This window comes from Kitasatospora sp. NPDC088742, assembly GCF_055584905.1.
Genome location: NZ_JBVJLD010000019.1, coordinates 1 through 57,105 on the forward strand (window position 1 = coordinate 1; position 57,105 = coordinate 57,105).

48 protein-coding genes (1 of these 48 only partly in view) are annotated in these 57,105 nt (G+C 73.0%); 29 read left to right on the top strand and 19 right to left on the bottom strand.

The window, feature by feature from the left end:
- Positions 1-157 precede the first annotated feature (157 nt).
- Positions 158-1,168 (top strand): NAD(P)H-dependent flavin oxidoreductase, encoded by a 1,011-nt coding sequence (locus ACZ6ZR_RS16860; protein ID WP_465642956.1) that lies wholly within the window; start codon positions 158-160, stop codon positions 1,166-1,168.
- Between the two features lie 7 nt (positions 1,169-1,175).
- Here the strand turns inward: ACZ6ZR_RS16860 and ACZ6ZR_RS16865 are convergent, their stop codons facing one another.
- Both ACZ6ZR_RS16865 and ACZ6ZR_RS16870 read right to left on the bottom strand, forming a co-directional pair.
- Entirely contained in the window at positions 1,176-1,547 is a 372-nt protein-coding gene (locus ACZ6ZR_RS16865) for a MerR family transcriptional regulator (protein ID WP_465642958.1), read from the bottom strand.
- A 22-nt stretch (positions 1,548-1,569) separates the two neighbouring features.
- The gene (locus tag ACZ6ZR_RS16870; RefSeq protein WP_465642960.1) at positions 1,570-3,006 is read right to left on the bottom strand and encodes an aminopeptidase P family protein; all 1,437 of its coding nucleotides are present in this window, start codon (positions 3,004-3,006) and stop codon (positions 1,570-1,572) included.
- A 278-nt stretch (positions 3,007-3,284) separates the two neighbouring features.
- Here ACZ6ZR_RS16870 and ACZ6ZR_RS16875 point away from each other — a divergent pair, with 278 nt between their 5' ends.
- The 7 genes from ACZ6ZR_RS16875 (at position 3,285) to ACZ6ZR_RS16905 (ending at position 13,521) form a co-directional block, all read left to right on the top strand.
- The gene (locus ACZ6ZR_RS16875; protein WP_465642962.1) at positions 3,285-5,015 is read left to right on the top strand and encodes an ABC transporter substrate-binding protein; all 1,731 of its coding nucleotides are present in this window, start codon (positions 3,285-3,287) and stop codon (positions 5,013-5,015) included.
- A gap of 12 nt (positions 5,016-5,027) precedes the next feature.
- Positions 5,028-6,035, top strand: coding sequence for an ABC transporter permease (locus ACZ6ZR_RS16880; RefSeq protein ID WP_465642964.1), 1,008 nt, complete (start codon positions 5,028-5,030; stop codon positions 6,033-6,035).
- Positions 6,032-7,021 (top strand): ABC transporter permease, encoded by a 990-nt coding sequence (locus tag ACZ6ZR_RS16885; protein ID WP_465642966.1) that lies wholly within the window; start codon positions 6,032-6,034, stop codon positions 7,019-7,021. The genes ACZ6ZR_RS16880 and ACZ6ZR_RS16885 overlap by 4 nt, the downstream gene beginning before the upstream one ends.
- Complete coding sequence (locus ACZ6ZR_RS16890; protein ID WP_465642968.1) at positions 7,018-8,013, top strand: ABC transporter ATP-binding protein; 996 nt, start codon at positions 7,018-7,020, stop codon at positions 8,011-8,013. The genes ACZ6ZR_RS16885 and ACZ6ZR_RS16890 overlap by 4 nt, the downstream gene beginning before the upstream one ends.
- Entirely contained in the window at positions 8,010-9,005 is a 996-nt protein-coding gene (locus tag ACZ6ZR_RS16895; RefSeq protein WP_465642970.1) for an ABC transporter ATP-binding protein, read from the top strand. The genes ACZ6ZR_RS16890 and ACZ6ZR_RS16895 overlap by 4 nt, the downstream gene beginning before the upstream one ends.
- A 207-nt stretch (positions 9,006-9,212) precedes the next feature.
- Entirely contained in the window at positions 9,213-11,582 is a 2,370-nt protein-coding gene (locus tag ACZ6ZR_RS16900; RefSeq protein WP_465642972.1) for a collagenase, read from the top strand.
- Positions 11,583-11,724: 142 nt separating this feature from the next.
- On the top strand, positions 11,725-13,521 hold the full coding sequence (locus ACZ6ZR_RS16905; protein WP_465642974.1) for a glycoside hydrolase family 36 protein: 1,797 nt from the start codon (positions 11,725-11,727) through the stop codon (positions 13,519-13,521).
- Positions 13,522-13,771: 250 nt separating this feature from the next.
- Here ACZ6ZR_RS16905 and ACZ6ZR_RS16910 read toward each other — a convergent pair whose 3' ends face one another.
- The 3 genes from ACZ6ZR_RS16910 to ACZ6ZR_RS16920 form a co-directional block, all read right to left on the bottom strand.
- Positions 13,772-15,604 carry a helix-turn-helix domain-containing protein gene (locus ACZ6ZR_RS16910; protein ID WP_465643160.1) on the bottom strand — a complete coding sequence of 611 codons (1,833 nt, stop codon included), beginning with the start codon at positions 15,602-15,604 and terminating at the stop codon, positions 13,772-13,774.
- Between the two features lie 162 nt (positions 15,605-15,766).
- On the bottom strand, positions 15,767-18,136 hold the full coding sequence (locus ACZ6ZR_RS16915) for an immune inhibitor A domain-containing protein (RefSeq protein WP_465642976.1): 2,370 nt from the start codon (positions 18,134-18,136) through the stop codon (positions 15,767-15,769).
- Positions 18,137-18,300: 164 nt separating this feature from the next.
- On the bottom strand, positions 18,301-20,373 hold the full coding sequence (locus tag ACZ6ZR_RS16920) for a S9 family peptidase (protein WP_465642978.1): 2,073 nt from the start codon (positions 20,371-20,373) through the stop codon (positions 18,301-18,303).
- An 83-nt stretch (positions 20,374-20,456) separates the two neighbouring features.
- Here ACZ6ZR_RS16920 and ACZ6ZR_RS16925 point away from each other — a divergent pair, with 83 nt between their 5' ends.
- The gene (locus ACZ6ZR_RS16925) at positions 20,457-21,626 is read left to right on the top strand and encodes an aminotransferase class V-fold PLP-dependent enzyme (protein ID WP_465642980.1); all 1,170 of its coding nucleotides are present in this window, start codon (positions 20,457-20,459) and stop codon (positions 21,624-21,626) included.
- 140 nt (positions 21,627-21,766) lie between these two features.
- On the opposite strand, the gene ACZ6ZR_RS16930 is transcribed toward ACZ6ZR_RS16925, so the two are convergent.
- From ACZ6ZR_RS16930 to ACZ6ZR_RS16945, 4 genes are all read right to left on the bottom strand, one after another.
- A complete protein-coding gene (locus ACZ6ZR_RS16930; RefSeq protein WP_465642982.1) occupies positions 21,767-22,099 on the bottom strand; it encodes an ArsR/SmtB family transcription factor in 333 nt (110 codons plus the stop codon).
- Between the two features lie 25 nt (positions 22,100-22,124).
- Positions 22,125-22,502, bottom strand: coding sequence for a hypothetical protein (locus tag ACZ6ZR_RS16935; protein ID WP_465642984.1), 378 nt, complete (start codon positions 22,500-22,502; stop codon positions 22,125-22,127).
- Positions 22,503-22,706: 204 nt separating this feature from the next.
- Positions 22,707-23,654: a hypothetical protein gene (locus tag ACZ6ZR_RS16940; RefSeq protein WP_465642986.1), complete on the bottom strand. Its 948-nt coding sequence runs from the start codon at positions 23,652-23,654 to the stop codon at positions 22,707-22,709.
- Between the two features lie 36 nt (positions 23,655-23,690).
- Positions 23,691-24,092 (bottom strand): peptidase inhibitor family I36 protein, encoded by a 402-nt coding sequence (locus ACZ6ZR_RS16945; protein ID WP_465642988.1) that lies wholly within the window; start codon positions 24,090-24,092, stop codon positions 23,691-23,693.
- A gap of 415 nt (positions 24,093-24,507) precedes the next feature.
- Here ACZ6ZR_RS16945 and ACZ6ZR_RS16950 point away from each other — a divergent pair, with 415 nt between their 5' ends.
- Positions 24,508-27,381: a DEAD/DEAH box helicase gene (locus ACZ6ZR_RS16950; protein WP_465642990.1), complete on the top strand. Its 2,874-nt coding sequence runs from the start codon at positions 24,508-24,510 to the stop codon at positions 27,379-27,381.
- 68 nt (positions 27,382-27,449) lie between these two features.
- Here the strand turns inward: ACZ6ZR_RS16950 and ACZ6ZR_RS16955 are convergent, their stop codons facing one another.
- On the bottom strand, positions 27,450-29,117 hold the full coding sequence (locus ACZ6ZR_RS16955) for a serine/threonine-protein kinase (protein ID WP_465642992.1): 1,668 nt from the start codon (positions 29,115-29,117) through the stop codon (positions 27,450-27,452).
- Positions 29,118-29,273: 156 nt separating this feature from the next.
- Between ACZ6ZR_RS16955 and ACZ6ZR_RS16960 the strand changes: the two genes are divergently transcribed.
- The gene (locus ACZ6ZR_RS16960; protein ID WP_465642994.1) at positions 29,274-30,068 is read left to right on the top strand and encodes an FHA domain-containing protein; all 795 of its coding nucleotides are present in this window, start codon (positions 29,274-29,276) and stop codon (positions 30,066-30,068) included.
- On the opposite strand, the gene ACZ6ZR_RS16965 is transcribed toward ACZ6ZR_RS16960, so the two are convergent.
- The 3 genes from ACZ6ZR_RS16965 to ACZ6ZR_RS16975 form a co-directional block, all read right to left on the bottom strand.
- A complete protein-coding gene (locus tag ACZ6ZR_RS16965) occupies positions 30,059-30,274 on the bottom strand; it encodes a hypothetical protein (RefSeq protein ID WP_465642996.1) in 216 nt (71 codons plus the stop codon). The genes ACZ6ZR_RS16960 and ACZ6ZR_RS16965 overlap by 10 nt on opposite strands.
- Positions 30,275-30,293: 19 nt before the next feature.
- On the bottom strand, positions 30,294-32,456 hold the full coding sequence (locus tag ACZ6ZR_RS16970) for an ATP-binding protein (RefSeq protein ID WP_465642998.1): 2,163 nt from the start codon (positions 32,454-32,456) through the stop codon (positions 30,294-30,296).
- Between the two features lie 82 nt (positions 32,457-32,538).
- Complete coding sequence (locus ACZ6ZR_RS16975; RefSeq protein WP_465643000.1) at positions 32,539-33,264, bottom strand: Crp/Fnr family transcriptional regulator; 726 nt, start codon at positions 33,262-33,264, stop codon at positions 32,539-32,541.
- A gap of 175 nt (positions 33,265-33,439) precedes the next feature.
- On the opposite strand from ACZ6ZR_RS16975, the gene ACZ6ZR_RS16980 reads away from it, so the two are divergent.
- From ACZ6ZR_RS16980 to ACZ6ZR_RS17000, 5 genes are read left to right on the top strand one after another with little or no spacing between them, the layout of a single operon-like run.
- Complete coding sequence (locus tag ACZ6ZR_RS16980; RefSeq protein WP_465643002.1) at positions 33,440-34,183, top strand: hypothetical protein; 744 nt, start codon at positions 33,440-33,442, stop codon at positions 34,181-34,183.
- A 7-nt stretch (positions 34,184-34,190) separates the two neighbouring features.
- Positions 34,191-34,619, top strand: coding sequence for a hypothetical protein (locus tag ACZ6ZR_RS16985; RefSeq protein ID WP_465643004.1), 429 nt, complete (start codon positions 34,191-34,193; stop codon positions 34,617-34,619).
- A complete protein-coding gene (locus ACZ6ZR_RS16990) occupies positions 34,616-35,836 on the top strand; it encodes a protein phosphatase 2C domain-containing protein (RefSeq protein WP_465643006.1) in 1,221 nt (406 codons plus the stop codon). The genes ACZ6ZR_RS16985 and ACZ6ZR_RS16990 overlap by 4 nt, the downstream gene beginning before the upstream one ends.
- A complete protein-coding gene (locus ACZ6ZR_RS16995) occupies positions 35,833-36,966 on the top strand; it encodes a hypothetical protein (protein ID WP_465643008.1) in 1,134 nt (377 codons plus the stop codon). Before ACZ6ZR_RS16990 ends, ACZ6ZR_RS16995 begins: the two co-directional genes overlap by 4 nt.
- 14 nt (positions 36,967-36,980) lie before the next feature.
- Complete coding sequence (locus tag ACZ6ZR_RS17000; RefSeq protein WP_465643010.1) at positions 36,981-37,631, top strand: vWA domain-containing protein; 651 nt, start codon at positions 36,981-36,983, stop codon at positions 37,629-37,631.
- Positions 37,632-38,006: 375 nt separating this feature from the next.
- On the opposite strand, the gene ACZ6ZR_RS17005 is transcribed toward ACZ6ZR_RS17000, so the two are convergent.
- Together ACZ6ZR_RS17005 and ACZ6ZR_RS17010 are read right to left on the bottom strand one after the other, a co-directional pair.
- Complete coding sequence (locus ACZ6ZR_RS17005) at positions 38,007-38,930, bottom strand: 5'-3' exonuclease (RefSeq protein ID WP_465643012.1); 924 nt, start codon at positions 38,928-38,930, stop codon at positions 38,007-38,009.
- 48 nt (positions 38,931-38,978) lie between these two features.
- Positions 38,979-39,992: a cation diffusion facilitator family transporter gene (locus ACZ6ZR_RS17010; RefSeq protein ID WP_465643014.1), complete on the bottom strand. Its 1,014-nt coding sequence runs from the start codon at positions 39,990-39,992 to the stop codon at positions 38,979-38,981.
- Between the two features lie 115 nt (positions 39,993-40,107).
- Here ACZ6ZR_RS17010 and chrA point away from each other — a divergent pair, with 115 nt between their 5' ends.
- Positions 40,108-41,274 carry a chromate efflux transporter gene (gene chrA / locus ACZ6ZR_RS17015; RefSeq protein ID WP_465643016.1) on the top strand — a complete coding sequence of 389 codons (1,167 nt, stop codon included), beginning with the start codon at positions 40,108-40,110 and terminating at the stop codon, positions 41,272-41,274.
- Between the two features lie 41 nt (positions 41,275-41,315).
- Here the strand turns inward: chrA and ACZ6ZR_RS17020 are convergent, their stop codons facing one another.
- Positions 41,316-42,023: a gamma-glutamyl-gamma-aminobutyrate hydrolase family protein gene (locus ACZ6ZR_RS17020; RefSeq protein ID WP_465643018.1), complete on the bottom strand. Its 708-nt coding sequence runs from the start codon at positions 42,021-42,023 to the stop codon at positions 41,316-41,318.
- Between the two features lie 189 nt (positions 42,024-42,212).
- On the opposite strand from ACZ6ZR_RS17020, the gene ACZ6ZR_RS17025 reads away from it, so the two are divergent.
- Positions 42,213-43,325, top strand: a complete 1,113-nt coding sequence (locus ACZ6ZR_RS17025; protein ID WP_465643020.1) for a DUF2510 domain-containing protein — start codon at positions 42,213-42,215, stop codon at positions 43,323-43,325.
- Positions 43,326-43,389: 64 nt separating this feature from the next.
- On the opposite strand, the gene ACZ6ZR_RS17030 is transcribed toward ACZ6ZR_RS17025, so the two are convergent.
- Together ACZ6ZR_RS17030 and ACZ6ZR_RS17035 are read right to left on the bottom strand one after the other, a co-directional pair.
- On the bottom strand, positions 43,390-43,755 hold the full coding sequence (locus ACZ6ZR_RS17030; protein ID WP_465643022.1) for a hypothetical protein: 366 nt from the start codon (positions 43,753-43,755) through the stop codon (positions 43,390-43,392).
- Positions 43,756-43,814: 59 nt separating this feature from the next.
- The gene (locus ACZ6ZR_RS17035) at positions 43,815-45,026 is read right to left on the bottom strand and encodes an amino acid deaminase/aldolase (RefSeq protein ID WP_465643024.1); all 1,212 of its coding nucleotides are present in this window, start codon (positions 45,024-45,026) and stop codon (positions 43,815-43,817) included.
- Positions 45,027-45,166: 140 nt separating this feature from the next.
- On the opposite strand from ACZ6ZR_RS17035, the gene ACZ6ZR_RS17040 reads away from it, so the two are divergent.
- Complete coding sequence (locus tag ACZ6ZR_RS17040) at positions 45,167-45,865, top strand: SseB family protein (protein ID WP_465643026.1); 699 nt, start codon at positions 45,167-45,169, stop codon at positions 45,863-45,865.
- Positions 45,866-46,018: 153 nt separating this feature from the next.
- Here the strand turns inward: ACZ6ZR_RS17040 and ACZ6ZR_RS17045 are convergent, their stop codons facing one another.
- On the bottom strand, positions 46,019-46,384 hold the full coding sequence (locus ACZ6ZR_RS17045; RefSeq protein WP_345279502.1) for a DUF1844 domain-containing protein: 366 nt from the start codon (positions 46,382-46,384) through the stop codon (positions 46,019-46,021).
- 467 nt (positions 46,385-46,851) lie between these two features.
- Here ACZ6ZR_RS17045 and infC point away from each other — a divergent pair, with 467 nt between their 5' ends.
- The 10 genes from infC to ACZ6ZR_RS17095 form a co-directional block, all read left to right on the top strand.
- Complete coding sequence (gene infC, locus ACZ6ZR_RS17050) at positions 46,852-47,625, top strand: translation initiation factor IF-3 (RefSeq protein WP_465643162.1); 774 nt, start codon at positions 46,852-46,854, stop codon at positions 47,623-47,625.
- A 113-nt stretch (positions 47,626-47,738) separates the two neighbouring features.
- A complete protein-coding gene (gene rpmI / locus ACZ6ZR_RS17055) occupies positions 47,739-47,933 on the top strand; it encodes a 50S ribosomal protein L35 (protein WP_329486877.1) in 195 nt (64 codons plus the stop codon).
- Between the two features lie 104 nt (positions 47,934-48,037).
- Positions 48,038-48,424, top strand: coding sequence for a 50S ribosomal protein L20 (rplT, locus tag ACZ6ZR_RS17060; RefSeq protein ID WP_057228324.1), 387 nt, complete (start codon positions 48,038-48,040; stop codon positions 48,422-48,424).
- 316 nt (positions 48,425-48,740) lie between these two features.
- Positions 48,741-49,607, top strand: coding sequence for a TrmH family RNA methyltransferase (locus ACZ6ZR_RS17065; protein ID WP_465643028.1), 867 nt, complete (start codon positions 48,741-48,743; stop codon positions 49,605-49,607).
- A gap of 88 nt (positions 49,608-49,695) precedes the next feature.
- Positions 49,696-50,781, top strand: a complete 1,086-nt coding sequence (locus ACZ6ZR_RS17070; RefSeq protein ID WP_465643030.1) for a sensor histidine kinase — start codon at positions 49,696-49,698, stop codon at positions 50,779-50,781.
- 193 nt (positions 50,782-50,974) lie between these two features.
- Positions 50,975-52,096 carry a phenylalanine--tRNA ligase subunit alpha gene (gene pheS, locus ACZ6ZR_RS17075; RefSeq protein WP_465643032.1) on the top strand — a complete coding sequence of 374 codons (1,122 nt, stop codon included), beginning with the start codon at positions 50,975-50,977 and terminating at the stop codon, positions 52,094-52,096.
- Positions 52,096-54,609 carry a phenylalanine--tRNA ligase subunit beta gene (gene pheT / locus ACZ6ZR_RS17080; RefSeq protein ID WP_465643034.1) on the top strand — a complete coding sequence of 838 codons (2,514 nt, stop codon included), beginning with the start codon at positions 52,096-52,098 and terminating at the stop codon, positions 54,607-54,609. The genes pheS and pheT overlap by 1 nt, the downstream gene beginning before the upstream one ends.
- Positions 54,610-55,078: 469 nt before the next feature.
- The gene (locus ACZ6ZR_RS17085; protein ID WP_465643036.1) at positions 55,079-55,894 is read left to right on the top strand and encodes a hypothetical protein; all 816 of its coding nucleotides are present in this window, start codon (positions 55,079-55,081) and stop codon (positions 55,892-55,894) included.
- Positions 55,895-55,998: 104 nt separating this feature from the next.
- Positions 55,999-56,805, top strand: a complete 807-nt coding sequence (locus tag ACZ6ZR_RS17090; protein WP_465643038.1) for a chitosanase — start codon at positions 55,999-56,001, stop codon at positions 56,803-56,805.
- 96 nt (positions 56,806-56,901) lie between these two features.
- A protein-coding gene (locus ACZ6ZR_RS17095; RefSeq protein ID WP_465643040.1) for a DUF4328 domain-containing protein crosses the window boundary here: on the top strand, positions 56,902-57,105 show its start. The gene runs 603 nt beyond the window's last position; 204 of the gene's 807 nt are visible here — the first part of the coding sequence; its start codon is at positions 56,902-56,904; its stop codon lies off the right edge, out of view.

Genomic DNA, 57,105 nt, shown 5'->3' on the forward strand with positions numbered 1-57,105 from the left:
CACTGCCCACTGGGCGTCCGTCAGATCTCCCCGAGCCATGGATCAAGATCATCGCATGACCTTGATCCACTTCTGAAACAGGCCCTAGTGCCGTGGCCGCCTTCCGGACTCGCGCAGTTCCTCGCGCCCCCAGCGGTATGACCACTAACGTGAAGGCATGAGGGTTCCGTCGATTGTTGCTGCTCCGATGGCCGGGGGTGGGTCCACACCCGAGTTGGTGGCTGCCGTGAATGAGGGCGGTGGGCTGGGGTTTCTGGCGGGCGGGTACAAGTCCGCCGCGGCACTCGGGGATCAGATCGCCGAGACCAGGAAGCTGACGGGCCGTCCGTTCGGGGTGAACCTGTTCGTGCCGGACGTGCCCTCCGATCCGGCGGTGGTGGCGGCCTACCGGGAGGTGCTGCGGCCGGAAGCGGTGCGGCACGGGGTGGTGCTGCCCGAGGAGATCGGGGCGGACCGGGACGGGTGGGAGGAGAAGACGGCGCTGCTGCTGGCCGAGCCGGTGGCGGTGGTCTCGTACACGTTCGGGCTGCCGAGCGCCGCCGAGGCGGCGGCGTTCCGGGCGGCGGCCACGTACCAGGTGGCCACCGTCACCACCCTGGACGAGGCACGGGCGGCGGCCGAGCGGGGGATGGACGCGCTCTGCGTACAGGGTCCGGAGGCCGGCGGCCACCGCGGCACCCACCGGGCGGACGCGGTGCCCGGTAGCACCCCGCTGCCCGCACTGCTCCAGGAGCTCAAGGGCGTCGGCCTGCCGATGATCGCGGCAGGCGGCCTGGCCGACGCCCCGTCACTCGCCGCCGTCCGCAAGGCCGGTGCGGTCGCGGCGCAGATCGGCACCGCGTACCTGCGCACGGACGAGTCCGGAGCCAACGAGCCGTACAAGAAGGCCCTCGCCGAGCACGCCGGCCCGACCACCGTGACCCGGGCGTTCACGGGACGCCCGGCCCGCGGCCTGCGCAACGCGTTCATCGACCGCTACGGCCCGCTCGCCCCGACCGGCTACCCGGAGATCCACCACCTCACGGCCCCGCTGCGCGCCGCGGCCACCGCCCGGGGCGACCTGGAGGCGATGCACCTCTGGGCCGGCACCGCCCACCACCTCGCCCGCACCGGCCCGGCCGCCGCCCTCACCCGCGAGCTCATCACGGCGTTCGGACAACCGGCCTGACGGGGCTTCAGAGCACCTCGCGGTAGTAGGCGATCTTGTCGCGGATCGCCTGCCGCTGCCGCTGGAGCTCCCGGATCTGCTCCTCGACCTGTTCGTCGTGGGCCTCCAGCACCGCCAGCCGCTGCGCGACCGTGGAGTCGCCGGCCCGGACCAGCTCCGCGTAGTCGCGCATGTCGGCGATCGGCATCCCGGTGTCCCGCAGGCAGCGCAGCACGCCCAGCCAGGCCAGGTCGTGGGCGGTGAAGCGGCGGTGGCCGCTGGCCGAGCGCCGTACCTCGCCCAGCAGGCCGATCCGTTCGTAGTACCGCAGGGTGTCGAGACTGAACCCCGACTCGGCCACCGCCTGAGCCGGGGTCAGTACAACGTCGCTGTCCGTCATGCCCCCATCATGGCAAGCCGGTTCAGCCGAGCAGGGTGCCCATCCACTCCTCGATACCGGCGACCGAGCGCGGCAGCGCGCCGGACATCAGGCGGGCGCCGTCGGAGGTGATGACCAGGTCGTCCTCGATCCGGACGCCGATGCCGCGCAGCTCGGCCGGCAGGGTCTCGTCGTCGGGCTGGAGGTAGAGGCCGGGCTCGACGGTGAGGACCTGGCCCTCCTCCAGCTTGCCGTCGAGGTAGGTCTCGGCGCGGGCCTTGGCGCAGTCGTGGACGTCCAGGCCGAGCATGTGGCCGCTGGAGCAGAGGGTGTAGCGGCGGAACAGGCCGCTGTCCTCCCGCATGGCCTCGTCGGCGCTGATCTTCAGCACGCCCCAGTCGGCCAGGCCCTCGGCGATCACCCGCATGCCGGCCCGGTGGAAGTCGCGGAAGCTGGCGCCGGGCTTGAGGGTGGCGATGCCGGCGTCCTGGGCGGCGAGGACCAGCTCGTAGACCTGGCGCTGGACCGGGGAGAAGGTGCCGCTGAGCGGGAGGGTGCGGGTGATGTCGGCGGTGTAGAGGGAGTCGGTCTCCACGCCGGCGTCGAGCAGCAGCAGCTTGGACGGGTCGAGGGCGCCGTCGTTGCGGATCCAGTGCAGCACGCAGGCGTGGGCGCCGGAGGCGACGATGGTCTCGTAGCCGGTGCCGTTGCCCTCGGCGCGGGCGCGGAGGTTGAAGGTGCCCTCCAGCCAGCGCTCGCCGCGGCCGTGCTTCAGGGCGAGCGGGAGGGCCCGGACCACGTCCTCGAAGCCGGTGGTGGTGAGGTCGACGGAGAGCTGGAGCTGCTCCACCTCCCAGCTGTCCTTGACCAGGCGGAGCTCGGAGAGGACCGAGCCGAGCTGCGTGTCGGAGGCCGGCAGCAGGGCGTCCAGCAGCGGGTCGACGCCGCCGAGCAGACGGGTCGTCACCTGGGGGCCCTTCAGCAGGTCCTCCAGTTCGTCCAGGTGGGCGGTGCGGATGCCGGTGAGCTGGGCGGCCTCGTCCAGGTCGGGGCGGCGGCCGACCCAGAACTCGCCGTAGCGGCGGTCGCGGTAGAACTCGGAGCCGTAGGGGCTGCCGCCGCCGCGGGGGGAGCGCGGACGGAGGTAGAGGACCGGCTCACCACTCGGCTCGACCACCAGGACGTGGCCGACCTGCTCCTCGCCGGTGAGGCCGGTGAGCCAGGCATAGGCGCTGTGCGGACGGAAGCGGTAGTCGCAGTCGTTGCTGCGGACCTTCAACTGCCCGGCGGGGACGATCAGTCGCTCGCCGGGGAAGGCGGCGGCCAGCCTGGCCCGGCGGGCGGGCATGAACGCGTAGCCGTTCACCCGGTCGGTGGCGGGCAGCGGGGTGGCCGCCCAGCCGGTGCCCATGAAGGCGTCCAGCGCGGGGGAGACGGGCAGATCGTGACTGCCGGTGTTGAGGGGGCGGGGGTCGGACACGGCTGCGGCTCCTTCGCCGGACTGGACGGTGGCGGTGCTCTTACGCACGTACTGGTCTGACGTGCAGTGTTTCCTTGCGCATGGCGGGAGTTGAGTGGCTGGAGGGACACAGCTCGGTAACGGCCCGCTCCATCTCTTGCCAGTGCAATTTCACATTACTATGTTACGGGTCACACCTTGGAGCGGCTAGACCCCGGCGGGCGGCACTCCTGGTGGCCCCGGATCAGCCCCGGGGCGGACCGAGGCCGCTGCTGCGGCCTCCCACTGCGGAGTTGCACATGACCAGGCGCATCCACGCCGCGCTCGCGACCGCGATCACGGCAGCACTCACCCTCGGCCTCGGGGCCTGTTCGAGCACCGGCTCGTCCGACGACTCGGACAAGCCCGTCGTCACCGGCGGCGACGGCATCATCGGCGGCACCCCCGTCAAGGGCGGCACCCTGAACCTGCTGTCGAACACCGACTTCGACCAGCTGGACCCGACCCGCAACTGGACCATGCCGGTGATGGACTTCGGCGTCCGCGTCCTCTACCGGACCCTCACCACCTTCAAGGCGGCGCCCGGCGCCGAGGGTCTGAAGATCGAGCCGGACCTGGCCACCGACCTCGGCCAGTCCAGCGACGGCGGCAAGACCTGGACCTTCAAGCTGAAGGACGGCCTCAAGTACGAGGACGGCACCCCGATCGTCGCCGACGACATCAAGTACAACGTCGAGCGCTCCTACTCGCCGGAGCTCCCCGGCGGCCCGGACTACGCCCGGGTCTACCTGAACGCGCCCGAGGACTACAAGGGCCCGCTCGCCGGCCAGCGCCTCGGCAAGGAGTCGATCGAGGTCCCGGACGAGAAGACCATCGTCTTCCACCTCAAGCGCCCGGTGGCCGAGTTCGGCTACACCGTGACGCTGCCGACCTTCGCCCCGGTGCCGAAGGCCAAGGAGGCCGGCGCCAACTACAGCAACCACCCGGTCTCCTCCGGTCCGTACAAGATCGAGAGCTACGACCGCGGCAAGCGCATGGTGCTGGTCCGCAACACCTTCTGGGACGAGAAGACCGACACCGTCCGCAAGGCGTACCCGGACAAGATCGTGGTCGACCAGACCCTCAAGGGCACCGGTGTGGCCGAGCGCCTGATCGCCGACCAGGGCGAGGACAAGAGCTCGCTCTCCTACGTCGACCTGGTCTCCTCGAAGATCAGCGAGGTGCTCACCAACCCCGAGCTGAAGGCCCGTCTGATCTCCGAGAACGCGGGCTGCACCACCTCGCTGCAGATGGACAACAGCAAGGCCCCGTTCAACGACCCCAAGGTCCGCCTCGCGATGCAGTACGCGGTGGACAAGGAGGCCTTCCAGGCCGCCCAGGGCGGTCCGGCCTTCGTCGACATCGCCACCACCTACCTGCCGCCGGTGCTCACCGACGGCAAGTCGGTCGACCACTTCAAGATCAAGCCGGGCGGCGACGTCGAGAAGGCCAAGTCCCTGCTGGCCGAGGCGGGCCAGGCGGCCGGCTTCAAGACCGAGCTCACCACCTCCACCGGTGGCAAGCAGCAGGCCGAGGCCGTCCAGGCCTCGCTGAAGAAGGTCAACGTCGACGTCACCATCAACGTGGTGGACCCGACCGCGGTCAACTCGATCGTCGGTGACAAGACCAAGCAGACCGGTCTGTCCATCAGCGGCTGGTGCCCCGACTACCCCTCGGCCGCCACCTTCCTGCCGATGATCTACGACGGCAAGATCATCAAGGACAAGGGCAACTTCGGCAACGTCACCCGCTTCAACGACCCGGCCACCAACGCCGAGCTGGACCGCATCGCCGGCCTGAGCGACAAGGCCGCGGCCGACAAGGCGTGGCTCGCGCTGGACGGCTCGATCATGGACAAGTCGCCCGCCGTGCCGCTGGCCTGGGCCAAGAAGCCGCTGCTGGTCGGCTCGAACATCGCCGGCGCCTTCGCCCACCCGGTCTGGGCCGGCCAGGTCGACTACGCCGTCATCGGCCTGAAGTCCGTCAAGTAACCGGGAGTTCGCATGACCGCCCCGCTCTCTCCGTCCCGGGCCGGTGCCGACGGCACCGACGGGACCGGGGGAGCGGGGGCGGCGGCCAGTCCCGCTGCCCCCGCCTCCACCAAAGCTCAACCCCCCGCCTCCCCTTGGCGGTTGGCCTGGCAGCGGTTGCGCCGCCAGAAGGCCGCGCTGACCGGCTTCGGCATCATCGCCTTCTTCGTCCTGGTCGCCCTGCTCGCCCCGCTGATCACCATGATCAGCGGCCACGGCCCGGCCGACACCGACAAGAGGGCGATCAACTCCTACCTCGGCGGCCTGCCCAAGGGCAGCCTCGGCGGCATGAGCCCCGACCACTGGCTGGGCGTCGAGCCCGGCCTCGGCCGGGACATCTTCGCCCGCCTGCTCTACGGCGCCCAGATCAGCCTGCTGGTGGCCTTCGCCTCGGCGGCCCTGATCACCGTGATCGGGGTGACCCTCGGCATCCTGGCCGGCTACTTCGGCGGCCGGATCGACACCGTGATCAGCCGGTTCATGGACGTCATGATGTCCTTCCCCACCCTGATCTTCATGATCGCGCTGCTCTCGGTGGCCCGGGACGTCAACCGGGTGCTGCTGCTGATCATCGTGATGGGCGTGTTCAGCTGGCCCTACATCGCCCGGGTCATCCGGGCCCAGACCCTCTCGCTCAAGCACCGCGAGTACGTCGAGGCGGCCCGGGCCAGCGGCACCGGTTCGGGCCGGATCCTGCTCACCGAGATCCTGCCCAACCTCTCCGGCACCGTCATCGTCTACGTGACGCTGGCGATCCCCGGCCTGATCGGCACCGAGGCGGCCCTCACCTTCCTCGGCGTCGGCGTCCGGCCGCCGACCCCGTCCTGGGGCCAGATGATCTCGGACTCGGTGCAGTACTACAAGGTCGACCCGATGTTCTTCGTCCTGCCGAGCCTCTGCCTCTTCCTGGTGGTCCTCGGCTTCACCCTGATCGGTGACGCGCTCCGCGACGCCCTCGACCCGAAGGGCGGCAAGTCGTGATCTGGTTCCTGATCCGCCGTCTGGTCGGCATCGCCGCCACGCTGTTGGTGATCTGCGCGCTGACCTTCGCGGTGTTCTACCTCTTCCCGGCCGACCCGGCCGCCCAGTTCTGCGGCAAGGACTGCTCAACCGAGCGGATCGAGATGGTCCGTCAGCAGCTGGGCCTGAACGACCCGTTGATCGTCCAGTTCGGCCGCTACCTGGTCGGCATCTTCGCCGGCCAGACCATGGGCACCGGGCAGTACGCGGTCCACTGCGACTTCCCCTGCTTCGGCTACTCCTTCCAGAGCGCCCAGCCGGTCTGGGACCTGATGATGGACCGCTTTCCGGTCAGCGCCTCGCTGGCGCTGGGCGCGGCGGTCTGCTGGCTGGCCCTGGGCATCTCGGCCGGCGTGGTCTCCGCCCTCAAGCGGAACACCTGGATCGACCGCACCGTGATGGTGGCCACCATCGGCATCGCCGCGCTGCCGGTCTACTTCACCGCGATGATCCTGCTCTACGTGGTGGTCTCGGTGCTGGGCCTGATGCCGCTGCCCCGGTACATCGCCTTCGGCGAGGACCCGGTCGGCTGGCTGCGCAACCTGATCCTGCCGTGGATCACGCTGGCCCTGCTCTCCGCCGCGCTCTACGCCCGGATGACCCGCAACTCGGTCATCGAGACCATGGAGGAGCCCTTCGTGCGCACCGCCAGGGCCAAGGGCCTCAAGGAGCGCCGGGTGGTCGGGCGGCACGGGCTGCGGCCCGCGCTCACCCCGGTGGCCACCATGCTCGGCCTGGACCTCGGCGGCCTGCTCGCCGGTGCCCTGATCACCGAGCAGCTGTTCAGCCTCCCGGGCGTCGGCAAGCTCTTCGCCGACTCGCTCAACAAGGCGGACCAGCCGGTCATCATGGGCGTCACCCTGCTGGCCTCGTTCTTCATCGTGACCTCCAACCTGGTGGTCGACCTGATGTACGCCTGGATCGACCCGAGGGCGAGGCTCTCATGACCAAGTTGCTCGAAGTCTCCAACCTCGAGGTGGAGTTCAACACCGCCGAGGGCGTCGTCAAGGCGATCAAGGGCGTCGACTTCACCGTCGAACGGGGGAGGACCCTCGGGATCGTCGGCGAGTCCGGCTCCGGGAAGTCCGTCACCTCGCTGGCCGTCATGGGCCTGCACCGCGGTGCCAAGGTCACCGGCTCGGTGAAGTTCGAGGGCACCGAGCTGATCGGCGCCCCCGACGAGACCGTGCGCAAGCTGCGCGGCCGCCGGATGGCGATGGTCTTCCAGGACGCGCTCACCTCGCTGCACCCGTACTTCACCATCGGCGACCAGATCTCCGAGGCGTACCGGGAGCACTTCGGCGGCTCCAGGAAGACCGCCTGGGCCCGGGCCGTCGAGGTGCTCGGCGACGTGGGCATCCCGGAGCCGGCCCGCCGGGCCGGGGAGCACCCGCACCAGTTCTCCGGCGGCATGCGCCAGCGGGCGATGATCGCGCTCGCGCTCTCCTGCGAGCCGGACCTGATCATCGCCGACGAGCCCACCACCGCGCTGGACGTCACCGTCCAGGCCCAGGTGCTGGAGCTGCTGATGAAGCTCCAGCAGGACCGCGGGCTCGGGGTCATGATGATCACTCACGACCTCGGCGTGATCGCCCGCGTCGCCGACGAGGTGCTGGTGATGTACGGCGGCGCCGCCGCCGAACAGGCCCCGGCCGACACGCTGTTCACCAGCCCGCGGCACCCGTACACCCGGGGCCTGCTGGACTCGCTGCCGCGGCTGGACGCCCCGGAGGGGGAGGCCCTGCGCTCCATCCCCGGCTCCCCGCCCTCGCTGCTCAACCCGCCGCCCGGCTGCGCCTTCCAACCGCGCTGCCAGGTCTACGCGAAGGACCCCAGCGAGCTCTGCACCGACGGCCGGCCGCCGCTGCGGCTGGTCGCCCCGGAGCACCGCAACGCCTGCGTCCGTGACGCGGCCGACCTCGACGGGGTGACCGCATGACCACCACCGAAGTGACCACCGAGACCATCCTGACGGTCGAGAACCTGGGCATGACCTTCCCCGGCCCGCGCTCCGGCCTGCGCCGCAGCGCCGGGATCAAGGCGGTGGACGGCGTCAGCTTCGACGTCCGGGCCGGGGAGACCCTGGGCCTGGTCGGCGAGTCCGGCTGCGGCAAGTCCACCACCGGGCGGATGCTGGTCCGGCTGCTGGACCCGACGGCCGGTCAGGTCTCCTTCCAGGGCAAGGACATCACCCGCACCGGGCAGCGCGAGCTGCGCCCGCTGCGCAGCAAGCTGCAGATGATCTTCCAGGACCCGTTCGCCTCGCTGAACCCGCGGCAGACCGTCCAGCAGATCATCGCCGCCCCGCTGCGCGCCCAGGGCCTGGCCACCGCGGCGATCCAGCGCGAGGTCCGGGACCTGGTCGACCTGGTCGGGCTGGCCCCCGAGCACCTGGAGCGCTACCCGCACCAGTTCTCCGGCGGCCAGGCCCAACGCATCGGCATCGCCCGGGCGTTGGCCACCCGCCCGGAGCTGGTGGTGGCGGACGAGCCGGTCTCCGCCCTGGACGTCTCGATCCAGGCGCAGATCGTCGGCCTGATGGAGCGGCTCCAGCGCGAGCTGGGCGTGGCCTACGTGTTCATCGCGCACGACCTGGCGGTGGTCAAGCACATCAGCCACCGGGTCGCGGTGATGTACCTCGGGCGGATCGTCGAGATCGGCGACAGGCAGGACGTCTACGACCGCCCGGCCCACCCGTACACCAAGGCGCTGCTCTCCGCGGTGCCGCTGCCCGACCCGGCCGCCGAGCGGCGCCGGGAGCGGATCGTGCTGCTCGGCGACCCGCCGAGCCCGGCCAACCCGCCGAGCGGCTGCACCTTCCACCCGCGCTGCTCCAAGGCGCAGGAGATCTGCCGCACCGAGCGGCCGCTGCTCCAGATCACCGCCACCGGCGGCGGCCGGCAGGCCGCCTGCCACTTCCCCGAGGCCTGACCCCGCGTCAGCACCTCCGCTCCGGGACCTGACCCCGCGTCAGTGCCCGGCACCCCGTCCCGTGCCGCCGTCGTCCTCCCCATGAAGACGGCGGCGCGGGCCGGGACCCTGTCCCTCCGGAAGCCCAGGCCGAACGGCCCCACCCGATCCGGCCCCTCCTGTTCCGAGCGGACACCGACCCACCTCCACCCCCCACTGGAGACACCCGTGCGAACCTCCTCCCGAACGGCGCGCAGCGCGCTGCTCGCGGCCACCCTGGCCGCGACCCTCACTCTTCCGGCCGTGCAGACGGTGCAGGCGGCCACCCAGCCCGCCCCGGCCGTCACCACCCCGGCCACCTTCCAGGCCGCGACGCCCCAACTCCCCACCGGCTACGACGAACTGGCCCACCTGGGCGAGGCCGTCGCCCGGACGGGCGCCTCGGCGCCCGCGCCCGGCGGCGGTTCGCTGGGCGGCACCCCCTTCCCCGGCGCGATGCCCCAGCGGGTCGGCGCCCCCGCCCCGACCGCCGCGGAACTGGCTTCCCCCACCACCGCGGTGCGGACGGCGGCCGGCGTGCCCTGCACCCTGGACGGCCTGACCGGCCTCGGCCCCGCCCAGCTGGCGGACTTCCTCGCCGACCCGGCCGTCAAGGGCGACGACTGCCTCAAGTCCCTGCTCTGGACCTGGGACGCCCGCTTCGCCACCACCATGGACGCCGCCCACGTGCAGGCCGTGGCCGAGCGGATCGTCCGGGCGGTGCCGACCGAGGACGGCAGCGGCCGGGCCCACCTGTACGAGCTGTTCTACTTCCTGCACGCGGCCGCCTTCCACGACTTCGTCCGGGCCGAGATCGACATCACCACCACCGCCACGGCGGCCGCCGTCCGCCGCGCGGTGGACGCCTGGGCCGCCTCCCCGCTGGCCTTCGCCGACACCGACTCGGCCGCGCTGACCACCCGTGAGATGACCGTCGCCGCCGGGTCCACCGGCCAGCGGCAGTACCAACTCGGCCTGGTGAAGCGGGTGCTGGCCAAGTTCGGCCCCGGCACCAAGGTGGCCGACAGCTGGGCCTGGGGCACCGCCGGACTGGCCGCGCTGAACGTCAACTACCTGGGCGTCTACAACCGGGACCCGGCCTTCCTCCCGCCGGTCACCGCCGACGCCTCCTACCGGACCGCGTTCCGCGACTTCGCCGGCTACGGCCACCTCAAGGGCACCCAGAACGAGTGGATGGCCCGGGACGCGATGGCCGAGTACGGCCGCTTCGGCGAGGTCGCCGAGCTGAAGGCCGGCGTGGTCGGGGAGATCGGCTGGCTGCTCTCCACCACCAAGCAGGTCTTCGGGGAGTTCTCCGGCCCGTGGGTGAAGGTGGTCGGCTGGGCCAACACCTTCGGGGTCTGCGGGCAGTACGACGTCTGCGCCGCCAAGTACGACGCCCAGGTGTTCCCCTACACCTACAGCTACGACAACGGCGCCATCGTGGTCCGCACCGCGCTGGACCGGGCCACCGTCGACCGGATGTACTACGCGAGCAAGCAGGTCAAGACCCAGTTCCTGCGGGTGCTCGGCGCCGACGCCCCGCTGGACGGAGACCCGAACGCCACCCTCAACATCCGGCTCTACCCGACCCGTTCGGCCTACGAGCTCTACCACCCGCTGCTCACCGGCATGGGCACCGCCAACGGCGGCATCTACATCGAGCGCGGCGCCACCTTCTACACCTACCAGCGGACCACCGCCGAGTCGTACCTGACGCTGGAGGAGCTCTTCCGGCACGAGTACGTCCACTACCTGAACGGCCGCTGGGCCACGCCCGGTTACTTCGGCGAGGCCCGCTGGTACGCCGACGACCGGCTGACCGCGATGGACGAGGGCACCGCCGAGTTCTTCGACGGCTCCACCCGGGACGGCGGGGTGAAGGTCCGTCAGGCCCTGGTCGCCGCGCTGGCCCGGGACGAGGCGGCCGGCATCCCCCGGCTGAGCGTCAAGGAGCTGCTGCACGCCCGGTACGACGACACCCCGGCCTTCCACTTCTACAACTACGCCGGCACCTTCTTCGAGTACCTCTGGGCCGAGCGCCCGGCCGAGCTGCGCACCATGTACCGGCTGATCCGGGCCGACGACCCGGCGGGCTTCGACGCCTGGCGCGACCGGATGGGCGCCGACCAGGCCCTCCAGGCCGGCTACGACGCCTTCCTGAAGGCGCAGACCGCCCAGGTCCAGGACCTCTACGTGCCCAGCACCTCGTTCACCGCCAACAGCTGGCTCCGCTACGCCTACGCCTCCGAGGTGCAGGCCGCGATCGCCTCGGCCACCGCCAACACGCCGAACTGCAAGGACAACGGCGACTGGGCGAACAAGCCGATGCGCTTCGTCTGCGAGGGCCGGATCACCGCCAACCTGGCGAACGCGGCCGATCCGAACCAGGTCTTCAAGGACATGTCCTCGACCGTGGACTACTACCTGCTGGCCCGGACCAAGGGCGTCGCCAACAACCTGGACGACATGAACTGCTGGTTCGGCCCGGTCGAGGTCTGGCCGGGCGGCAAGGCCGGCACCTCGAACTACACCTGCGAGGGACCCCTGCGCAGGTGACCAGACCCCCGGTCGGACGTGGCGGGGAACCGTGACGGCGGGCCACGTCCGACCGGGTCCAACCCATCAACTCCCGCGCGGGGCGGCCGTCCGACCGCTTCCGCGGCCGCCCCGCGCGGGTCCCACGAAAGGCACGACTGACGTGACTCAGGCAGCCCAGCCGCTCAGCTGGGACGGCAGCGCCCACCCCTCCGGCCGGACCGAGACCGTGGCCGAGGTCGATCTCGGCCTGCCCGGGGTCCGGGCCAGAGCCGTCGCGGTCGGGGCCGCCCACCTGGCGGTCCGGGTCGTCCCGCAGGCCGAGCCCGGCGTGGTGGTGGTCGAGGCCGCGCCCGAACTCCCCACCGACGGTGAGCCGGTGCGCACCCGGATCGAGTGGCGGCTGCCCTGCACCGGTGCCACCGGCTACTGGACCCCGCTGACCGGCACCCGCTGGCTGCCGCCGTCCTGGGCCCTGCCCCGGATCGCCTCGCTGCCCAAGGGCGCCCCGGTCGGCAGCCTGGTCGGCACCGCCGACGCGGCGCTCTGCACCTTCGCGGCCGGCGAGACGGTGCTGCCGGTCTCGATCGGCGAGGGCGCGGTCGAGGAGACCGGCGACTTCAGCTTCTGGGTCGAGCACGAGGGCCCGGTCCGGCTGCGGCTGGACCTGAGCGGCCGTCACTTCGCCGACACCGTCCGGGGCTGCGCCGACTGGTGGGCCGAGTCGCTGCCCGCCTCCACCGTGCCGGACGCCGCCTTCGACCCGGTCTTCTGCACCTGGTACGCGCTGCACCTGACCATCACCGCCCCCGAGGTGGAGCGCCTCGCCGCGCTGGCCGCCCCGCTCGGCTTCGGCGCGCTGATCGTGGACGACGGCTGGCAGACCGACGAGGTCGGCCGCTCCTACGCCACCACCGGCGACTGGCAGCCCGCCCCGGCCGGCTTCCCGGACTTCGCCGAGCACGTCGCCCGGATCCGCAAGCTGGGCCTCAACTACCTGCTCTGGCACGCCCTGCCGTTCCTCGGTGACCGCAGCGCCGCCCAGGCCGAGCTGGCCCCGCACACCCTGGCCCACCTGCCGATGCTGGAGACCTCGGTGCTCGACCCGCGCAGCCCGCTGGTCCGCGCCCACCAGGTCGAGCGGCTGGCCGCGGCGGTCGAGCGGCACGGGGTGGACGGCCTGAAGATCGACTTCATCGACACCTTCCTGCGCGAGGCCACCACCGCCTCGCCCGACCCGGACTGCGCCGAGGTCGCCGAGGGCGTCCGCCGCCTGCTGGCGGAGCTGGACACCCGGCTGCGGGCCACCAGCCCCGAGGTGCTGGTCGAGCACCGCCAGCAGTACATGGGCCCCGGCCTGTGGCCGTACGCCACCATGGTCCGGGCCACCGACTGCCCGCACAACGCCACCGAGAACCGGGTCCGCTGCGCGGACCTGCGGCTCACCGCGGGGCCGCTGGCCGTGCACGCCGACCCGCTCACCTGGCACCCGGAGGAGGAGCCCGCGCAGATCGCGGTCTTCCTGATCTCGGTGCTGTTCGCCACCGCGCAGGTCTCGGTGGACCTGGCAGCGCAGAGCCCGGAGCAGCTGGCCGCGGTGCGGTTCTGGCTCTCCGTCATGCGCGAGCACCGCACCCTGCTGCAGCGCGCCGAGTTCCGCCCGCACCGCCCCGAGCTGGCCTACCCGCTGATCGAGGCCCGGGACGGCGGGGCGCTGGCCTTCGGCCGCTACGCCGCGCTGCCGGTCCGGGTCACGGGGGAGTGGGAGTCGCTGCTGCTGGCCAACGCCGAGGCGGACACCCTGGTCCGGCTGGTCTTCGACCGGGTGCCGGGCCGCTTCTCGGTGCTGGTGCAGGACGCGCTGGGCGGGACGGTCGCCGCGACGACGGCCTCGGTGGAGGGCGTGGAGTTCACCGTGCACGTGCCGCTGGGCGGTCTGCTGACGCTCCGTCGGAGCTGATCCCGCCGCTGTTGTGGCCCGGCTCGGAGGGTGGGGGACCTCCGGACCGGGCCGCCCCCGTTGTCCACCGGGCGGGGTGGTGCCCCCGCCCGGTGAACACCTCTGTGCACCAGGCGGGCCCGACGGAGGGAACCGTTCGCAGCGGAGCCCGCCTGGTGGGCTCGTGTCCCCGACGCTACGCCCGCCGCCACCGCGTCAGGTATCGCACGAGTGCACGGTCCCCGCCGTGGAGACTGTCACCTGTGCACGGTCACTCCGGTACGGGCAGCTCCAGCTCCCCCAGCGCGGCGAAGGCCAGCACCACCTCGTACACCCCGCCGCCCCCCGAGAGCAGCTGACGCTGCAACAGCCGCTCGGCCGTCCGCAGGTGCTCCCGGACGGTCTGCGCGTGCAGGCCCAGCTCCCGGGCCGCCCGCTCCACCCCGAGGTTGCCGCGCACCCAGGCGAGCAGCGTGGCGCGCAGCTCCCGGCCGTCCTCCGCCAGCCGGCCGAGCAGCCCGCCCGCCCAGTCCACCGCCGGCCCGGCGGCCAGCAGTTCGCCGAGGCCCGGGGCCGGCAGGCCCGTGCCGGAGAGCACCGCGCAGGCGGTGACCGAGGTGGAGGCCTGGAGCGCCAGGTGCAGGACGGTGCGGCCGGTCACCCCGGCCAGGTCGAGGCCGAGTCGGTCCGCCGCCCGGTCCAGCCGGGCCTTCACCGTGTTCCGGCTCACCCCGAGGATCCGCCCGGCGCTCACGGCCGGGAACTCCAGGCCCAGGTGCAGGGTGCCGAGCAGCTGGTCCCGCCCGCTCAGCGGCAGCGCGTGCAGCGGCCGCAGCACCCCCTCGGCCCAGCGCGCCGCGCCCGACGGGTCCAGCACCTGGCCGAGCCGGCTCTCGGCGGCGTACAGCGCCGCCCGCCCGGGCCGCAGCCGGGCCACCGCCAGCGCCCGGGTGGCGTCCCCGTACGAGCCCGCGGTCTGCGCCAGCGGCAGCCGGCCGCTGCCGCCGAGCGAGCGGTCCGGGCGCCCGGCCACGAACTCACGCAGCGTCAGGCCGACCCGGTCCCAGCCGTCCTGGCCGTCCGGCTGCCCGTCCCGCAGCGGGGCCACCACGATCAGGTGCTGCTCGTACGCCGGGCAGCGCACCACCAGCGCGGTGGCGCCGAGCGCCTCCCGGCACCGCCGGGCCAGCTCGTCGCGCTCCGGCGCCGGGCCCTCCACGACGTAGACCCGCTGCTCCTCGGCGTCCAGCAGCCCGGGGGAGAGGCCCTCCCCGGTGCGCTGGGCGAGCGTCACCTCACCGCCCATCAGCAGCTGGAAGACCGCGACCCGCAGCGCCGCCCTGACCTCCTCCAGCCGCTCCCGGTCCGCCTCCGCCTGCCGCACCCGCACCAGCGGGGCGATCAGGTCGGCCGCGTACGCGACCAGCGCGGCGGAGCGGGCGTCGAAGGGCGCGCCGCGGCCTACCGCCAGCACCGGGTACGGGCGGCTGCCGCCGACCGTGGTCAGCCGCACCAGCAGCGGGCCCGCGTCCAGCGCGGCCGCCCGCAGCCGGCCGTCGGTCAGCTCGCGCACGGTGGGCGCGGCCGCGGCCAGCAGGTGCTCCGTCCCGGCCGGGGCCGCCACGGCGGGCTCCCCGGGCCGCCCGGTGGTCAGCCGCACCGGGCCGCCGACCGCCCGGGCCAGCCACTCCACCAGCCGCTCCAGCCGCCGGTCGGCCCGCGGGTCGGCCCGCTCGCCGGGCTCCCGCAGATGGGCCAACAGCTGGGCCAGCTCGGCCTGTTCGCCCTGCACCTCGCGCAGCCGGGCGTCGCCGATCCGGCGCGCCACGTGCAGCCAGCTCCGCTCGTCCTCGACCGCCAGCAGGGCCAGCCCGTGCCGCGCGGCCCCGGCCCGGTGCCGCTCGCTGGGCTCCTCGGCGGTGACCGCCACGGCCGCCGCCCGCCCGGCGGCCAGCCGGGCGAAGTCCCGCTCGGTCGCCTGCGGCGGCACCCGCACCAGCCGGTCCGCCACCTCCTCGTCGGGTTCGGCGACCCCGGTCACCGAACGTTCCGCTCCCGTCCCGCCGATCAGCCGCAGACCCGGCAGATCGGTCAGTGACCCCACAGTGGGCAAGGCCCCCTCCTCGGTACACGCGCTGCTTACGTGACTCCCCGGCCTGCGCCGATCGTACGCACGACGGCCGGAACCCCGGTCCGCAGGGTGTGCGGGCCGGGGCTCCGGTGGTGCTGCTGACGGGTGGTCAGCGGGTGGTGCTCACAAGTGTGATCAGGAGGCGGGGCCGACCCGGACGGTGGTCAGCTTGCCGCCCTGGGTCTCCCGGACGACCTCGATCTTGGTGTTGGTGTTCGGGACGGCCACCGCGTGCTGCGGGAGCGCCGGGTCGCTGTAGACCCCGGTGCGGTCGTTGAAGACCGGCACGGCCGGCTTCGACGGGAAGGCGTTCAGCACGCCGCCCTTGTGCAGGGTGAACTCGCTGGTGGGCTGGAGCGAGAAGGTCGCGTCGTAGGTCTGGGCGCGGCCGTTCACCAGGGTGCCGTCGGAGAACTTCATCGGCTGCGGGTGGGCGTCGATCGGCAGGATCAGGCCGCCGCCCGGGTGGTCCTTGGTGTTGTTGTCCAGGTAGCTGGTGTCCCACAGCCAGATCAGGACGCCCTCCTGGTACGGGTAGTTGTCGATCACGTTGGTCTTGCCGGTGACCCCGGAGTACCCGAAGTTGTACGGGCCGGTCTTCAGGAAGGCGCCGTAGCCGACGTAGCGGCGGTTCTCCACCACGTAGGCGCGCGGGTGCTCCTTGACGGAGTCCTTGCCCTTGAGCGGGGTGAAGCCGTTCAGCACCCAGTCCTGGTTGCCGTTCTCCGCACCGTCGTTCAGCAGGACGGCGCCGTCGGCGGTGATCTTCACCGCGTCGACCAGGACGCCCTTGCCGTGGGTGTTGCTGTCCGAGGTGACGTGGAAGCGCAGCTGCACCTTCTGGCCCAGGTAGGCGGTCAGCGGGATGCTCACCTGCCGCCAGGCGTTCGAAGTGCCGCTGAAGCCGGGGGTGTTGGCCGCGGTGTTGGTGATCGGCGAGCCGTCCACCGTGCCGCCCAGGGCCTTCCAGGTCTTGCCGTTGTCGGCGCTGGCCTCGACGGTCAGGAAGTCGTAGTCCTGCTCGACGTCGTACCAGGTGGCGGCGGACAGCTCGGCGCTGCCGCTCTTCCCGGTCAGGTCGACCGTGCGGGACAGCGAGTTGTCCAGGTAGTCACCGGTGCCGCTGTACCACTGCGAGGCGCCCTCGAACGGGTCGGCCAGCGTGGTGGTCTTGGTGACGGGGGGAAGGTGCACCAGCACCGCCTGCGCCTGGTCGGTGTTGTAGCCGCTGACGCCGAGCGCGTGGCTGGACCTGGTGGCCGCCTGCGCGTCGTCGTAGTTGAGCCAGCCGAACTGCAGCTTGCTCCAGGCGTCCAGGTCGCCCGGGTACTCGCCGGTGGTGTTCTTGCCCTTGCCCAGGTACGAGGCGGAGGACATCAGCGACCAGAAGTTGACGCTGTTGTCGCCGCCCGTGGTCGGGTACAGGTCCGGAAGGCCGAGGTTGTGGCCGTACTCGTGCGAGAACAGGCCCACGCCCGAGTTCTCGCCGCCCTGCACGTAGTCGTAGGCGTAGAGGCCGGAGTCGCCGAGCGGGGCGCCACCGATCTTGTTGCCCTCCGGGCCGACCTGGCCGGACGGGTCCGGCAGGGCCCAGGCGCGGTGCGCCCACATGGCGTCGCCGCCCTGCGCGCCGCCGCCCCAGGTCTCGTCGACGCCCGCGTGGACCACCACGAGGTTGTCGATGTACCCGTCGGGCTCGTTGAAGTCGCCGTCCTTGTCGAAGTCGTAGCGGTCGTAGACGTCGTACTGCTTGAGCTCGTCCTTGACCGACTGCGCGGTGCGGCCCTTGGCGATCTCGCCGTCGTACCAGGCCTTGGTGGCGTCCCGGATGAACTCGTGCGCCTGGGTCCAGGCGCCGCCGGCCTGCGGGCCCTTGTTGGACCCGTAGCGCGCCTCGTTCCACGGCAGCGTCACCCAGTCGGAGACGCTGCCCTCGATGTCGTACCGGCCCGAGGACTGGGTGCGGTAGAAGTTCCGCATCGAGTTGGCGCCGGCCGTGTCGTCGAAGAACATCTGCTGGTAGTACGACTTGGAGAAGTCGTTCTTCCAGAAGGTGTGGGTGTCGCTCTTGTCCGGCTTCGGGATCGCGTTGTGCTGCGGGCCCGGGGTCCCGGCGTAGCGGGGGACGCCGTTGTAGAGCGTGGTGTTGTCGACCTGGTCGCCGAACTGGGCCAGGATGACGAAGACCTTGTCCTTGCGCTCCTGCGCGAGCTGGACGTAGTCGTTGCCGATCTTCACCTGCTTCGGCGCGGTCTTCGCCGAAGTCTTGGCCACGGCACCCTTGTTGAGCTGCTCCAGCGCCTTGGTGCGGAGGGCCTGACGGACCTTCTCCTGCGGGGCGAGCGGCGCCTGCGGGGCCTCCTTGGCCTCCAGCCCGCCACCGGCCTGGGCATCCTGCGACTGGACGGGGGGAGTGGGCAGCGGGGCGGCGGCGGCGATTCCGCTGCCGAGCAGCGAGGCCGCTATCGCGCTGGTGGTCAGTGCAGCGAGGGCTGCTGCGGTCATTCTGCGCAACTGACCGGTCCTTTCCGGACGGGGGTGGTCGGGTGAGCGAGGGTAATATTTCACATGTCATCCATCACACGGAACCCCTCGGACTACCCAAATTTCCCTCCGGGAACACGGGTCCCGCCGCACCCTCCCGGGTACGGCGGGACCCTGACGTGCCGTCAGCCCAGGCTGGAGCGGAGGAAGGCGAGCTCCGCCTCGGTGACGAGCTCGTTCATCCCGTCGGGGGTCATGTGCGAGACGCCCGGGAGGGGGAGGACGGAGTGCGGGCGGGCGGCCGCGTGCAGCGCCTCGGAGAGCAGCAGGGTGTGCGAGGGGTGCACGTTGTCGTCGGCCAGGCCGTGGACGAGCAGCAGCGGGCGGGTGAGCGCGGGGGCGTCGTCGATCAGGCAGTCGGCGGCGTAGCCCTCGGGGTTCTCCTGGGGGAGGCCGAGGTAGCGCTCGGTGTAGGCGGTGTCGTAGAGGCGGAAGTCGGTGGGCGGGGCGCCCGCCGCGCCGGCGTGGAAGACGTCGGGCCGCCGCAGCACCGCGAGGGCCGCGAAGTACCCGCCGTAGGACCAGCCGCGGACGCCGACCCTGGTCAGGTCGAGGTCGGGGTGGGTCTCGGCGAGCGCCTGGAGCGCGGCCACCTGGTCCTCGATCGCGACCGCGGAGAACCGCCGGAAGATCGCCTTGACGAAGGCGGGCGAGACGAAGGGGGTCCCCCGGTTGTCGGTGGTGACCACGGCGAAGCCCTGGTCGGCCCACCACTGGCGGGCCTGCCAGCGGCGCGGCTCGTTGGCCACGGCCTGGAAGCCGGGGCCGCCGTAGACGTCGAGCAGCACGGGCAGCCGGCGGCCGGCCACGTGGTCGCGCGGGTACACCACCGCGGTGGGCAGCCCGAGCTCGGTCACCCGGGCGAGCTTCGGGGTGACCACGTACGGCAGCGCGGCCGAGCGGTCCGGCAGGTCGAACTCCTCGCCGGAGAACCGGAGTCGGCGCGCGATGCCGGTGGGCGTGGCGTGGGTGAAGTACAGGGTGTCGCCGGCCGCCAGGACGGAGTGCACGCCGGTGCCCTCGGTCAGCCGGGAGAGCGCGCCGCTGTCCGGGTCGAGCAGGAAGACGTGCTGGTCGGCCGGGTCGTCCTGGCCGGCCTCGATCAGCAGGCCGCTCCCGTGCTGCCCGATCACCCGGCGGACCTGGGTCCGCTCGTCGGTCAGGATCTTGCCGTCCAGGGCCACCGCGCGGGCCTCGCCGCCGGGGGTGTCGGCGGAGGTGAGCAGCCGCCCGTCGGCCAGCCGGGCCGGGGTGCCGGGCAGGTCGTCCACCCAGAACTCGTCGATGGTGCGCGAGAGTTCGCGGGCCTCGCCGGTGGCCGGGTCGGCGCTGAGCAGCAGCACGTTCTGCTGCAGGCGGTCGGCCACGGTGAGCAGCAGCTCGCCGTCGCCCTCCCAGCCGGCCGCGCAGACGTACGGGTACGCCTCGCGGTCCCAGCCGATCTCGGTGCGGGTGCCGTCCAGGCCGAGCACCCAGAGGCGGAGGTCCACGTTGGGGCCGCCGGCCTGCGGGTAGGCGAAGCTCTCGGGGGCCCGCTCGGGGTGCGCCGGGTCGGCGAACCACCGCAGCGGGAGGGCGGATTCGTCGATCCGGGTGGCCAGCACGGCGCGCCCGTCGGGGGACCACCAGTGGCCCCGGGTGCGGCCGAGCTCCTCGGCGGCGGCGAACTCGGCGACGCCCCAGACGGCGCCGTCGGCCGGGCTGAGCGGCTCGGCCCGGTCGGTCAGGTGCAGCGCGCCGCCGGCCACGTACGCCACGACCGAGCCGTCGGCGTTCGGGCGGGGGTCGAACGCCGGTGCCACGACCGGGAGTTCGGTGGTCGAGCCGTCGGCGGCCGAGGTGCGGAAGATCCGGCCGTCGAGGGCGAAGACGGCCTGCGAGAGGTCCGCGGTGGCGGCGAAGGAGCCGATGCCGGGGGCCCAGAGCCGGGTCCGCTCGCGCAGGCGGCGCTCCAGGACGGGCAGGTCGGCGGGGGCGCCGGTGCGGCCGGGCAGCAGGACGGCGGGGTCCGCGACCAGGTGCTCCTGGCGGGTGGTCAGGTCGAACAGCCAGAGGCGGTCCACCGGGTCCTCCGAGCCGGTGGAGCGGAGGAAGAGCAGCCGGGTGCCGTCGGCGGAGAAGGTCACCGCGCGCGGCGCGCCGTAGGTGAAACGGCCGGTGCGGGAGCTGAGGGCGAGGAACTGGTCGGTGTGCGTCACGGCCCGATGGTTGCCCCGGAGGGGGGATTTCGGCTAGAAGTATGCAGTGTGAAATGTCACACACCATCATCTCAGGGAGCCGCATGAGCAACGAACTGCCCCGCCAGATCCAGGGGGCGGCCTCGCTGTTCACCCTCGACCCGGGCGTGGCGCACCTGAACCACGGCTCGTACGGAGCGGTGCCGCTGCCCGTCCAGCGCGCCCAGGCCAAGCTGCGGGCCGAGCAGGAGCAGGACCCGGACGGCTGGTTCCTGGAGCTGCCGGACCGGATCGCCCGGGCCCGCGCCCGGGTGGCCACCGCCCTGAACGCCCGCCCCGACCGGATCTCCCTGGTCACCAACGTCACCGAGGGCGTGGCGGTGGTGCTGGACTCGATCCCGCTCGCCGAGGGCGACGAGATCCTGGTCACCGACCACGGCTACGGCGTGGTCACCCGCGCCGCCGAGCGGCGGGCCGACGAGAGCGGCGCTCGGGTCCGCACCGTCCGGCTCTCGGTCCACACCCCCGGCCAGGAGGCCGTCCGCGAGCGGATCCTGGCGGCCGTGGACGAGCGCACCAAGGTCGCCGTGCTCGACCTGGTCACCTCGCCGACGGCCCGTCAGATCGCCGACCCGGTCCTGCTGGCCGAGCTGCGCGCCCGCGGCGTGATCACGATCGTCGACGCCGCGCACGCGCCCGGCATGCTCCCGGTGGACCTCGGCGAGCAGGCCGGCGGCGCCGACTTCTGGATCGGCAACCTGCACAAGTGGGCCTTCACCCCCAGGGCCGCCGCGGTGCTCGCGGTGGCGGGCGGCTGGCGCTCGCGGATCCGTCCGCTGATGTTCTCCTGGGAGCACGACCGGGGCTTCCCCGGCCGGGTGGAGTGGCGCGGCACCGCCGACTACACCCCCTGGCTGGCCGCGCCCACCGGCTTCGCGCTGCTCGACCAGCTCGGCGCCGAGCGGGTCCGCGGTTACAACGAGGCCCTCGCGGTGTACGGGCAGCAGCAGTTGGTGGAGCGCACCGGGCTGCGGTTCCTGCCCGGCCTGGACGGCGCGGCGATGCGGGCCGTCCGGCTGCCCCCGGGCTGCGCGGAGAGCGACCACACCGCCAAGGCGCTGATGGTGGCGATCCGGCGCCGGCTGAACGCCCGGGTGGCGATCCGCCCGTGGTCCGGCGGCGGGGTGCTCCGGGTCAGCGCCCAGGTCTACAACCGCCCCGAGGAGTACCGCACCCTGGCGTCCGGTCTGACGGAGCTGCTGGACGGCCGCTGAGCCCTCCCCCTGAGACCTCGGGATCCCCGCTCCTGTGATCCCGAGCCCCGGTGGGAGGGGAACGTGGCCCCCTCCCACCACCCCGTCGGAGGCCCGCTGTGCGGCCGGGCCTCCGACGGACCACCACCCGTGACGCGCCGTCAGTTCCCGGCCGCCCGCAGCTCGGCGAGCAGCGCGTCCCGGTCCGCGATCAGCTCGGTGAGGATCCGCCGGGCGGCCCGCATCAGGTCGGCCACGTCGCCGCCCGCCAGCGCGTAGACCACCGTGGGGCCCTCCCGGGTGGCGGTGACGATCCCGGCCCGGCGCAGCACGGCGAGCTGCTGGGAGAGGCTGGACGGTTCGATCTCCAGGTCGGCGAGCAGGTCGCGGACCGGGGTCGGTCCGGCCTGGAGGAGTTCCAGCACCCGGATGCGGACCGGGTGTCCGAGCATGCGGAACAGCTCCGCCTTGGCCTGGTACAGCTGGACCGGCATGAGTCATGACCCCCCTGGTCCACCGTCAGAGTTCCAGGCCGCCCTCGATCAGGCGCAGTTGGTGACGGGCCATCGCCATGTTGGCCCGGGCCCGGTTGAGCGCCAGGTAGAGGAAGAGGCCGCGCCCGTTCGGCATGGTGAGCGGGCGGATCAGGTGGTACTGGGTGGTGAGCGAGATCAGCATGTCCTCGATCTCGTTGTCGTGCAGGTTGAGCATCTGCATGGTGCGCATCTTGGCGCGGACCAGGTCGGTGTTGGCCGCGGCGGCCACGTTCAGGTCCAGCTCGGTGCTGCCGTCGCTCAGGGTGCCGAGCGCCATCCCGCTGTCGTAGTCGACCAGGGCGACACCGATCGCACCGTCGATGCTCATGGCGTCCTTGAGCGCGCTGTCGAGATTTGCCACGGTGCCCTCCCGCTGTCGGTGGAGGCCGCGCCCCTACGGGCGGCCTCGGTGCACCGACTGTAGGAAGCGGGCCGTCCGCCGCAAGCGGTCTGCCCGGAACCGACCGAAGAACGACCGGGCCCGACCGGATGTTGACGGGATGAAGACTTCTGCAACTGACAAGCTGATCCGAAGCTGATCGCCCGGCTCGGCCCGACGGACGGCTCAGCCGACCGGGGTGACCAGCCCGGCCGCCAGCCGCAGCGAGTCGTCCAGCTGACGGCGGGAGGCCCGCAGCAGCTCGCCGTTGTGCTCGACCAGCTCCCGCTGGTACGCGGACTCCACCGCGAACCAGATCCCGACCAGGTTGGTCTCCCGCTTGCAGGCCACGTCGGCGGTGGCCGCGCCGATCCCCTCCGGACCGGTGAACGCCTCGGGCCGCAGGCCCAGTTCGGGCTGCGGGCTGACCGGGTTCTCGGCCCGGTAGCCCTTGCCGGCCATGCACCTGGCCCAGCCCTCCCGGGCGGCGTCCACCCGGGCGTCCCGGCGCGAGCGGTCGTAGCCCTCGGCGTCCAGGTCCTGCACCTTCAGCGGGTCGGGCGCCTTCGCGGTCGGCACCCAGAGCCTGAGGTACCCCTCCCGGACGCAGCCCCCGGGCGGGACCGGCAGGCCCTTCACCGTGCCCGCGCTCCGGCCCGACCTCTCCGCGTCCGCCTGGTTGCCCGGCAGCGAGGCCGGGTCGGCGCCGTCCTCGCCGCCGAGCACCAGCCGCTCGGCCGGGTCCATCGAGGGCTGCGGGGGCTTGGCCGGGCCGTCCGTGCCCAGGGTGCCGTAGCCGCTGCCGGCCGCCTCGGCCGGATCCGCCAGCCCGTACCGGCGGGCGTTGCCCGGCGAGCCCGAGGGCGGCAGTTCGGGCACCCGGTAGCGGTACCCGTACCTGGCCATGCACTGGTCCGTCAGGATCCGCTGCGCCCGGTCCAGCCGCTCCAGTTCGCCCTCGCTCGGCAGGTACTCCTGGAGCGGCAGCCGCAGTGACCCGGCGTCGGCCGGGGTCGGCACCGGGCCGGACAGCGCGGGCCCGGTGCCGGGGGCGCTCCTCGCCCCGCCGTCGGAACAGCCCGCCAGCAGCAGGACGGTGGCGGCGACGGCGGCGGGCAGGACGGAGGAACGCAAGGGGGTGCTCCTGGGGACGACGACCCTGACGGAGGGTCAGTTGTAGTAGGCGGAGGAGATCTGGTGCCAGAAGGCGCTGGTGGCGTTGGAGGCCACCCCGGCGTTGATCCAGCCGTGCCGGCCGCCGCGGTAGGCGTCGCTGTAGACGTGCCAGGTGTAGCTGTCCCGGTTCCAGTAGGACTCGTTCTGGTCGTTCACCGCGCCGCCGTAGCGGGGCCAGGAGAGCTGGTTGAAGTCGCCCCGGGAGAGGTAGAGGTCGAGCACCTCGTAGGTGGTGTTCGGCCCGCCGTAGAGCGCGAACTCGCCCGGTTCGCTCGTCCCGTCCAGCTCGGCCGCGCCGGCCGGGACGGCCCCGGCCAGGGTGAGGCAGGCGGCGGCGGTGAGCCCGGTCGCAAGGGTGGTCAGGCGGTGCAGGAGCCGTGGTCGCTGGGCCGGCATGGCTGAGCCTCTCGGGAGTGGGGAACGGGGTGACGCGGTGCCTGGTGCCGATGGGTAAGTGGAGCACTGCCGTGACTCCTTGCACAGGCGTGATTGCGCCACGTTGTCATGGTCCGCTCCAGCCCGTTACGCCCCGGTCCGACCCCCTGCGGACCCCCTTCCGGCCGCCCTCTCCGTTTCCTCCGGAGCTCCTGGAAAACGGTGCTGTTGATGTCGGTCCCGGCGGGTAATGTCTGGCTGAGATGCACGATCACCACACCAACCGCACCCGCTGTGCCCCCGCCACAGCCCAGGCCGTCCCGGCCCGGGCGCCGCGGGCCCCGCAGCCGCAGGCGTCGCCGTCTGCGCCCCCGTCCCGCCCGGCCCTTCCCCGGCCCGGCATCCAGCAGTCCCACGGGAAGAAGAGGTGACGCCGATGAACAGCGCCGTGCCCGAGCGCCCCGAGAACCCGGCCGCTCAGGACACCGAGGAGCTCGGCCCCGCCGAGGCGTACGCCGCCTTCCGCCGCCGGGCCAAGGAGCAGGCCACCGTCCTGCACGGCTTCCGGCAGCTCTACGACTTCGAGCTGGACGAGTTCCAGCTGGAGGCCTGCCGCTCCCTGGAGGCCGGCGAGGGCGTGCTGGTCGCCGCGCCGACCGGCTCCGGCAAGACCATCGTCGGTGAGTTCGCCGTCCACCTCGCCCTGCAGTCCGGCCGCAAGTGCTTCTACACCACGCCGATCAAGGCGCTCTCCAACCAGAAGTTCGGCGACCTGGTCAAGCGCTACGGCGCCGACAAGGTCGGCCTGCTGACCGGTGACAACAGCGTCAACGGCGACGCCCCGGTGGTCGTGATGACCACCGAGGTGCTGCGCAACATGCTCTACGCGGGCTCCTCCGCGCTGGACGGCCTCGGCTACGTGGTGATGGACGAGGTGCACTACCTCGCCGACCGCTTCCGCGGCGCGGTCTGGGAGGAGGTCATCATCCACCTCCCCGAGTCCGTGGTGCTGGCCTCGCTCTCCGCCACCGTCTCCAACGCCGAGGAGTTCGGCGACTGGCTGGACACCGTGCGCGGCGGCACCAAGGTGATCGTCTCCGAGAACCGCCCGGTCCCGCTCTGGCAGCACGTGATGGCCGGAAACCGCATGTACGACCTGTTCGCCGACCCCGACCGGGACGGCCGCCCGAAGGGCTCGCTGACCAACCCGGCCAAGGCGGTCAACCCCGAGCTGGTCCGCCTCGCCCGCTCCGAGGGCGACCGCAACCCGCGCGGCGACCGCTTCGGCCGCGGCCGGGGCCGCTCGATGCCCAACGGCCGCCCCAGCCGGGTCTGGACCCCGGGCCGGGTCGACGTGATCGAGCGGCTGGACGCCGAGGGCCTGCTGCCCGCGATCACCTTCATCTTCAGCCGGGCCGGCTGCGAGGCCGCCGTCCAGCAGTGCCTCACCTCCGGCCTGCGGCTCAACCGCGAGGCCGACCGGGCCGTGGTCCGCGAGATCGTCCAGGAGCGGTGCGCCGACATCCCGGACGAGGACCTGCACGTGCTCGGCTACTTCGAGTGGCTGGACGGGCTGGAGCGCGGCATCGCCGCCCACCACGCCGGGATGCTGCCCCGGTTCAAGGAGGTGGTCGAGGAGCTCTTCGTGAAGGGCCTGGTCAAGGCCGTCTTCGCGACCGAGACCCTGGCGCTGGGCATCAACATGCCGGCCCGCTCCGTGGTCCTGGAGAAGCTGGTCAAGTGGAACGGCGAGATGCACGCCGACATCACCCCCGGCGAGTACACCCAGCTGACCGGCCGGGCCGGCCGCCGCGGCATCGACATCGAGGGCCACGCCGTCGTGCTCTGGCAGCGCGGCATCGACCCGGAGGCGCTGGCCGGCCTGGCCGGCACCCGCACCTACCCGCTGCGCTCCTCCTTCCGCCCCTCCTACAACATGGCCGTCAACCTGGTCGGCCAGTTCGGGCGGCACCGCTCCCGGGAGCTGCTGGAGACCTCCTTCGCGCAGTTCCAGGCCGACCGCGCGGTGGTCGGCATCGCCCGCCAGGTCCAGAAGAACGAGGACGGGTTGGCGGGCTACCGCGAGTCGATGACCTGTCACCTCGGCGACTTCGAGGAGTACATGGGCCTGCGGCGCCGGCTGAAGGACCGTGAGAACGACCTCGCCCGCGAGGGCACCGGCCAGCGCCGGGCCTCCGCGATCGAGGCGATCGAGGCGCTCAAGCCCGGCGACGTCATCCACGTCCCCACCGGCAAGTTCGCCGGCCTCGCCCTGGTCCTCGACCCGGGCCTGCCGCCGGTCTCCCGCTCGCCCCGGACGCAGCGTCACCCCGACTACCAGGACGGGCCCCGCCCGGTGGTGCTCACCGCCGAGCGGCAGGTCAAGCGGCTCGCGATGATCGACTTCCCGTACCCGGTGACGGCCGTCGACCGGCTGCGGATCCCCAAGTCCTTCAACCCGCGCAGCCCGCAGTCCCGGCGCGACCTGGCCTCCGCGCTGCGCACCAAGGCCGGCCACCTGGAGCCCGAGCGCTTCCGCAAGGGCCGGGCCGCCGCGGCCGACGACCCGGAGATCACCCGCCTGCGCACCGAGCTGCGCCAGCACCCGTGCCACGGCTGCTCCGACCGCGAGGACCACGCCCGCTGGTCCGAGCGCTACCACCGGCTCCAGCGCGACACCCAGGTGCTGGACCGCAAGATGCGCTCCCGCACCCACACCATCGCCCGCACCTTCGACCGCGTCTGCGGCCTGCTCACCGACCTCGGCTACCTGGAGGGCGACACCGTCACCGAGGACGGCAAGCGCCTCGGCCGCCTCTACGGCGAGCTCGACCTGCTCGCCTCCGAGTGCATCCGCGAGGGCGTCTGGGCCGAGCTCTCCCCGGCCGAACTCGCCGCCTGCGCCTCGGCGTTGGTCTACGAGTCGCGGCAGTCCGACGACGCCGCCGCCCCCCGGGTCCCGGAGGGCGCCAGCAAGGACGCCCTGGCCAGCATGATCCGGATCTGGGGCCACCTCGACGCCCTGGAGGAGCAGCACCGGATCAACACCGCCGAGGGCGTCGGCCAGCGCGAGCCCGACCTCGGCTTCGCCTGGGTCGCCTACCGCTGGTCCCTCGGCCACAACCTCGACCAGGTCCTGCGCGACGCCGACCTCCCGGCCGGCGACTTCGTCCGCTGGACGAAGCAGCTCATCGACGTCCTCGGCCAGATCCAGGACGCGGCGGGCAGCGACACCAAGCTCCGCACCACCGCCCGCAAGGCGGTGGACAGCCTCCGCCGCGGCATCATCGCCTACAGCTCGGTGGGCTGACCCACCCTGTCAGCGCCCTGCGCCCGTACCTGACCGATGGTCCGTCAGGTACGGGCGCCGTCGCGTTCTCAGCGGCGGACGGGCCTGGTGCCGTCCATGCCGAAGCGGGGGGAGCACTGTTCGGTGGACCGGTCCCGCGCGTTCCAGACGCAGATCCACATCGTGCTGCCGCCGACCGGGACGGCGCTCGTCCGCTCGGCACCCCAGGACGCCCGGAAGGTGAACCGCAGGCCGTCGCCGCGGTTGAGCTCGGCGACGCAGGACTGGTTCAGCGAGGTGTTCAGCATGCCGACGAGGGCACCGGAGCCGGTGTCGTCCAGCCAGGCGGAACACGCGGCGGCGGTGCCGAACCAACTGGTGTCCGCCTCGGAGCCCTTGACCTGTGCCGGGTCCTCGTTGCCGTTGACACCGCTGATCGAGGAGGACGTGGGGCTGACGGCGGGTGGGGGAGCCGAGGGGGTCACGGCGGGGGTGGGTGCCTTGCTCGCCGGACTCGACGGAGCGGTCGGGGGCGGCGAGGCGGTCCTGGGGGTGGCGCTGGGCGACGGTGCGGGGCCCGGTGGGGAGGGCCGGTCCGAGCCGGCCGGGGTGGGGCTGCTGCTGGGGGACGCCGAGGGGCTCGCGGAGGGGCTCGCGGAGGGCCGGTCGGGTGGAGCGGTGACCGGCGTGGTGACCGGTGCGGTGCCGGTCGGCTGGGCGAAGTGGTTCCGCAGTGCTGCGGGCGGGCCTAGGACGAAGGCCACGACGGCGCCGAGGGCGACCACGGCGGCGATCGACAGGAGGAGCGCCCGGGCGCGCCGGCGGCCGGCTCGCTTCGGCGGTGTGGGCGGGGCCGCGGGCTCCGGGTCCGTGGCCAGGTCCGGTGGCGGGACGGTCTCCAGCTTGCCGACCGGGGTCGCGGCGAAGTCCCGTCGCACGGCGATGAGTGACAGGACGTCAGCCGGCCAGGACGGGGGAGTGGTCGGCAGGTGGGCGCGGGCCGACGCGGCGAGCTCCGCCGAGCCGGGGCGCGCCCCGGGGTCGGTGGCGAGACAGGCCCCGACGATCCCGGCGAGCTCGGCGTCCACCGTGCGCAGCGGTTCCAGGTCGGGGACGGCGCCCGGCGTGCGGCCCGAGGCGGCGAAGAGCAGCAGCGCCGCGAGCGAGTAGACGTCCGCGGGCGCCGCCACGTCCTCGGCCCCGGCCTGCTGCTCCGGGGCGGCGAATCCCTGGGTGCCGTAGCCGCCGCCGCTCCTGGTGAGCCTGGCCTGGTCCGCGGCGCGGGCGATGCCGAAGTCGATCAGCTTCACGCCGTCCTGCACCAGCATGACGTTGCCGGGCTTGACGTCGCGGTGGGAGATCCCGGCCGCGTGGACGGACCGCAGGTGGGCGGCCGCCTCGGCCAGCAGCAGCCACAGCGCCCCGGCGGGCAGCGGGCCGTGCAGCCGGACCGCCTCGTCCACCGTGAGACCGGGGACGTACTCGGTGGCGAACCAGGGGCGTTCCGCGGTGCCGTCGCTCGCCAGCACCCTCGGCCCGACGCCGAACGGCACCCGGTAGAGGAGACCGACCTCGCGTTCGAAGCGCTCGCCGGTGACCAGCCGGGGCCGGACGCGCTTGACGGCGGCGTAGCCCCTGACCGAGGTCCCGAGGTAGACCTCGCCCATCCCGCCGGTGCCGAGCAGGCCGATGACGGTGAAACTGCCGATCTCCTGCGGGTCGTCCGGGCCGAGTGGCTCGGCGACCGCGCTATCCATCGTCGGCGGGTGCCCGGCCGAATGCGCTCATGGCGGGCAGATTAGCGATCAAGTCATACGTGTGCAACCGGAGTTGACGGTTCCAGTCGGCCGTGCGGGGACCGGTCCCCGGGGTGTGTTCCTACACTGGCCCGAGCCGAGGCGGAGGTATGTGAGATGGCGTACGGAGAATTCCCACCCCAGATGCTGCCGCCGGGCAGTCCGGGCGGCCGGGTGCCCTCGGCGCCACCCGGGACCATCTTCGTGCTCGGCCCGGAGGGCGGGTACGCCGTACCGCCGCGCCGGTACACGCTGCTGTTCGGGCGCGACCGCGAGGACGTGCACGTCCCGGTCGGCGTCGACGACCCGACCGTCAGCCGGCGGCACGGCGTCTTCGCCTGCACCGGCACGGGTGGCGGCTGGTGGCTGATCAACACCGGCAACCTGCCGATCGAACTGCCCGACGGCGTGCTGATGCTCACCGGCCACAAGCGGATCATCGAGCCCGGGTACACCCCGCTGGTGATCAACTCGTCCAAGCAGCGCTCCCACCTGGTGGAGGTCCGCGTGGTGGCCGACGACGACCGGCACCCGCGCACCACCGGCAACGCGGAGACCGTCGGCCCCGAGGCCGTCCACCAACTCTCCCCGCAGGAACGGCTGGTGCTCACCGCGCTGGCCCGCCGCTACCTGGAGGGCCACGACGCCTTCCCCCTCCCGCTCACCTGGGAGGACACCGCCCGGCTGGTGAACGCCTCCGCCTACGCGACCAAGTCCTGGAGCCACAAGTCGGTCGCCAACACGGTCGAGGACGTGCGGGAGCGGCTGCACCGGCGGGGCGTGCGCGGGCTGACGAGGGACGAGGTCGGCGAGCCGGTCGGCTCGACGCTCAGCGTCAACCTGGTCAGGGAGCTCCTGAAGACGGCGACGCTGAGCACCCAGGACCTGGACCTGTTGACCCGTCAGGACTGAGCGGTGCCGGGCTCGGCGGTGGCGTTGTAGGTGACGTTCATGGTGCCGTGCTCGACCGCGAAGACGGCGGCCTGGTCCTGCGCCGAGTTCTGCTGGTGCGCGGGGGGTGTCGTCGTCGTGCTGGTCACGTGGTTGTTGTCGCCGACGATGAAGGTGCCGGAGACGTCTCCGGTGTGGATCTCGACGGGCGTGGGGTCGGTGGGCATGGCCGGCCTCTCATAGGGGTCAGGATTCGCAGTCGGCTTGCAGCTTGTCGTAGGCCGCGTTGGCCGCATCGGCTTGGCTCTCGGTGTTGAAGTAGGAGTCCGCAGGGCCGTTCAGGTACACCCGGTACTGGTTCTCGATCTGTTGAACGGACCTGATCATGGCGTTGAGGTCCGATACGACCGCGCTGTCCTCGGCCTTGGCGGCGGCGCCGCGCAACGTGAGCTCAAGGGCGCGGAGGTCCTCGACGTCCTTGTTCAGCGTCGACCTGTCCTGTGCGGACTTCGACAGGGTCACGTCGGCGTTGTACCGGTCGATGTCCCGCTCCAGTTGTTGGAACGCGGTCGCGCACACGGGGTCCTTCGCGGTCACCTCGGCGTAGGCCACGACGCCCACGCCCGCGACGGCGACGCCGCCGACCACGCAGGCGACGGCGATCCCGGAGATTCCGCTCTTGGTCCCTGCCACGCTGACGGTCGTGTGTGCCGCGTGGCCGTGTGCGGCGTGGGCGCCGTGGACGCCGTGGGCCGAGGAGTGCGGGGCGAGAGCGGAGTGGGCGTGCGAGAAGTCGATCTGCGGTGGCGGCGTCGTGGCCGACTGCAGGTGGGTGAGGGCGCCGGAGGAGTGGCCGGCGCCGGAGAGGTCGATCACCGGCTGGGTGTGCAGGACCGCCGGCAGGTGGCTGTGCACCGGCGCCAGTGCGTGCAGCGGTGTCGCGGGGCCGGCCAGGGCCACGTTGGCGACCTGATGGGCCGTCGCATGGGCCTTCAGGAGGGTGAGTTCGTGCCAGAGCACGCCGGCTTCCAACGCGAGGACCGCGGTCTGTGCGGCGCGGCCGATCGCCCGGCGGCGGGTGCGGGCCTGCTCCAGGAAGAAGGCCTCGCCGGCGCTGTCGCCCGCGCTCCTGGCGGCGGCCCAGCCGGTGCCGAGCAGGCTGCCCCAGGCGTCGAACTGCCGGGACAGCGCGAGCTTGGGCGAGGCGGCCCGGGCCAGGGCCACGCCGAGCGCGGCGTGCCCGCCGCTCTCGGCCCGGAGCACCGCGAGGTCCAGGGCCCGGAAGTTGGCCGCGACCTCGTCCGGGGTGGTCCCCGGTGCCTCGGTCCAGGCGGTGAGCACCCGGCAGAGCCGGTCGGCGGGAAAGCCCGTGATCCGGCTCTTCCGCACGCTCTCGGCGACGTCGGACGGGCAGCCGTAGCCGGTCTCCGAGGCGGTCAGCAGGCCGTGCCGTACCAGGCCGGCGGCGAGCGCGTCGGTGCCCGGCCGGCTGAGCAGGGCGTCGAGTTGAGGGGTGCTCAGCTCGGTGCCGGTGAGCGTGGCGAGCAGGTGCAGCAGGTCGCGTTCCGCCGGCCGGAGCCGGTTCAGCAGTGCGGGGAGCAGCCCGGGGAGGTCGGCGATGCCCGGAAGGCGCCCGCCGGTCGAGGCGGACAGCGCGATGTGCCGCAGCCGGAGCGGGTTGCCGCGTACGGCGTCGCACAGCGCCTGCACGGTCCGGGTTTCGTCCGGCCGCAGCACGCGGGCCAGTACCGTCTGCACCAGGTGCGCCGCCGCCGGAGCCGTCAGCCCGTCGAGCCGGACCGCGTGCACGTCGGCGGTGGCGGACCTCCGCTGCGCGGTGAAGACGAACGAGGACTGCCCGGCCAGGTCGAAGAGCCGGCGCAGGTCCTTCTCGTCGAGCCCCGCGTCGTCCAGGTAGATCCGCAGCCGCAGGGTCTTCAGGTGCTCCTTCAACACCTCCAGCGAGGGCTTGTAGTTCGGCGCGTCGAAGCCGATGTCGAAGATGGCCTGGGCGAGGTCGTCCGCGGTCCGACCGCCGGCCTCGATGTAGGCCACGCCCTCGGGCCCGGGCGGCGCGGTGCGGGCGAGGTGGCGCAGCAGCGTGCTCTTGCCGACCCCGGAGTCGCCCCAGATCTGCACCAACTGGTGCCTGGCCAGCGCCTGTTGGAGCGCCTGGAGGTCCGGGCCGCGGCCGGTCAGCGGTTCGGCGGCGGGGCGGGGGAGGTGGGAGATCGCCGCCCGCTTGACGGGCCTCGGGGCCGGCCCCGCGTGCACGGAGACGTTCGCGCCCTGCCCGACGGTGAAGGTCAGCTGGTTCACGGTGTTGTGGCTGCCGACCACCACCGTTCCCGACACGTTGCCGACCCTGACGCTCCCGTGGCCGCCCCGGGCACCGCTGTTCCCCGACATCTGCTCTCCCCTGTCCTCTCCCGGTCCTCGGACCCGGCACCCGGTCATGGTGGCGCCGGGCCGTCCCGCGGACCCGGTGCTTTTACGTGTTCGGTGAATTCCCCGGCGAGCCGGCCTCGGCGGCGATCCGGGCCAGGCGGTCCAGATCGAGGATGGTGATCCTCCGGTAGCCCGTCCGGACCGCTCCCGACTCCCGCAGGCCCCGCAGGGCCTTGTGGATCGACGATTCGGCGGCGCCGACCAGGGTGGCCATCTCCGGCTGGGACAGCGGGAGTTGGGCCTCGTTCCGGCCCGGCCGCCCGTAGCTGACGGCCAGGTGGTGCAGGATCCTGGCCAGCCGCCCGAGGACGTCGCAGCCGGCGAAGTCGACGATCCGGCTGGTCGCCGTGCGCAGCTTGGCCACCACGCTCGCGTTGAGCGCGAGCCCGATGGCGGGGTGCTGCTTCGTGCAGTCCACCAGTTCGGAGCGCAGGATGTAACGGGCCGTCACCCGGCCGCAGGCGGTCACGGTGCCGATCCGCGGCCGGCCGTCGATCCCGGCGAGCTCCCCGATCAGGTCCCCGGCCATCCGCACGGCCAGCAGTGCCTCCCGGCCGTCCTGCGCGTGCGCGGTGACCTTCACCGTGCCGCTGGTCAGGAGCAGTGCGAAGTCCGAGGTGTCCGCCTCGCGGATGGTGATCTGCCCGGGTGGGTAGACCACGCCGTGGCCGAGCCCGAGCAGCACCCGGCGGTCCTCCTCACCGACCCGGCCGAGCAGCCCGACCGGTGGCCAGAACGTCCCGGCTCCGCGCACCCGTGTGTGGTTCATCGGCGCCACCCCTCCCCAAGCGTCCGGCCGAAGCCGGACAAGCCGTATTAGTAGCCGTTCTACCCGAGGACCCCTCCTCTACGGTCTCCACAACCATCTTGTCGGCGCCGGGAATCCGGCGCCGACGGCAGACGGTCGTCGAGCTGCCGGCCCCGTTCGTGGTCGCGGAGGGAATGTGAACCCCAGGTACGAGTACCGAGCTCTGCTGGCCTGCGACGTCGCGGGCTCCGCGGGCCGTGGGCAGCTGCGGCTGCAGGAGGTCCGCGAGGTGCTGCGGTCCGCGCTGTCCGGTGCCCTCGGTGCCGCGGAGCTGGATCCGCGCGAGTTCGTGTACGTGGACACCGGTGACGGGTGCCAGCTGGTCGCCCCGGCCGGGCTGCTCAAGGCCAGGCTGCTCGTCCCGGTCCTGCCGGAGCTCAGCCGGCGGATCCACGCGCACAACCGCCGTGCCGCCCAAGGCTCCCAGCTGCGGGTGCGGGCCTCCGCGCACGCGGGCGAGATCCGGCTCGACCCCGGCGGCACCGTCTCCGGCACGCCCTTCGAGACGCTCGCCCGGCTGCTCGACTCGGGCCCGCTGCGGCAGGCGGCCCTGGCCGGCCCGGAGAGCACTCCGGTCGCCGCCGCCCTCTCGCAGCACGTCTACGAGGAGACGGTCGGGCAGGGCCACGAGGGGCTGGAGCGCGGCGCCTTCACCGCGGTCGAGGTCCGGGTCAAGGAGTACGCCGCTCCGGCCTGGCTCTGGTACCCGGGCAGCCCCGTCGGGCCGCGTGGCGAGGCCGGAGCGGGCGAGCCGCCGGCCGAGCCGCCCGCCGAGCCCGGGGTCCGGACCACCGGGCAGTTCATCCAGGCCAGCGGGAACGGCACGGTGTTCGCCGTCGGCCGCGGTGACCAGTACATCCGCCACAACAACGGGAGTTGACGCACCGATGACCGAGGAACTCGCCGTGCTGGCCGCGAGCGGCGCCACCGCACTGGTCTCCGCGATGGGCACCGACCTCTGGCAGGAGGCGCGGCGTCTGATCGGCGGCATGGTGGAGCGGGCCGGCGGCCGCGGCCGCCGCCGGGAGCTGGCCGCCGCGCTGGAGCGGGGGTCGACCGCCGCGAGGGGAGCGGTCGACCCCGCCGAGCTGGGCTACTGGACCGAGGTGCTGTTCCAACTGCTGGAACAGCACCCGGAGTTCGCCCCGGAGGTGGTGGCCCTGGCGGGGCTGCGCACCGCGCGGCAGCCGGACGTCGCGGTCCAGGTCAACTCCGCCAGCGACTCGGCCGAGGTGTTCGCGGTGCAGCACGGCAGCCAGTACTTCGCCACCGGGCCGAAGTCCCGCGAACCGCGCGAATCCCGGGAGCGCCCGTGAACCGGTACGAGGACCGGCGGACCGGCCTGATGGACGGCTGGGTGCGGGGCGTGGTGATGGCGGCCGTCGTGATCGGGGCCTACTTCGAGGTCGGCATGGAGCACCGGCACTTCGGCCGCCTGGTGGACGCGCTGGCGCTCGCCGCCACCGGCGTGGTCGGCCTGGCGGCGGCGCTCGGGTCCGGGGCCGTGGTGCTGCCCGCCCGGCCGCGGGCCCGGCTCGACCAGGGCGTCCGGCCGAGTCCGCCGCCACCGGCCGTCCCGCTCGTCGTGGTTCCGCCCGTCCCCGTACCGGTGGCGCCGAAACCACTGCCCGTCCGGCCGTCCCGGCCGGTGCTCCGCGAGCGGCCGGCCGATCCGCGTGTTCCCCGTTTCGGCGAAGGCGCCCGGGCCCAGGGCTACCCGTGGCTGCTGCCGGAGCGCACGGCGCAGAACGGGATCGCCGCCGACGAGGCCGCGGTCGGTCCGCTCGCCGTCCGCGCGGCCTCCGTCGTCGGCCCGGGCCACCGCTGCAGCCACCCGGCCGGTCCGCGCCAGGACTCCTACCGGATCGGGCGCAGCCGGGACAGCCGGTACGCGATCCTGGCCGTGGCCGACGGTCTGTCCAGCGCCGTCTGGTCCGACGCCGGGGCGACCACGGCCGCCAGCCAGGCCGTCACGCTGCTGCGCGAGGAGGTCGAGGCCGGGGGGCTCGACCGGATCGACGTCACGCGGCTGTACGGCCGGATCGCGGACGCGGTCGCCGGGCACGCGGCCGGACGGGGCGTCAGCACCGCGCAGGTGGCGACCGTGCTGATCACCGCGGTGGTCACCGAGCCGGATGAGAACGGCGTGGCGCGGGCCTGGATCGGGTGGCTCGGGGACAGTTCGGCCTGGACGCTCGACCCGGCCGAACCGCGCTGGCGGTTCGTCGCGGGCGAGGCCAAGGACCGGGCGGCCGAGGTGGTCTCGAACGAGGTCGCCGGGCGGCTGCCCGACACCCCGCAGCTGGCCGCGGACCAGTGGGTCGTGCTGCCTCCCGGTGCGGCCCTCGCGCTGGTCACGGACGGGATCGGGGACGCCTGGGGAGACCGGGCGGGAAGCGTCAACGAGTACTTCGCGGGCGCCTGGCGCTCGCCCGTCCCGGCCACCCGGTTCACCGCCGACGTCGGCTTCGACGCACCGCAGTGCCTCGACGACCGCACCGCCGTCGTGGTGTGGAACGGGGGCCGGTCATGACCGACCGTCAACCCGCCCCCGGTGGACCGGTGGTGGACCCCCGGGGCTGGCCGTTGCCGCGGACGGTGGACCTCGACCGGCTCGGCCCGCTCGCCGAGCCGATCTCCGAGCACAACGGACAGGCCGTCGCGGTACGGCCCCTGACGGACCATCCGGGCTGGCTGGCCAAGCTCTACCGGCCGGGCGTCCCGCCCGAGGACGCCGGGCGGATCGACCGGTTGATCCAGGCCCCGGACACCATGCCGGAGGCGGGCCGGGCGGCCCTCTACGCCGGCACCTGCTGGCCCGCCGCCCGGATCCACCAGCCGGGGAACCCGGTCGTGGGCTGCGTGATCCCGGTGGCGCCCGAGCACTTCCGCGCCGAGCTGCGGCGCGGCACCTTCGGCGAGCGCCGGTACGTGGAGGTCGACTGGCTGGCGAAGCCCGACGAGTCGATCGTGCGGGTCGGCCTGCCGGCCCCGGGCTTCGGGGGCCGGCTGGACGCCTGCCGCCGGCTCACCGAACTCGCGGCACTCCTGGAGGGGTTGGGCCTGGTCTACTCGGACTGGTCGTTCTCCAACGCCTTCTGGAGCCCGGACCGCAGCTCCGTCTACCTGATCGACGTCGACGGCTGCCACCCGGGAAAGATGCCCGACCTCCACCAGCCCAACTGGGCCGACCCGTTGACCCCGCCGGGCACCGACGCGGACCGGTACACCGACCGCTACCGGCTCGGCCTGCTGGTCGCCAAGTGCCTGACGGGCCAGCGCGACGTGGACGCCCTGCACACCGTCGCCACGGCCGCCTGGCCGGACCGGCAGGCCGCCGCCGAGGTGCTGCTGGACATGCTGCTCGCGGCCGACCGCGAACGCCGTCCCTCGGCCGCCCAGCTGAACCAGGCCCTGAACGACGGGCCCTACCTCAGGGCCGTCCCGCGTCCGACCCGCCGCCCGCTGCCGGTGCTGCCCGCGCTGCCCGTGCTGCCCGCAGTGGTCACGGCTCCGGCCGCCGAAGCCCTGACAGCCGAGCAGCCCGAGTCGCCGCCCGACGACAAGCCCGACCCCGAAGCGGGCTCGCAGACCGGGAGGGTCTGGGTGCTGGTCGTCGTCGTGGCCCTGATCGTGATCCTCCTCATCGCCTCCAACCACTAGCTCCGAGGTGCACTGTGTCACTCTGCCTGCCCACCTACGTGGTGATCGACGCGTCCTCGTCGATGAAGCCGCACGAGCCCGTGCTCAACGCGACCCTCTCGCGCCTGCACTACAACCTGGCGACGAATCCCCGGGTCTCGGAGTTCGCCCGGGTCTGCGTGGTCGCCTTCTCCACCGACGTCCACGTGGTGATCCCGATGTCGGACATGGAGCAGGTGCCGAGCATGCCCGAGGTGATCTGCGGCGGCCGGACGGACTACGGCAAGACCTTCGACCTGCTGCGGCAGTCCATCGAACAGGACGTCGACACCTTGCGGGCCCAGGGGCACAGCGTGCTGCGTCCCACGGTGTTCTTCCTGACCGACGGCGGCCCCACCGACGCGCTCTGGCGGGACGCCTTCCGCCGGCTGGTGGACCGGAGCCGGCCGCGGTACCCGCACGTGATCGCCTACGGCTTCGGTGACGCCCAGCGCGACGTGCTGGAGCAGGTGGCGACCAAGGCGCTGTTCATCGCCGACGGATCGGACACGGAGTCCGCGTTGAGCGGGGCGATCTCCGGCCTGCTCAACTCCCTGATCGCCTCGTCGAACTCCGGCCAGATGCAGATCGCCACCGAGGTCAGGGGCTTCGAGTACATCCAGGTCGCCCAGGAGTACGTGGACTGATGGCCGTCGATCCACGTACCCCGGGCCGGCGCGCCTCGGCCGCCCTGACCGTGCTGGCCGCAGGGCTGGTGATCTGCGGCGGTGCGTTCCAGCTGGCGGGCATGCTCACCGGCCCCCCGGCGGCCGGGGGCGGCGGGGCCCCGCTCCCGGTGGTGACCGCGCCGCCGACCGTCTCCGTACCCACCGTCAACCCCGAGCCGCCGTCACCGAGTTGCCCGGCCCCGGCCCCGACGACACCGCTGCCGACCCCGACCCCGACTCCGAGCCCGAGTCCGAGTCCGAGTCCGAGCCCGACGCCGACCGCGAGCCCCGACACCTCAGCCGACCCCGAGTCCGCGATCAGCCCCACGGCCAAGCCGTCCGCGTCGAAGTCCGCTAGCCGTCCTGCGAAAGGGCATCCACCAGGCGGGTGAGGGAGGTGCCCAGGCCCCAGCGGGAGGCCAGGGCCTCCAGGGTCATCGGGTCGAGCGGCTCCTTCGGGAGGGCGGGGTCGAAGGAGGGGAGCGGGGCGTCGGTGGCGACGCGGACGACGGTGGGGGCGACGTCGAGGTAGGGGGCGCCCTCCAGGAGGTTCTTGCGGCGGGCGGGGGTGAGCTTGGAGAGCGGGTCGGCCGCGGCGGCGCGGATGCGGGCCAGGTCGCCGTACTCGCGGATGAGCTGGGCGGCGGTCTTCTCGCCGATGCCCTTGACGCCGGGGAGGCCGTCGCTCGGGTCGCCGCGCAGGGCGGCCATGTCGGCGTACTCGGCGCCGGTGACGCCGTACTTCTCCAGCAGGGCGGCCTCGTCGATGAGCTGGGCGTTGCCCACGCCCTTGACGGGGTAGAGGACGGTGATCCGCCGGGCGTCGTCCACCAGTTGGAAGAGGTCGCGGTCGCCGGTGACGATCTGGACGGGGCCGCCGGCCCGGGCGGTGAGGGTGCCGATGACGTCGTCGGCCTCGTAGCCGGGGGAGCCCAGGCGGGCGATGCCGAGGGCGTCGAGGACCTGCTCGATGACCGGGACCTGGGGGGCGAGGGTGTCGGGGACCTCCTCCTCGCCGTCGACGGCGGCCTCGGCGACCCGGTGGGTCTTGTAGGTGGGGATCAGCTCCACCCGCCAGGCGGGGCGCCAGTCGGCGTCCATGCAGGCGACCAGCTGGTCGGGCCGGTGGTCCTGGACGAGCCGGGTGATGAAGTCCAGCAGGCCGCGCACGGCGTTCACCGGCTGCCCGTCGGGCGACTTGATGGACTCCGGCACGCCGAAGTAGGCACGGAAGTAGAGGCTCGCCGAGTCGAGCAGCATCAGCCTGGGTGCGGTCATGCCTCCGATCATGCCGCAACGGGCTGATGGAGGGTCACAACCTCGGGGTCAGTGCTCGTGCGGCTCCTTCCGGTGCACGGGCCCGTGGACGTCGTCGCAGTGCTCGTCCCGGGTGACCTCGACCGCGGCACGCCCCAGGGTGAGCAGGTCCTGGCCGAGCTGTTCGCCGACGTGGTCGACCTGGAGGGTGGTGTGGGTGATCCGGTACTCCTCCCGCAGGGTGCGCTGGAGGTCCCGGCGGACGGCGTGGCAGTCGCCGCCGGGGGCGACCAGGATGTGGGCGGAGAGCGCCGGTTCGCCGGAGGTGATCTCCCAGATGTGCAGGTCGTGGATCTCCTTGACCTCGGAGCCGGCGATCAGCCGGTCGGCCACCTGGTCCGGGTCGATCCCGGCCGGAGCGGCCTCCAGGAAGATGCGTCCCGACTGCCGGACCAGGCTGGTCCCGGCCCTGAGCATCAGGGCCACCACGACCAGCGAGGCGATCGGGTCGGCCCGGGTGAAGCCGGTGGTCACGATGACCAGGCCGGCCACCGCGGTGGCGATGAAGGCATAGAGGTCGCTCAGCACGTGCTGGAAGGCGCCCTCGACGTTGAGCGAGCTGCGGTTGGCCTTGGACATGCACCAGGTGGCGCCGACGTTCACCACGATGCCGACCAGCGCGGTGACCAGCACCAGCGAGCCGGTCACCTCCGGCGGATCGAGCAGCCGGACGACCGCCTCGTAGCCGAGCCAGGCGGAGAGCAGCAGCAGGGTGATGCCGTTGGCCTGGGCGGAGAGGATCTCGGCCCGCTTGAGCCCGTAGGTGTAGCCGCCGCGGGCGGGCCGCTTGGCGAGGGCCATGGCGATCAGCGCGAGCGCGATGGAGACCGCGTCGGTGAGCATGTGCGCGGCGTCCGAGATCAGCGCCAGCGAGCGGGCGGCGAAGCCGACCACCACCTCGCCGAGCATGAAGACCACGATCAGCGCGAGGGCGGCCAGCAGCCAGCGCCGGTCGGCGTCCGCAGCGACCGCGTGGGAGTGGCCGCCGGATCCGTGCTGATGGTCGTGCTCGTGGTTCGACATGCTGGTTCCTCTTCCCGCCGGAGACGCCCCGCAACGGTTCGTGACCGTTCATCAGCCGGTCGGCCGCCTGCGCTAGGGTGCGCCCGAACCGTGCGGACCGGGAGAACGAGAAGAAGTGCCGGAGCGTCAGGAACGGGTGTCGTTGGGCACCATCGCCGTCGAGTGGGGACGGATCGGCTGTACCGGCTTCGGCGGGCCGCCGACCCACATCCTGCTGCTGCGGCGGCTCTGCGTGGAGCGGCGCGGCTGGCTGAGCACCGAGGAGTTCGATGACGGCATCGCGGCGACCAACCTGCTGCCCGGGCCGGCCTCCACCCAACTGGCGGTCTTCACCGCCTGGCGGCTGCGCGGCGTGCCCGGGGCGCTGGTCGGCGGGGCCTGCTTCATCGTGCCCGGGCTGGTGCTGATCCTGGCCCTCTCGGTGCTCTTCCTGGCCGGCGACCCGCCCGCCTGGGTGCTGGGCGCGGCGGCCGGTGCGGGGTCCGCCGTCCCGGCGGTGGCGGTGCACGCCGCGGCCGGCCTGGCTCCGGGCAGCTGGGCCCGGGCGGGCGGCGCGGCCGGAGCAGCGGGGAGCGCGGACCGGGCGGGCCGGGCCCGGTGGGTCGGCTACGCGGCGGCCGGCGCGCTGGCCGCGCTGCTCACCGGGCCGTGGCTGGTGCTGGTGCTGCTGGCCGCCGGACTGACCGAAGTCGCCGTACGGCAGCGGCAGCTGAGGCCGGCCCTGCCCCTGGTGCTCGGGGCGCTGCCCGCCACCGGCGGGCTCGGGGCGCTGGCCTGGGTCGCGTTCAAGGTCGGCGCGCTCTCCTACGGCGGCGGCTTCGTGATCATCCCGCTGATGCGGGCCGACGCGGTGGAGCGGTACGGCTGGATGACGGACGGTCAGTTCCTGAACGCGGTGGCGCTCGGTCAGATCACCCCGGGCCCGGTGGTGCAGACCGTCGCCGTGGTCGGGTACGCGGCCGCCGGGATCGGCGGCGGGCTGCTGGCGGCGGCGGTCGCCTTCGCCCCGTCCTTCCTGTTCGTGCTCTGCGGCGCGAGCCGCTTCGACCGGCTCCGGGCCGACCGGCGGGTGCAGTCCTTCCTGACCGGGGCCGGCCCGGCCGTGGTCGGCGCCATCGCCGGCTCGGCCGTACCGCTCGCCCTCGGGCTGGAGTACGGCTGGCAGACCGCCGTGCTCGCCCTGGCGCTGGCCTGGCTCCTGGCGGCCCGCCGCTCCGTGGTGGCCTGTCTGCTGCTGGCCGGAGCGGCGGGCGCGCTGGTCGGCCCCTGGTACGGACTCTGACCGGCCGTCAGCCCGCACGGTGAGCCCGCGCCGACGGCTCGTCAGCCGACCGGCGTGGGCACCATCGCCGCCGTCACCAGGGCCTGCATCACCCGCAGGTCGGTGCCCTGCTCCGGGTGCCACTGCACGCCGAGCACGAAGCCCTCGCCCTCGACCGCCTCCACCGTGCCGTCCTCCGCCCGGGCGCTGACCGTCAGGCCCTCGCCGACCCGGTCGACCGCCTGGTGGTGGAAGGTCGGTACCACCACCTCGGCCTCCGGCAGCAGCTGCGCCAGCCGGGTGCCCGGCAGCGGGCGGACCGGGTGCGAACCGTAGTGGTTGGGCGAACCGAGGTGGGCCGCGCCCTCCTCCAGGTGCTGGATCAGCGTGCCTCCGCAGACCACGTTGAGCAGTTGCATGCCGCGGCAGATGCCGAGCACCGGCAGCCCGGAGGCCAGCGCGGCGCGCAGCAGCGCGGCCTCCCAGTGGTCCCGCTCGGGGGCGAAGGCGCGGGTCTTCGGGTGCGGCTGCTCGCCGTAGAGCGAGGGGTTGACGTCCGGGCCGCCGGCGATGACCAGCCCGTCCACCCGGGCGAGCAGGTCGGGGGCGGCCTCGGCGGGCTGCGGGGGCAGCAGCAGCGGGATGCCGCCCGCCTCCTGCACCAGCAGGGGGTACCGGTGCGGGAGCAGGACGGCGCGCTGGGCGTCCCAGTGGTCCCACTTGGCCTCGGTGAGATAGGTGCTGATGCCGATCACTGGTCTGGTGGTCATGGCCGGGATTCTGCCGCCTCCGGCCCCTCCCGTACGCGGGATTCGTGCGGGCTCCACCCGTACGTCCGAGGCTTCGTCAGGTGCCCGGAGCACATCCGGGCGGGTTCTCAGCGGAATCTCATCGAAAAAGGGGCGGAAAGGGCCGTCAACTGATACCGCGTTTATCCGGGGCCCCTTACCGTTTCTGGCGTGAGCGAGCAGATTCCCGCCGGGTGGTACCCGGACCCGCAGGACACCACGAGCCGCCCGAGGCCGCAGCGCTGGTGGGACGGACAGGGCTGGACGGCCTCCACCCGGCCCGCACCGTTCGACGCCCCCGCGCCGACGGTCGCCCCCGAGCCGTCCGACACCCCCGAGCCGTCCGAGACCGCCGAGCAGCCCGGGGCCGACGAGGCACCGACGGTCCTGTCGGCGCCGGTCGCCGAGCCGACGCCCACGGTGCTGACGGGGGAGGTGCTGGAGAACGGCGCCGCCTACCGCTACCCGGAGCCGCCGCTGCTCGCCCAGGCGCCGCCGCGGCCGAAGACCGGTCCCGGCAGGCCCGTGCTGATCGCCGCCGCGGTGGCGGCGCTGGCCGGTCTGCTGGTCGGATCCGGCGTCACCTACCTGGCGATGGACGGCCGTTCCGACCGCCGGGCCTCCGAGCGGGTCCGCCCCGACTACCGCCCGGGCGGCGACGGTGCCGACAGCCGCAAGGGCGCCCCCGACGAGCCCGGCTCCTCGGCCTCCCCGAAGAGCCCGGACGGCAAGGGCCCCGACGGCAAGGGTCCGGACGGCAAGGGCGGCCGGAACGGCGGCCTGGCCGTGGACGTGGTCAACAAGCTGAGCCTCTCGGCCCCCTCGGGCTGGACGTCCGGCACCACCAAGGACGGCTTCGCCGCCATGTCGGTCGGCTCCTACAGCTGCGCCAGCGGCGGCGGCGAGTGCTCCCTCGGCGGGGCCAACACCGGGCAGCTGCAGGGCAGCGACCCCAAGCAGGCCGCCGAGCAGGACATCAACACGGCCGCCGAGCAGTCCTACGGCAAGATCAAGTCCCACGAGCAGCTCAAGTCCGAGCCGATCGCGGTCGACGGCCGGGACGGCTGGCTGGTCCGCTGGAAGGTGGACGCGCCCGAGGGGAACGACGGCTACGTCCAGACGGTGGTCTTCCCGACCGCCGACGGCAAGGGCCTGGCCACCCTCCACCTGGGCTTCGACATCGCCGACAAGGCGCCCACGCTCACCCAGATGGACAAGATCGTGGAGTCGGTCAAGCCCTTCGACGGCCAGATCGGCCCGGGCGGCACCGGCTCCGGCACCTGACGCCCCCTCACCACCGCAGACCCGGACGGCCCCGCACCCTCCCCGCGGGGCCGTCCGCGTGTGCTCAGCCCTTGATGATCCCGATGTTCTGCGCCTGGATCACCTTGCCGTGGAAGGTCCCGCCGGTGATCACGTTCTCGGCGCCCCGATGGACCTTCACCGTGGTGCCGCCGTGCTCCGACACCAGCGCACGGAGCTCCTCCGCGAAGGCCGGGTTCCGCTCCACCTCGCGGCGCAGCCACTCGGTCAGCGAGGTCTGGTCCCCGTACTGCTCGAACTCCTCGCGGGCGATCTCCAGCTCCGCCGTGACCACCTCCCCGCGGTCCCGCCCGAAGTACGCGGCCACCCGGTCGCGGACGGCCTGCCACGCGCTGGTGGTCATCGCACCCGTCAAGGTGGTGGCCACCGCGGTGATCAGCTCGGCTTCCATGTCGCTGCCCCCAGAGCTCGGTGATGTCCCGTCAGACTAGTGCCGTGCCCGAAGGGCCGTCAGAGGAACGTCCGCCCCTCGCCCCGGTAGGTCGGGACGGTGGCCGTCACTCGGTCGCCCTCGATCAGGTGCAGCTCGGCGAAGCGCTCGCACAGCTCGCCCGCCTTGGCGTGCCGGAACCACACCTTGTCCCCGATCCGCAGGTCGTCCGCGGCCGCGCCGAGCAGCGGCGTCTGCACCTCCCCGGCGCCCTCCTGCGGGTCGTACCGCAGCCCGGCCGGCAGGTGGGGCACGGGGGAGCGGTCCGCCCCCGCCGCGCCGGAGGCGGGGTAGCCGCCGCCGAGCACGGTGACCACCCCGAGCCCGGGCCGCCGCACCACTGGCTGGGCGAACAGCGCGGCCGGACGCCCTTGGAACGAACGGTAGTTGTCGAACAGCCGCGGCACGTACAGCCCCGAACCGGCGGCCACCTCGGTCACCGCCCGCTCCGCCACGGTGGACTCCACGCTGCCGGTGCCGCCGCCGTTCACGAACTCCAGATCGGCCACCTCGCGCAGCCGCCGCACCACCGCGGCCCGCCGCACCGCCAGCTCCCGCCGCGCCCTGGCCTGCATCGCCTGGATCACCCTGGACCGCACCGGCCGCCCCGCCAGCGAGTCGCCGACGCCCGCGACGTGGCCCTCGTACGCCATCAGCCCGACCACCCGGAAGCCCGGGCGCCGCTGCACCAGCTCGGCGAATTGGCCCAGCGCCTCGGGCGTGCGCAGCGGCGAGCGCCGGGCCCCGACCCGCACCTTGCCGCCCAGCAGTTGGAGCGAGGTGTCCAGCTCCAGGCAGACCCGGACCTCCTCGGTGCCCTCCCGGGCCGCGTCGATCAGCTCCAGCTGCGCCGGGTCGTCCACCAGCACGGTGACCTCGGCGGCCAGCTTCGGATCCGCCGTCAGCTCGCCGTACCCGGCCCGGTCGGCCGAGGGGTAGGCCAGCAGCACGTCCTCGAAGCCCTCCCGGGCCAGCCAGAGCGACTCGGCCAGGGTGAAGCTCATCACCCCCGCGAAGCCCTCCACCGCCAACACCCGCTCCAGCAGCGCCCGGCAGCGCACCGACTTGCTCGCCACCCGCACCGGCTTCCCGCCCGCCCGGCGGACCAGGTCGGCCGCGTTGGCGTCGAAGGCCTCCAGGTCCACCACCGCCAGCGGCGCGTCCAGGTGCGCGGTGGCCCGGTCGTACCGGGCCCGGTCGGCGGCGAGGCCGGGAGCCGTGAGCTTGGTCATGGCCGCAGACTGCCACAGCTCCGTACTCATGGGTAGGGGGTTGTCGGCCCGTCAACTCCCCGGTCAGCGCGGCCGCGGCGGGTGCGCTCCCGGCCGCCGGCGAGCACCGCCCGGGAGCCCGGTTGGCATACCCTCACCGGGTGGAGCAGCAGAAGAACATCCCGAACCCCGGATTCGCCGACGACGACGGCACCGCCGACCCCCGCCTGAGCGCGGCGCTGGCCGACTGGCAGGAGAGCGGGGCGGGAGAGCCGGAGCTGCTGGCCGCCCTGACGGGCAGTCGGCTGATGGTCCCGATCGTCGCCCTGCTCGGCGAGGTCGAGGTCGACGAACACGGCCACAAGCACGAGAAGACCAGCGACATGGCCGTCCCGGTGATCGAGGCCCCCGACGGCCGCCGCGCGCTGCCCGCCTTCACCTCGCTGGCCTCCATGGCCGCCTGGCGCGCCGACGCCCGCCCGGCTCCGGTGGCCGCCCCGCAGGCCGCGATGGTCGCCTACTCCGAGCGCGCCGACACCCTGCTGGTCGACCCGGCCGGCCCCGTCACCTACGAACTGACCGGCGCCCGGCTGCGCGCCGTCGCCGAGAACCGCCCGTACCTGCCGCCCGCCGAGGACCCGGCCGTCCGGGCCGCCGTGCAGGCGCTGGTCGCGGCCGAGCCGGCCGTGCTCCGGGCCGAGCTGCGCCAGGGCACCGAGACCGACGCCGTACTCGCCCTCTCCCTCGCCGAGGGCACCGCCGTCCCGGAGCTGGCCCAGCGGCTGGCCGCCGCCCTGGCCGCCGACGAAACCCTCCGGCTCCGCCTGGACCGCGGCCTCGACTTGGCCCTCCTGGGCTGAGCCCGCCCGGTAGGAGTGGTCACCCCGGGGGCGCGAGGAACTGCGCGCAGGGGAACGGCAGCACGTGCAACTGACTGACGGCGGTTCAGTTGCAGGTGAGTCGCCTTCCGGCTCGCGCAGTTCCCCGCGCCCCGACAGGCGCAGCCACCACCCTCAGCTGTAGACCGGCCCGGTGAACTTCTCGCCCGGGCCCGAGCCCGGGGCGTCCGGCACCAGCGAGGCCTCGCGGAAGGCCAGCTGGAGCGAGCGCAGGCCGTCCCGGAGCGGGGCGGCGTGGAAGTTGGAGATCTCCGGGGCGCCGGCCGTGACCAGCCCGGCCAGGGCGGTGATCAGCTTGCGGGCCTCGTCGAGGTCCTTGTCCTTCTCGCCGCCCTCGGCGAGGCCGCACTTCACCGCGGCCGCGCTCATCAGGTGCACCGCGACGGTGGTGATGACCTCGACGGCGGGGACCTCCGCGATGTCGCGGGTGAGGTCGTCGAAGCCGATCTCGTCGTCGTGGGGAGTGGTGTCGTCGCTCACGGGTGCTCACTTCTTCGATGGGAGGCGTACAACAGGGAGCGTACCGAGCACCCGCCCGGCGGCCGTCCCCGGAGGCGGAATACCGCAGCCCCGGGAAATGCTGGTAGTCTTCGAGACTGACCGGCCAGGAGGTCTTCCGAGACCACCCGGCCAGCAAGTGGAGGCTCCACTCACAGGAGGCCCGAGAGGGCAACCGCGAAAGTCTCCCACCCGATCGGCCTCGCGGTCGACGGGTCCGGTCCGCGACACCTGAGCCGCAAGGCTCCAGCGAGTCGCCGCAGCGCCCCCTGGGTGTTGCCCCGGTCGTGTGGAGCCCCGCTTGTATACCGAGCGGGGCTTTTTTCGTGCCGCGGTGCGTACGCCAGTGGGCAGCGCAGCACGAATGAAGCCCCGCCCAGTGGTCGAGTCCACTACGTGCGACCGCCGTCCGACGGCCGCATCGCAGAAGGTGCAACCGAGGAGGCCCCATCAGCACCGAGCCCCGCATCAACGACCGGATTCGCGTCCCCGAGGTGCGACTCGTCGGTCCCAGCGGCGAGCAGGTCGGCATCGTGCCGCTTGCCAAGGCGCTGGAGCTCGCGCAGGAGTACGACCTCGACCTCGTCGAGGTCGCGGCGACCGCCCGGCCGCCGGTGTGCAAGCTCATGGACTACGGCAAGTTCAAGTACGAGTCGGCCATGAAGGCCCGTGAGGCGCGCAAGAACCAGGCGCACACGGTCATCAAGGAGATGAAGCTCCGGCCGAAGATCGACCCGCACGACTATGACACCAAGAAGGGTCACGTCGTTCGGTTCCTCAAGCAGGGCGACAAGGTCAAGATCACGATCATGTTCCGCGGTCGTGAGCAGTCCCGCCCCGAGCTGGGCTTCCGACTGCTCCAGCGGCTCGCCTCCGACGTCGAGGACCTCGGCTTCGTCGAGTCGTCGGCCAAGCAGGACGGCCGGAACATGATCATGGTTCTCGGCCCGCACAAGAAGAAGACCGAGGCGATGGCCGAGGCCCGCGCGATCGCCGACGCCCGTAAGGCCGAGCGTCAGGGCCGCACCCTCGGCTCCGACATCGCCGACGATGACGACGACGCCGCGCTCGAGGCGGAGAACGCCGCCCTCGAGGCCGAGGCCGACGAGGCGGATGACGCCGACGACGATGTCGCCGACGACGTCGAGGTGGAGGCCGCCGAGGCCGCCGCCGAGGAGCCCGCCGAGGTCGAGCAGCCGGCCGCGACCGCTCAGGACGCCTGAGCGGCCCGGTCACCCAGGTAGTGGGGCATTCGCCCCACTCACCAGATCCATCCGGATCCGCCCGCGTGGCAGCACGCGGGCGGTCCCCGGACCGACGAGGAAGAGACGGCGATATGCCGAAGCAAAAGACGCACAGCGGCGCCAGCAAGCGCTTCAAGATCAGCGGCTCCGGGAAGGTGCTGCGCGAGCGTGCCGGCCGTCGCCACCTGCTGGAGCACAAGCCCTCGACGCTGACCCGCAAGCTGGCCGGCACCGTCGTGGTCGCCCCCGCCGACGCGAAGAAGATCAAGAAGCTTCTCGGTAAGTGATCGCCCGCCCGCGGCAGTAGCCGCGGGAGTCCGGCTGATCCTTCCGTCCCCATCGTTAACGGACCGCGTGAAGTAGTCCGTGGTCCAATCCAAGGAGTAATGAAGTGGCACGCGTCAAGCGGGCAGTGAACGCCCACAAGAAGCGCCGGGTCATCCTCGAGCGGGCAAAGGGTTACCGCGGCCAGCGGTCGCGCCTGTACCGCAAGGCCAAGGAGCAGGTCACCCACTCGCTCGTTTACAACTACAACGACCGCAAGAAGCGCAAGGGTGACTTCCGCCAGCTCTGGATCCAGCGCATCAACGCTGCGGCCCGTGCCAACGGCATCACCTACAACCGCTTCGTGCAGGGCCTGAAGATCGCGAACGTCGAGATCGACCGCAAGATGCTGGCCGAGCTCGCCGTGAACGACCCGGGTGCCTTCGCCACCCTCGTCGAGGTTGCCCAGAAGGCGCTGCCCGAGGACGTCAACGCCCCGCGCGTCGCCGCCTGAGGCCGATCCCCAGAGGATCCTTCAGCCGTGTAGCTGATCCACCCAGACCCGCAGGTTCGCCTGCGGGTCTGTGTGCTTCCGGGCCCCGCCCGGGAATCGCAGGGCCTGTCTCATTCATTCCCGCCCGGGGCCGGCCCGCCCGGCACGCACGCTCGCCGCACGGCCGAAGCGACGGCGTGCGGCTCCGCCGCGGGGCCCGAGTAGCTCCGCTACGAGGGCGCCCCGGCCGCACGCCGATCGCACGCACCGAACGACCCGGCCTGATCCGACGGGAATGATGAGACAGGCCCTGACACCGTGTCACAGAGACGAGACCATGCAGAGCACCGAGACCCCCCTGCTCACCTCCCTGCGGTCGCCGCGGGTGATCGCCGCGCGCAAGCTCGCCCGGCGCAACCAGCGGAGCAAGGAGCGGCGCTTCCTGGCCGAGGGCCCGCAGGCGGTCCGCGAGGCGGTGGCGTACGGCCGCCCGGCCGGGTCGGACCAGCACGTGGTGGTCGAGGTGTACGTCACCCAGGAGGCGGCGGAGCGGCACGCGGAGATCGTGGCCGCCGCCGAGGCGGCCGGCCTGCCGGTGCTCACCGCCACCGACGAGGTGATCGCGGAGATCTGTGACACCGTCACCCCCCAGGGCATCGTGGCGCTCTGCCGCTTCCTGGACACCCCCTTCGAGGAGGTTCTGAAGGCGCGCCCGCAGCTGGTCGCCGTGCTGGCGCACGTCCGTGACCCCGGGAACGCCGGGACCGTGCTGCGCACCGCCGACGCGGCCGGGGCGGACGCGGTGATCCTCACCGACGCCTCGGTGGACCCGTACAACCCGAAGGCCGTCCGGGCCTCGGTGGGCAGCCTGTTCCACCTGCCGTTCGCGGTCGGGGTGCCGGTGGAGGAGGCGGTGGCGCGGCTGCGCGAGGCCGGGGTGCGGGTGCTGGCCGCGGACGGGGCCGGTGACCGGGACCTGGACCAGGAGCTGGACGAGGGCACCCTGGGCGCGCCCGGCGCGTGGGTCTTCGGCAACGAGGCCTGGGGCCTGCCGGAGGAGACCCGCGCACTCGCCGACGAGGTGGTGCGCGTGCCCATCCACGGGCACGCCGAGAGCCTCAACCTGGCCACGGCCGCCGCCGTGTGCCTGTACGCCTCCGCGCGCGCCCAGCGGTCCCCGGGAGGCTGTCGCGCGAAGGGGTAGGGGCGCTAGGGTCGGACAGTGGGGGAACGGACACGGTGGGTGAGATCACCCGGGCTACCGGAGGATCTTCGCGGGGAGGGCGACCCAGATGGCCGGTGACGGCTCCGAGCTTGATCTGGACGAGCTGCCGGACGGCCTCGTGGTCGCCGACGCGTCCGGCGCGGTGGTGCGGTTCAACCGGGCGGCCGCCCGGTTGACCGGCATCCGGCCGGAGGCGGCGCTCGGGCTGCCGCTGGCGCAGGCGCTCCCGCTGGAGGACCTGGACGGGCGCCGCTGGTGGCAACTCACCGACCCGTACGGCGGTCTGACGATCCGTACGGGGCAGCCCGAGCGGTACCTGCTGCTGCCCGGCAGCAGCGAGCTGCTGGTCTCCGCCCGCTACGTGCGCGAACACCGGGGCGGAGCCGTCCAGCGGGTGGTGGTGGCGCTGCGCGGCACCGAGGCGCGCCGCCGCACCGAGCGCAGCCACGCCGAGCTGATCGCCACCGTGGCGCACGAGCTGCGCTCGCCGCTCACCAGCGTCAAGGGCTTCACCCGGACCTTGCTGGCCAAGTGGGAGCGGTTCACCGACGGCCAGAAGCGGGTGATGCTGGAGACCGTCGACGCCGACGCCGACCGGGTCACCCGCTTGATCGCCGAGCTGCTGGACATCTCCCGGATCGACGCCGGCCGCCTGGAGCTCTGCAAGCAGGTGGTCGACCTCCCGGCCGCGGTGCGCCGGCACGTGGAGGGCAAGGTGGCCGCCGGGATCCCGGAGGACCGCTTCGACATCCGGATCGAGCAGCCGCTCACCCAGCTCTGGGCCGACCCGGACAAACTGGACCAGGTGCTGGCCAACCTGCTGGAAAATGCGGTGCGCCACGGCGAGGGGACTGTCACGATCGAGGTGGCGCCCGCCAAGGAACTGGTGGAGAGCGCCGGGCGCGAATGGGTCCTGGAAGGGACGGCGGTGACGGTGAGCGACGAGGGCAGCGGGATCCCCGAGGAGTCCATGCCGCGCGTCTTCACCCGCTTCTGGCGCGGCTCCAAGCGGGGCGGCACCGGCCTCGGCCTCTACATCGTCAAGGGCATCGTCGAGGCCCACGGCGGCATCATCCGGATCAGCCGCGCGCCCTCCGGCGGCGCCCGCTTCCGATTTATCCTGCCCGCCGGAGTGCCCGACTTCATGCTGTAGGAAGTCCAGGCCCGGCGGGCGGTTCGCAGGCTGCGACTACACTCGACCATTGCGTTGTGTGACGCCCTGCGCGGTTGTGCCGCGGACACCCCTCTCGACTCGTACGGGAGCTGCTGCCCGTGCCCCGACCACGCAGTGCGTAATGCAATGGGCGAGGCACCCCTTCACGAGCAGGAGCACGGGAAAGATAGCGATGTCGGCACCCAACAAGGACTACGACCCGGTCGAGGTCGAGGCACTCAAGCCCGAAGCGGTCGAGCAGGCCCGGGACGAGGCCCTCGCGGCCTTCGCCGCGGCGGCCTCGCTGGACGAGCTCAAGCAGGCGAAGGTGGCCCACACCGGCGACCGCTCGCCCCTCTCGCTCGCCAACCGCGAGATCGGCGCACTGCCCCCGCAGGCCAAGGCCGCGGCGGGCAAGCTCATCGGCCAGGCCCGCGGCGCGGTGAACCAGGCCCTGGCGAAGCGTCAGGTCGAGCTGGAGGCGGAGCGGGACGCCCGCGTGCTGGTCGAGGAGGCGGTGGACGTCACGCTGCCCTACGACCGCACCCCGCGCGGCGCCCGCCACCCGCTCACCACGCTGGCCGAGCGGATCGAGGACACCTTCGTGGCCATGGGCTACGAGGTGGCCTCCGGCCCCGAGGTCGAGGCGGAGTGGCTCAACTTCGACGCCCTCAACCTGCACGAGGACCACCCGGCCCGCTCGATGCAGGACACCTTCTTCGTGCAGGCCCCGGACGGCTCCGCCGACTCCGGCGTGGTGCTGCGCACCCAGACCTCGCCGGTGCAGATCCGCACCATGCTGGACCGTCAGCCGCCGCTGTACGCGGTGAGCCCGGGCCGGGTCTACCGGACCGACGAGCTGGACGCCACCCACACCCCGGTGTTCCGCCAGGTCGAGGCCATCGCGGTGGACGAGGGCATCACCTTCGCCGACCTCAAGGGCACCATCGAGGTGCTGGTCGAGAAGCTGATCGGCACCGGGCTCGAACTGCGCTGGCGCCCCTCGTACTTCCCGTTCACCGAGCCGAGCGCGGAGATCGACCTCCAGTGCTTCGTCTGCCGGGGCGAGAGCGTCGGCAACCCGGACCGCCCCTGCCGGACCTGCTCCTCCGAGGGCTGGATCGAGCTCGGCGGCTGCGGCGTGGTCAACCCGCGCGTGCTGGTCGCCTGCGGCGTGGACCCGCAGCGCTACAGCGGTTTCGCCTTCGGCCTCGGCCTGGAGCGGATCCTGATGAACCGTCACAACGTCGCCGACATGCGCGACATGGTCGAGGGCGACGTCCGCTTCACCCTCCCGTTCGGAATGGAGATCTGATGCGCGTCCCGCTTTCCTGGCTGCGCGAGTACGTCGACCTTCCGGCGGGTGAGACCGGCCGCGACGTCGCGGCCCGCCTGGTCCGGGCCGGCCTGGAGGTCGAGACCGTCGAGCAGCTCGGCGGTGACCTCAAGGGCCCGCTGGTGGTCGGCCAGGTGCTCTCCATCGAGGAGCTCACCGGGTTCAAGAAGCCGATCCGGCACTGCTACGTGAACGTCGGCGACGCCAACGGCACCGGCGAGCCGCAGGAGATCGTCTGCGGTGCCCGCAACTTCGCGGTCGGCGACAAGGTGGTCGTGGTGCTCCCGGGCGCCGTGCTGCCCGGCCCGTTCCCGATCGCCGCCCGGCAGACCTACGGCCACACCTCGGCCGGCATGATCTGCTCGGCCCGCGAGCTCGGCATGGGCGACGACCACGACGGCATCATCGTGCTGCCGCCGGAGTACGAGCCCGGCACCGACGCGATCGAGCTGCTCCAGCTGGTCGACGAGGTGCTGGACATCGCCGTCACCCCGGACCGCGGCTACTGCCTCTCGATGCGCGGGGTGGCCCGCGAGGCCGCCGCCGCGTACGGGCTGCCGCTGGCCGACCCGGCGCTGCTCGACGTGCCGCCGGCCAACTCCTACGGCTACCTGGTCAAGGTCGCCGACCCGGCCGGCTGCGACCGCTTCGTGGCCCGCACGGTGACCGGCGTGGACCCGTCCGCGCAGTCCCCGATCTGGCTCCAGCGCCGGCTGCAGAAGTCGGGCATCCGCCCGATCTCGTTGACCGTCGACATCACCAACTACGTGATGCTCGAGGTCGGCCAGCCGCTGCACGCCTACGACCGCGACCGGGTGGACGGCCCGATCCAGGTCCGCCGCGCGACCGAGGGCGAGCTGCTCACCACCCTGGACGGCAGCAAGCGCAAGCTCTCCGCCGAGGACCTGCTGATCTGCGACAACTCCGGCCCGATCGGGCTGGCGGGTGTCATGGGCGGCGCCTCCACCGAGATCCTCGACCCGGTGACCGACCCGGAGACCGGCATCACCACCGGCTCCACCGAGATCATCATCGAGGCCGCGCACTTCGACCCGGTCACCATCGCCCGCACCGCCAAGCGGCACAAGCTGCCTTCCGAGGCCTCCAAGCGCTTCGAGCGCGGCGTGGACCCGGAGGCGGCCCGGGCCGCCGCCCAGCGCGCGGTCGACCTGCTGGTCCTGATCGCCGGCGGCACCGCCGAGGCCGGTGTCACCGACATCGCCGCCCCGCACCCGGTGCGCACCATCGCCATCGACGCCGACCTGCCGGACCGTGTCGCGGGCACCCAGTACGGCCGCGAGACCGTCACCCGGCGGCTCCAGGAGATCGGCGCCACCGTGGTCGGCGCCGACGTCCTGGAGGTCACTCCGCCGAGCTGGCGCCCCGACCTGACCGACCCGTACGACCTCGCCGAGGAGGTCATCCGGCTGGAGGGCTACGACAACGTCCCCGCCCGGCTGCCCTCGGTGCCCCCGGGCAAGGGTCTGACGGAGGCCCAGCGCTTCCACCGCCGCACCGGCGTGGCGCTGGCCGGGGCCGGCTTCGTCGAGGTCAACAACTACCCGTTCCTCGGTGACGCGGCCTTCGACGCGCTCGGCCTGGACGCGGGCGACGCCCGCCGACGGACCGTCAAGCTGGTCAACCCGCTCAACGACGAGGAGCCGGCGCTGCGCACCACGCTGCTGCCGGGCCTGCTCGGCGCGCTGCGGCGCAACATCGGCCGGGGCAACACCGACCTCGCCGTCTTCGAGCAGGGCACCGTCTTCCTGCCGAAGGCCGAGCTCAAGGTCGCCCCGCGCCTGCCGGTCGACCGCCGTCCGACCCCCGAGCAGCTCGCCGAGCTGGACGCCGCCCTCCCGCACCAGCCGCGCCGGGTCGCCGTCGCGCTGGCCGGCGAGCGGCTGCCGTCGGGCTGGTGGGGCAAGGGCGCCGGCGCCTCCTGGGCGGACGCCGTCGAGGCGGCCCGCACGGTGGCCCGCGCGGCCGGCGTGGAGCTGACGGTCCGCCAGGCGCAGTACGCGCCCTGGCACCCGGGCCGCTGCGCCGAGCTCTCGGTCGACGGCCGGGTCGTCGGCCACGCCGGTGAGCTGCACCCGCGCGTCATCAAGGCGCTGCACCTGCCCGAGCGCACCTGCGTGATGGAGCTCGACCTGGACCTGCTGGGTGCCGAGAACGCCGACCGGGTCTCCGGCCCGCCGGTCTCCTCGTACCCGGTCGCCACCCAGGACGTCGCCCTGATCGTGGACACCGCCGTCCCGGCCGCCGAGGTCGAGGCCGCCCTCCGGGAGGGCGCCGGCGAGCTGCTGGAGGCCATCCGGCTCTTCGACGTCTTCACCGGTGAGCAGGCCGGCGAGGGCAAGAAGTCGCTGGCGTACTCGCTCCGCTTCCGCGCGGCCGACCGCACGCTGACGGCCGACGAGGCCACCGCCGCCCGCGGCGCGGCCGTCGCGGCCGCCGCCGCCCGCACGGGCGCGGTCCTGCGCGGCGCCTGACGCACCGCCGGCCCACAGGGCCCGGTCTTCGCCCCTGAGGCGGAGGCCGGGCCCTTTTTTGCGAGGGTGGCTACCGCTGGGGGCGCGGGGAACTGCGCGCGGGGGAACGGCAGTACGTGCAACTGGCTCGCGTGCCCCGATCTAGTGCCGTGCCCGGCAAGGTCTGCCCCGTCACGCCGCCGGGCACGGCACCAGCGCTGGTCCGCCTTCCGTACTCGCGCCCACGCGGCGGAGCCGCAAATCAGCAGAGCCCCGCGCCCCTGACGGCCCTTCGGGCCGCCTGCGGGCACGCGTCACCCGGACGCCGCCGCGTCGTGGTGGGTCGTGTGCGGTGGGTCGTGCCTAGCCTCGGGGTGGGGCGTAGCGAGGAGGCGGCATGCGGGTATGGGTGGTGGGCGGCTGTGTGCTGCTGTTGACGGCGTGTGGGGTCCAGGCGGAACGTTCCTCCCTGAGCGCCCCGGAGCCTTCCGTGAGCGTCGCCCCGAGCCCCTCGCCGGAGCCCACCCCGAGCCCCGGGCCGGGGGAGTCCGACGTCGCTCCGCTGGCCGCGCAGTTCGCTCTGGCCCCGGCGGCGGAGGCCCAGCGCCCGGACTGCGTCAGGGACCTGAGCCGGGATCAGCTCCCGGCGGCGTACGGCGAGGGCCCGGCGGTCTGGCTCAGCAGTGCCGCCAACGGGCCGGTGGAGCTGCGGCTGACCGAGCCGGTGGCGCTCTGTCTGCACGGGTTCCGGACCGGCGAGGAGGTGGTGGTCACGCTCTCCGTCGGGGGCCGCGGCTTCCGTACCGCCGTCCGCCCCGAGGAGGCGGTGCGGCCGGAGGGCGAGGAGGCCGCCGAGGCGCTGTTCGACGGGGCGGGGCTACCGGTCTACGGGGAGGACGGCGGTGTGCAGGGCAGCCGGACGTGGCTGCTGGTGCCGCCGAACGTGCCCCGGGAGGCCCTTGCCAAGGCCGGTTCCTTCCAACTCACGGCCCAGCAGGGCGCCTTGACGGCCACTCACGGCCAGGGCGTGGCCCTGCCGGACCACCCGGCCGGCGCCGCCACGGCCGGTGCCCCGCGACGGCTGGTGGTCTCGGGCTACCACCCCGGTGAGCTGGTGCCGGTCGGTCTGTACCGGCGGAGCGAGGGCGGGGAGCGGGCGGAGCTGGTGAGCCGGGTGGGGGAGGTGGTGATGCCGGTCTCGCGGGTCGCGGTGTTCGCGCTTCCGGAGGGGGCGGTGCCAGGTGACGGCGGGGCCTACTGCGTGGCGGTGCCCTCGGAGGTGCCGGGCAACTGCCCGAAGGTTTGAGTGAGTTGTGGTGCCCTTGCTCTTGCGGGCGGGGCGGCGGCACGGTTCAATCGGTCTCCGTTAGGAAAGTTTCCTAATCGCCGCTTCCCCCCACGGAGAGTGCCATGTCTGTCGTGCGCCGCCGTACCGCGATCACCGGCCTGCTGGCCGCCGCCGTCTCCCTGACCCTGGTCGGTGGCACCACCGCCCAGGCCGCCGGAGCGGGGCTGGACGACCCGGCGAAGAAGGAGATCGCCATGAAGCTGGTCTCCAGCGCCGAGAACTCCTCCCTGGACTGGAAGGCCCAGTACAAGTACATCGAGGACATCAAGGACGGCCGGGGCTACACCGCCGGGATCATAGGTTTCTGTTCCGGCACCGGCGACATGCTCGACCTGGTCGAGCACTACACCGACCTCAAGCCCGGCAACATCCTGGCCAAGTACCTCCCGGCCCTGCGCAAGGTGAACGGCACCGAGTCGCACTCCGGCCTCGGCTCCGCCTTCGAGAAGGACTGGGCCACCGCCGCCAAGGACTCGGTCTTCCTGCAGGCCCAGAACGACGAGCGCGACCGTGTCTACTTCAACCCGGCGGTCAAGCAGGCCAAGGCCGACGGCCTGCGCGCGCTCGGCCAGTTCGCGTACTACGACGCCATCGTGATGCACGGCAACGGTGGCGACTCCACCAGCTTCTCCAGCATCCGCAAGCGTGCCCTCGGCAAGGCCAAGACCCCGGCCCAGGGCGGCGACGAGACCACCTACCTGAACGCCTTCCTGGACGCCCGGGTCTGGGCGATGAAGCAGGAGGAGGCGCACAGCGACACCAGCCGGGTGGACACCGCCCAGCGGGTCTTCCTCAAGGCCAAGAACTTCGACCTGAACCCCCCGCTGAAGTGGAAGGTCTACGGCGACAGCTTCAGCATCAACAGCTGAAAATAACGTTTGGAAATCCGGTCGGCCGCTGTGGTCATATGAGTGTCCCGATCCCCCGGGACGGTGGGGGCGCAGCGAGATGGACATGTCCGACCAATGAATTCCGAACAGCACGAAACGGCGCAGCCTTCCCCTTGGCAGGCTCCGCCGGTCGCCCCGGCCGGGGCGGCGTACCCGGCCCCGCCGGTGATGCCCGCCCCGGCCGGGGCGTACCGCTCGGCCAAGAACCTGGCCGTGGCCGCCACGGTGATGCTCGTCCTGGTGATCCTGCTCGACCTGCTGGACGTGGTGGCCTCGCTG

Coding starts and splice junctions, on each gene's coding strand:
- ACZ6ZR_RS16975 (WP_465643000.1), bottom strand. CDS start 33,264: ATGAACCACACACGGGTGCGCGGAGCCGGGACGTTCTGGCCACCGGTC.
- ACZ6ZR_RS16865 (WP_465642958.1), bottom strand. CDS start 1,547: ATGACGGACAGCGACGTTGTACTGACCCCGGCTCAGGCGGTGGCCGAG.
- ACZ6ZR_RS16950 (WP_465642990.1), top strand. CDS start 24,508: ATGAACAGCGCCGTGCCCGAGCGCCCCGAGAACCCGGCCGCTCAGGAC.
- ACZ6ZR_RS17005 (WP_465643012.1), bottom strand. CDS start 38,930: ATGACCGCACCCAGGCTGATGCTGCTCGACTCGGCGAGCCTCTACTTC.
- ACZ6ZR_RS16945 (WP_465642988.1), bottom strand. CDS start 24,092: ATGCCGGCCCAGCGACCACGGCTCCTGCACCGCCTGACCACCCTTGCG.
- ACZ6ZR_RS16930 (WP_465642982.1), bottom strand. CDS start 22,099: ATGCCGGTCCAGCTGTACCAGGCCAAGGCGGAGCTGTTCCGCATGCTC.
- ACZ6ZR_RS16960 (WP_465642994.1), top strand. CDS start 29,274: ATGGCGTACGGAGAATTCCCACCCCAGATGCTGCCGCCGGGCAGTCCG.
- ACZ6ZR_RS16955 (WP_465642992.1), bottom strand. CDS start 29,117: ATGGATAGCGCGGTCGCCGAGCCACTCGGCCCGGACGACCCGCAGGAG.
- ACZ6ZR_RS17020 (WP_465643018.1), bottom strand. CDS start 42,023: ATGACCACCAGACCAGTGATCGGCATCAGCACCTATCTCACCGAGGCC.
- ACZ6ZR_RS16985 (WP_465643004.1), top strand. CDS start 34,191: ATGACCGAGGAACTCGCCGTGCTGGCCGCGAGCGGCGCCACCGCACTG.
- rpmI (WP_329486877.1), top strand. CDS start 47,739: ATGCCGAAGCAAAAGACGCACAGCGGCGCCAGCAAGCGCTTCAAGATC.
- ACZ6ZR_RS16965 (WP_465642996.1), bottom strand. CDS start 30,274: ATGCCCACCGACCCCACGCCCGTCGAGATCCACACCGGAGACGTCTCC.
- ACZ6ZR_RS16895 (WP_465642970.1), top strand. CDS start 8,010: ATGACCACCACCGAAGTGACCACCGAGACCATCCTGACGGTCGAGAAC.
- ACZ6ZR_RS17065 (WP_465643028.1), top strand. CDS start 48,741: ATGCAGAGCACCGAGACCCCCCTGCTCACCTCCCTGCGGTCGCCGCGG.
- ACZ6ZR_RS16995 (WP_465643008.1), top strand. CDS start 35,833: ATGACCGACCGTCAACCCGCCCCCGGTGGACCGGTGGTGGACCCCCGG.
- ACZ6ZR_RS16970 (WP_465642998.1), bottom strand. CDS start 32,456: ATGTCGGGGAACAGCGGTGCCCGGGGCGGCCACGGGAGCGTCAGGGTC.
- ACZ6ZR_RS16880 (WP_465642964.1), top strand. CDS start 5,028: ATGACCGCCCCGCTCTCTCCGTCCCGGGCCGGTGCCGACGGCACCGAC.
- ACZ6ZR_RS17090 (WP_465643038.1), top strand. CDS start 55,999: ATGTCTGTCGTGCGCCGCCGTACCGCGATCACCGGCCTGCTGGCCGCC.
- ACZ6ZR_RS16875 (WP_465642962.1), top strand. CDS start 3,285: ATGACCAGGCGCATCCACGCCGCGCTCGCGACCGCGATCACGGCAGCA.
- ACZ6ZR_RS17070 (WP_465643030.1), top strand. CDS start 49,696: ATGGCCGGTGACGGCTCCGAGCTTGATCTGGACGAGCTGCCGGACGGC.
- ACZ6ZR_RS16915 (WP_465642976.1), bottom strand. CDS start 18,136: ATGACCGCAGCAGCCCTCGCTGCACTGACCACCAGCGCGATAGCGGCC.
- ACZ6ZR_RS16925 (WP_465642980.1), top strand. CDS start 20,457: ATGAGCAACGAACTGCCCCGCCAGATCCAGGGGGCGGCCTCGCTGTTC.
- ACZ6ZR_RS16860 (WP_465642956.1), top strand. CDS start 158: ATGAGGGTTCCGTCGATTGTTGCTGCTCCGATGGCCGGGGGTGGGTCC.
- pheT (WP_465643034.1), top strand. CDS start 52,096: ATGCGCGTCCCGCTTTCCTGGCTGCGCGAGTACGTCGACCTTCCGGCG.
- ACZ6ZR_RS17010 (WP_465643014.1), bottom strand. CDS start 39,992: ATGTCGAACCACGAGCACGACCATCAGCACGGATCCGGCGGCCACTCC.
- ACZ6ZR_RS16890 (WP_465642968.1), top strand. CDS start 7,018: ATGACCAAGTTGCTCGAAGTCTCCAACCTCGAGGTGGAGTTCAACACC.
- ACZ6ZR_RS17030 (WP_465643022.1), bottom strand. CDS start 43,755: ATGGAAGCCGAGCTGATCACCGCGGTGGCCACCACCTTGACGGGTGCG.
- ACZ6ZR_RS17035 (WP_465643024.1), bottom strand. CDS start 45,026: ATGACCAAGCTCACGGCTCCCGGCCTCGCCGCCGACCGGGCCCGGTAC.
- pheS (WP_465643032.1), top strand. CDS start 50,975: ATGTCGGCACCCAACAAGGACTACGACCCGGTCGAGGTCGAGGCACTC.